The sequence below is a fragment of the Flavobacterium hercynium genome (assembly GCF_002217285.1).
GTDB classification, from domain to species: Bacteria; Bacteroidota; Bacteroidia; order Flavobacteriales; family Flavobacteriaceae; genus Flavobacterium; species Flavobacterium hercynium.
This window is the reverse complement of record NZ_MUGW01000002.1, coordinates 288,358-346,028: the sequence shown is the minus strand read 5'-3', so window position 1 is coordinate 346,028 and position 57,671 is coordinate 288,358. Positions and strand designations below refer to the sequence as shown.

The window sequence follows — 57,671 nt, the reverse complement described above, 5'->3', positions numbered from 1 at the left end:
CGGCAACGTGGAGTCAGGAAAAAAACAAATCAAAGGCAGAAATAGAGGCCAAAGTTTCGGAGTTATTATCAAAAATGACGCTCGAAGAGAAAGTGGGACAAATGACTCAAATTACAGTGACTATTTTTGAGGACACTAAAAAACCGGGTTATTTTGATGCCGCAAAACTAAAACAAGGTATTCAGGATTATCATATTGGTTCTATTTTAAATGTTCCAAATCCAGGTGCGCCAACAATACAAAGATGGCAGGAAACCATGACCGCCATTGCAAACGAAGCTAATAAAACAAGACTTAAAATTCCGGTTTTGTATGGTATCGATGCGATACATGGAGCAAGTTATACCGCAGGAGCAACTTTGTTTCCGCAACAAATAGGTTTAGCAGCAACTTTTAATACGGATTTGGTAAAGCGTGGTGCCGAAATTTCAGCCTATGAAACCAGAGCATCCTCAATTCCTTGGGTTTTTTCACCAGATTTAGATTTTCCAAGAAACCCTGCATGGTCAAGAATGTGGGAATCTTTTGGAGAAGATGCTTATTTATCGTCAAAAATGGCAGTTGCTTTAGTAGACGGTTTTGAAGGTAGCAACGTAGGTTCTAAATACAGTGTAGCATCTTGTATGAAACACTACATCGGTTACGGAAGCACGACGACTGGAAAAGACAGAACGCCAAGCATTATTCCGGAGCGCATTTTAAGACAATATGATTTGACCATCTATCAGGCAGCCATCAAAGCAGGAGCAAAAAGTGTTATGGTAAGTTCAGGAGAAATCAACGGAACTCCGGTTCATGCGAGTAAACATTTAATTACTGATATTCTTAAAAAAGAACTTGGTTTTGAAGGTGTTGTTGTAACAGATTGGAAAGATATTATTTACCTTAATACAAGACATAAAGTAGCAGAAACCAAAAGAGATGCTGTTCGTATTGCTGTATTAGCAGGGATTGATATGAGTATGGTACCGGAAGAATTTTCTTTTTATACGGATTTAGTTGATCTGGTAAAAAAAGGAGAAGTACCAATGTCCAGAATCGATGATGCTGTATCACGTATCCTGAGAATGAAATTTGAATTGAACTTGTTTCAAAATACAGTAGCAAATTTAAAAGATTATCCAAAATTTGGTTCAGCAGAACATATCGAAGAAGCTTATAAAACAGCAGCAGAATCGATTACATTATTAAAAAACAATCAATCGATTTTACCTTTAAACAAAGCAGACAAAATCTTAGTAACCGGAGCAACTGCCAATAGTATGAAGTACTTAAACGGAGGTTGGTCTTATACCTGGCAAGGCGAAAACTCAGATACCTACGCAGCTGATAAGTTTACCATTTTGGAAGCATTTCAAAATAAATTAGGAAAAGAAAATGTACTGTACACAGCAGGAGCAGATCTGGAAGAAGAAAATGATGCCGAAATTCAGAAAGCGGTAGAATTGGCAAAAAGCGCTTCGAAAATTGTATTATGCCTTGGAGAGAAAAATTACACCGAAACTCCGGGTGATATCAGCAACATTTATTTAAGTAAATCTCAAATTAAACTGGCATTGGCTTTAGCCAAAGTAAACAAACCTATCATTTTGGTTTTGAATGAAGGAAGACCAAGATTGATCAGTGATTTTGAAGATAAAATGAGTGCCGTTGTTCAATGTTATTTGCCAGGAAATGAAGGAGCAAGAGCGTTAGTTGATATTTTGTACGGTGATGTAAACCCGAGTGGAAGACTGCCTTACAACTATCCAAGATTTCCTAATTCACTAGAAAAATACAATCGAAAATACACAGAAAGTATTTCAGAAGGAGAGCAAAATAATGATGCCACTTACGAAAAGAGTTATTTGCCTCAATTTGAGTTTGGAACAGGATTGTCATACACTACTTTTAACTATTCAAATCTAAAAATTGACAAAGCAGAAATAACAAATTCTGATAACGTAAATGTTTCAGTTGATGTTACCAATGCCGGAAAAAGAGCAGGGAAAGAAGCCGTTTTATTATATCTTTCAGATAATTATGCTTCTATAACTCCTGAGTTTAAATCTCTAAAAAGATTCGAAAAAATCAGTCTTGCGCCGGGAGAAACCAAAACAGTGAAATTTACTTTGAATCAAAAAGACTTACAATTTGTAAATGAAGATTTGAAATGGATTTCTGAAAAAGGGACTTTTACCGTTCAGATTGCCAATCAGAAAAAGGATTTTTTATTAAAAGATTAAACGAATAAACGAATAAACGAATAAACGAATAAGTTTAGATAAATAGCATGAAAAAAGCATTACTAACATTACAACTATTACTTTCAATAACTACTTTCGGACAAGGATTTTTGCACCGCGACGGACAAAATATTGTTGATGGTAATGGCAAAAATGTGCTGTTAAGAGGTTTGGGTGTTGGTGGCTGGATGGTTCAGGAAGGATATATGTTGCAAACACAATCTTTTGCCAGTCCGCAATATAGGATCAGACAAAAGATTAAAGAACTTGTTGGAGAAGAAACTACAAAAGAATTTTATGCTGCCTACAAAGCAAACGGAATCACAAAAAGAGATGTTGATTCGTTAGCTGCCTGGGGATTCAATTCTATTCGGCTTCCTATGCATTACAATTTGTACACTCCACCAATCGAGGACGAAAAAAATGGAGCCATTACTTGGATTGACGAAGGTTTTGTCATGACCGATAATTTATTAAAATGGTGTGCAGAAAACAAAATGTATCTGATTTTAGACTTACATGCTGCACCTGGAGGTCAAGGTAACGATGCTGCAATTTCAGATTATGACACCACAAAACCATCATTGTGGGAGAGCGAAGCCAATCAGAAAAAAATGATTGCATTTTGGAAAAAGCTGGCTTCCCGCTACAGAGATAAACAATGGATTGGAGCTTACGACATTATCAATGAGCCTAACTGGAATTTTACCGGAACCAACAAAAATGGATGTGACGAAAACTCAAACGGACCTTTGAGAGATTTAATGGTTCGCGTTACCAAAGCCATTCGTGAGGTAGATACCAATCACTTAATTTTTATAGAAGGAAATTGCTGGGGTAATAATTACAACGGAATTTTTCCTTTATGGGATGAAAATATGGCACTTAGTTTTCATAAGTATTGGAACTATAATACCACAGCTTCAATTCAGAAAATGCTGGATTACAGAAAAGAATATAATGTACCCATCTGGTTAGGTGAAAGCGGAGAGAACTCTAATGTCTGGTTTAAGGATGCACTTTCATTAGTAGAAAAAAACAATATAGGATGGGCTTTTTGGCCAATGAAAAAAATCGAAAATATTGCAGGAGTAACCTCGGTAACTAAAACTGAGGATTATGATGTTTTACTGAAATACTGGAAAGACGGAGGTCAAAAACCAACTGCAGAATTTGCCAAAAAAGCATTGATGAAAATGGCAGATAATTATAAAATGGAAAACCTTACCGTAAAATCAGATGTAATTGATGCTATGTTCAGACAAGTACAAACGGATGACACAAAGCCTTATAAAAAACATAAAGTGAGTACTAAAATTTTTGCAACACATTATGATTTAGGTACCAACGGAAAAGCGTATTCCGATAAAGATTTTGTGAATTACAGAGTTGAAACAGGTAATTTTGACGAGTGGAACAAAGGAAATACGATGCGAAATGACGGAGTAGATATTCTGCCTTGCAAAGATGCTGAGTCAAACGGATATCAAGTTTCTTTTATAGAAGATGGCGAATGGCTGCAATATACAATTGAAGCTCCGAAGGAAGGCAAATACAATGTTGCGCTTCGTTACGCTTCAGAAAATCAGGAAGGAAAGCTTCATTTAGAAATGGATAACGGAAAGAAGTCCACGATAACCTTGCTTCCGGTTACTGGAGGAAATGAAAAATGGACGACGATTGTTTTGCCGGAAATTGCTCTAAACAAAGGACCGAATAAAATAAAATTAGTCTTTGACAAGGGAGGCTTCAACTTAAACTATTTTGAACTGAAGGAGCATAGAAAAAAGTAAGTTAAAGATTCATGACATGTTAAAAAAGACAATATTAACGGTAACGTAAAAGGTATGATTAATTATTTTATTACATTAGTTTTTTCCATGAAAACCCTGAAAAATGGGCGCTTCTACGGGCTAAAACTATCTTATATGAAAAAATTAAATGTCCTTATTGCAGTTGCAGTGTTGCTTTTTGTAAGTTCTTTATCTTATGGTCAAAGCATTAAATTAATGAGTTATAACATTCGTCTTGATGTCGATTCTGATGGAGAGAATGCATGGTCAAAACGAAAAGATTATTTTACGTCGCAAATACAATTTTACAGTCCTGATATTTTTGGAGTTCAGGAAGCACTACCCAATCAGGTTGATGCGATAGCGGCTGCTTTACCAAATTATAATAAATTTGGAGTTGGGAGAGAAGAAGAAGGAAAAGGAGAAGCTTGCGAGATTTATTATAAAAAAGATCGTTTTCAGGTTTTACAATCCAATACATTCTGGTTATCAGCAACACCAGATGTAGTTTCAAGAGGCTGGGATGCAGCTTGTAACAGAGTTTGTACCTATGCACTTTTTAAAGATCTGAAAACAAAAAAAATGTTTTGGGTTTTTAATTTACACCTTGATCACATGGGTGAAATTGCACGCGTAAAAGGAGTAGAATTGGCGCTTTCTAAAATGAAAGAATTAAACACTAAAAATTATCCTGCTTTTTTAATGGGTGATTTCAATTCAGAGCCGGAAACAAAACAAATAGGCGCTATTAAAAAAGTAATGGATGATACTAAAGATGTATCTAAAGAAAAACCATTTGGTCCCTCCGGAACGTTCAATGATTTTAAACACAATGAACCTGTTACCTTACTTTTAGATTACATATTTGTGTCTAAAAATAGCGGATTAACAATTCAAAAGCATGCCACTTTAAGTGATTCAAAAGATTTAAAATATCCATCAGATCACTTACCGGTTTATATAGAAATTAATTAAAATACAATGAAGAAACTAACCACATTTACCTTGTTGATGATCTCGTTTTTTGCGGCCGCACAACAAGAAACAATAGATCAAAAAGTAAATGCTTTGTTGAAAAAAATGACCATTGAAGAAAAAATAGGTCAGCTTAATCAATACACAGGTGATAACGCCGCTACAGGACCCATTACCATAAATTCAAACAAACAAGCAGAAATAAAAGCAGGCTTAATAGGCTCGATGCTGAATGTTGTTGGTACAAAATATACCAGACAATATCAGGAATTAGCCATGCAGTCACGTCTTAAAATTCCGTTGTTGTTTGGTCAGGATGTTATTCATGGTTACAAAACAACATTTCCACTTCCATTGGCAGAAGCAGCAAGCTGGGATCTTCCGGCAATAGAATTAGCGGCAAGAGTAGCTGCGACAGAAGCTTCTGCAAGCGGAATTCACTGGACTTTTGCACCAATGGTCGATATTGGTCGTGACCCGCGTTGGGGACGTGTAATGGAAGGTGCCGGAGAAGATACGTATCTGGGATCTAAAATTGCTTATGCAAGAGTAAAAGGATTTCAAGGAAATAAACTAGGCGATTTAAACTCCGTAATGGCGTGTGTAAAACACTTTGCTGCTTACGGGGCTGCTGTTGGCGGAAGAGATTACAATTCTGTAGACATGAGCGAGAGAATGCTTTGGGAAACGTATTTACCGCCTTTTAAAGCTGCTTTAGATGCCGGAGCAGCAACTTTTATGAATTCATTTAATGACATAAACGGAATTCCGGCAACCGGAAATGCTTACTTACAACGTGATATCTTAAAAGGAAAATGGAATTTTCAGGGATTCGTAGTTTCAGATTGGGGATCAATTGGAGAAATGGTAGCACACGGTTACAGTAAAGACCTTAAAGCAGCAGCACTTTCTGCCATTACCGCAGGAAGCGATATGGATATGGAAAGTAATGCGTATCGTTATAACTTAGCCGAATTGGTAAAAGAAGGTAAAGTATCGATTGCGTTGATTGATGATGCAGTGAAACGTATTTTACGCAAGAAGTATGAATTAGGCTTATTTGATGATCCATATAAATATTCAGATGATAAAAGAGCCGAGAAAGCGCTAAACAATCCTGAACACAGAAAAGCGGCACTTGAAGTAGCACAAAAAAGTATTGTTTTATTAAAGAATGATAATCAGACCTTGCCTATTTCTAAAAGTGTGAAAACAATTGCTTTTATCGGGCCAATGGTAAAAGAGTACAAAGAAAATATGGGATTCTGGTCTGTAGAATTACCGGAAGTAGATTATAGTAAATGGATCGTTTCGCAATGGGATGGTTTGCAAAATAAAGTAGGTAAAAATACCAAATTGCTTTACGCAAAAGGCTGTGAAGTAGAAGGCGATAATAAAGCAGGTTTTGCAGAAGCTGTTGCAACTGCAAAACAAGCAGATGTTGTGGTGCTAAGTATTGGAGAAAAACGTGATATGAGCGGTGAAGCTAAAAGCCGAAGCAATCTTCATTTGCCGGGTGTTCAGGAAGATTTGGTAAAAGCGATTCAGGCAACCGGAAAACCAGTTGTTGTGTTGATAAATGCTGGAAGACCCCTTGTCTTTAATTGGACAGCAGATAATGTTCCGGCAATTGTATATACATGGTGGTTAGGAACAGAGGCAGGAAATGCGATTGCAGATGTATTATTTGGAGATTACAATCCGTCTGGAAAATTGCCAATGACATTTCCTAGAGAAGTAGGGCAAATTCCTATTTATTACAATCATTACAGCACAGGAAGACCAGCGAAAAATGAAAGTGAAACCAACTACGTTTCTGCTTACATCGATTTGAAAAACTCGCCTAAATATGCGTTTGGACATGGTTTGAGTTATACAAAATTCAATTACTCAAACTTAAAATTATCATCGACTAAAATTAAAAGTAATGAAACCATTAAAGTTTCCTTTCAGTTATCAAATGTTGGAAAAGTAGCAGGAGAAGAAGTCGTTCAGCTTTATCTAAAAGACAAATTCGGATCCGTAGTCAGACCTGTTTTAGAATTAAAAGACTTTCAAAAAATCAAATTGAATGCAGGAGAGTCTAAAACTATCGAATTTACCATAGACAAAGAAAAACTTTCTTTCTACAACAGTAAGTTAGAATGGATTGCTGAACCGGGAGATTTTGAAGTTATGATTGGTGCTTCATCAGCAGATATTAAACTTAAATCTGATTTTGAACTTCAATAATTTTTAAGAAGAGATTAAAATAAAAATGGGGCAATTAAGCCCCATTTTTGTATTTATTATTTAATAAATTTCTTGAAACTAAACTTCAGACGATTCATTAAACCTTCTTCCAGAATATCAATTCCAATTCCAAAATTACTGTCTGAAACAGTATGATGCGCATTTCTGAAGTCTTCAAAATCAGCATTCGGAATTTCGATGTTAACCAATGGTTTGTAATCGATAAAAATTGTTCCGCTATTTTTGGTAATTTTTTTACGGCTTGTAAAATCAAAATAAGGATTGTTGATCGTGCATTCCTGTACTGTGAATTTTTCGTCTGTATCTATTTTTAGATCTGTCGATAACGTAAACTCATATTTTTCATTGTCGAAGTTATGCCAGAACAAAATGTCTTTGTGCATAAAATCGCGAGCATTGTTTTTAATCAGATTTCGGTCAAAATACATCAGGAAACGATTCTTTTCGCTATCTGTAAAATAAGGATTTTCAATCGTCGATTTATACTGAATCGTATATTCGTTTAATTGTTTGTTATCACTTATAATTTCGATTTTAGCATCTTTAAAAATGCTTCTTACATCAGTTCCGTTTCTGTCATTGTTGTAATTTAGCGTGTAGAAATAATAACTATTCCAGCTGTCAATGATTTCTCTTTTATTATTGTTTTTAAAGTACTTGCGCATGTAATTCGCGCGATTTCCTTTGTAAGTAGTAATCGACGTAAGTTCACCAATGTTGTTTTGAACCTTCAATTCCGATTTTTCATCAATACAATTATAAGCAAAGCGATGCGGTTTCTTTATTTGCAAATCCTGATTTGGTTTAACTTCAAGATAGTGTTGAAAAAAGATATAACCGCGATTTTCGATCAATCCAAATTCATCACGTGTCGTAGCATCGATAAAATAAGTCTCGTCTTTATAATTGATTTTTACAATAACATGATTAAAAGTAAGCAGCGATGGTAAATAATATTTGATATAATAATCCGTATTAAAATTCACCAGTACAACAGCAGAGTCAACACCTATGTAATCTAAAACTACTTTTAAAAGCACAGATTTTGCCTTGCAATCACCTTGTTTGTTTTCGTATGTCAAAGAAGGTTCCTGCGGTTTGTGACCGTTCATCTCATCAGCATTGTAAATATAATTGATGTGGTTTTGCACATAATCTATGGCAAATTGCAATTGTTCATCCTTACTGCTGATATTATCCAGTTTTTCAACTAAAGCAGGAGCAAAGTCTTTTAAAGAAGCTTTACTAAAAATGTCGTCATAAATTGGAGCGATATAATTAGACAAATCATTCCAGTTACTCTCTGTAGCAAAATCGATATAAGAAGAAATTTCGCGATTAGAATCGACATAGTTAATGTAGTTTTGTTTGTCGATAATGAATTTCTCTCCTTTTTTCAAGTAATTAATTTCCGGTTCTAATACATTTTCTTCTTCGTCTCTGAAAAACGTTTTCTTGTAAGCAATGGTTTTTTCACGGTCATTAAAAAAAGTAAATTTATAATTTCCGTACGCCCAATAACTATCCGGACTAATCCAGACAAACTTTGAAAATTCTTTGCGAAGGAAGTCACGCTCTGTAAAAACTTTCACTCTTGAATCTTCCATGATAAGCACATCATACAAGCGTAAGTCTTTTATCGTAATATTGATTTTTTTATTACTGCTTAAAACGCCACCGCCACTTTGGTTTTCGCTATCCAATACTTTGATTTTAGTATCTGCAATTTTATCGACTAAAACACCTTCACGCAGAACACTAATTCTGTGTATAATGTAAGTTTCATTTTCTTCTACAACCACATCGGTTACAGAAGCTCTTTCTAAATTCGACGGTTCATTTAGTGTATACGCCATGCACGCATATTCACTGTTTTCTTGGTCGCTTGTGTAATATATTTTATCTAAGAAAAAACAGTAATCACGTCCTTCCTCTGTTTGCTGTCTCGAAAAGTCTGATTCCTGAATGTATTCAACAAGTTGATTGTCATCTATATTTGCAGCCCATGAAGCCGGTTTATCAATTTTGTAATGATCGGGTTGGATGATATTCTCCATTATTTATTTGATTGTTATTTGATTGTGTATGAAATTGGCAATCTAATGCCTCTTATACTTTTGCGGCAAGGTAAAAGTAGAAGGTTTTATGAGGTCAGTTTTTTGGTATTAAAATTCTGTTTTTTTAACGACATGAACAATTATTTTTTAAAAAAGTAGGTTATTATTGAAAATGAAAAATATAATTAATTGAATGTTAAAAAGTTGTGATTAAAAAGTTTCAGAACTAAAACTCAATCTACAAACGATATATTACATTCTGCCGTAAAATAAAAAAACCTGGCTGGCGAGCAAGGTTTTTTAAAAATCTAATGAGCAACCCAGGTACAGGAAGTCATTAGTACTGAATAAATGCGTATTTTAAATCTTCTGAATTATTTTAGCACTGTATTTATAAAATCCATCGCTCCAATTCCTTTATACGAAGCAAACAATGCTTTGTCAAAAGCTTCGCGTTTTGCTTTTTTATCTTTTGCTTCTGTTTCAACAATCATCTCATTGAAAATTCGCTCCTGTTCTTCACTATATTTAAGAGAAGCTTCTAAAAGATACGTCTTAGAAACAAATCCGAATGAAGTCCAGATTTTAATTCTAATTTTTTCATTTATTTTTTTTATTGGACTGGTAATCATGTCTCTTGCATTAAAATTCAACTTTTCATTTTGATTAAATAAACTACAAACAAACTTAATAATTGTAGTTTAATTCGTTCTTTTATAGCGACATAACAACATTTTTGTATTAACTGTGTTATTATGACGCAATGTAATTATTTTTTCAATTCAAATTCAATTTTAACTAAAATTTATGCAGGTCGAAAAACTGTTTTTTTTGCTAATTTTGATCAAAAGTTAACGTTCAAGCTAATTAAAGTGAAATTTATTTTATAAAAATGACTTACATTGCAGGTTAATTGAAAGTCAAAATATCGTTTTAAGAAGATGTACTATGCCGAAGGGAATAATAGAAAATAGCGAAAATTACCAGCCAGGACTTTCTATCGATTGTGTTATTTTTGGATTTCATGACAATCAGCTCAAAGTTTTGCTGATAAAAACGCCCTACGAAGAGAAATGGTCTTTGCCGGGCGGATTTGTTCCGCTGGAACAGGATATAGATACTGCTGCTATTACAGTTCTAAACGATCGTACCGGAATGGAAGGTATATTTTTGAGACAGTTTTCTACTTTTGGACGTGTAAAACGAAACGATAAACATTTTAATGATTTAGTTTTAGAATATTATAAAATTCCTAAAGAAGCCGGAAAATGGTTTGCCCAACGTTTTGTGACTATTGGATATTATGCTTTAGTCGATTTTTTAAAAGCGATTCCGCATAAAGAAAACAGTAAAGAAAAAATAGAATGGATCGATCATAAAGAAGTACCCGAACTTATTCTGGATCACAAAGAAATTCTTGACAAAGCACTCGCCACACTTCGAATCGAATTGAATTTAATGCCAATAGGATATAATTTACTTCCCGAAAAATTTACAATGCCGGAACTTCAAAAGTTATATGAAACCATTTTGGATAAAAAACTCGACAGGCGCAATTTTTTACGCAAAATAACCAACATCGGAATCTTAACAAAGCTGGACGAAAAGAAAAGTAACGTTGCACACAAAGCGCCTAATCTGTACAGTTTTGATAAGGACAGGTACGAAGAAGTCCTTAAAAACGGACTCAATCAGGGCTGGTAAGATTATTTCACAATTGTTCGAAAAGTCAGATTCACGCGTGGTTTAAAAACCGTTTTGGTAGGCGGTAAACGATGAAGCCAATTCGTTTGTGTAGTGTCTTTCATAACCAGAAGACTTCCGTGTTCTAAAATTAGAGAAACCGTTTCCTTCGTTTCTTTATGTTTAAAAGCAAACTTGCGTTCAGCTCCAAAACTCACAGAACCAATAGCACCATCTTTTTTTAAATCTTTCTCGCCATCGCTGTGCCACGCCATTCCTTCATCACCGGAATGATATAAATTGAGCAGGCAGGAATTGAAGGTTTCGCCTGTTTTTTCTTCAATAACCGCTTTCAATTCCAGAAGTTCCTTTGTCCAGGGCAACGCTCTTTTTGTGGTGTTGGAGTATGTATATTCAAAATCAGAATCGCCATACCACGCTACTTTTCGTTTGGTTAAAATTAGTTTTCCAAAAATAATAGCCTGATCATTTTTCCATTCGATATCGTTAAGCAAAACATCAAAATATCGATTCGCATCTTCTCTCGAAAATAATTTACCATAATAGTTTACCGTTCCACCTTCAGGAAGCAGATTCGTAGTTTCGTTTGTTTCAGTACTAAATAAATCCATTTTTTTCTTTTTGATAGTTGCTTTATTTTTCGTCACATTGCGCACCTTCCCAGCCAATAATAGCGGTCTTTCGCGTATTGCCCCACATATAACCGCCAAAAGTTCCGGAAGACTGAATAACACGATGACACGGAATCAGGAACGCCACAGGATTACTCCCAATCGCAGTTCCTACAGCTCTTGAAGCTTTTGGTTTTTCTATTTGCTGCGCAATTGCGCCATAAGTCGACAATTGTCCCATTGGTATTTTAAGCAAAGTTTCCCAAACTTTCAATTGGAAATCAGTTCCCTTTAAATGTAGTTTTACTTCGGCTAATTTGCTCCAGTCATTCTGAAAAATGAACAAGGCATTTTGCTGTACTAAATCTAATTTTCTCGTGAGGGAAGCATTCGGAAACTTGTTTTTTAGTTCCTGTAGGCCAATTGCTTCTTCTTCGGCGAAAGCCATAAAACAAACACCTTTCGAAGTAGAAGCTACAATTATGTTCCCAAACGGACTTTCAGCAAAGCTAAAATTTATAGCTAAGTTTCTACCTCCGTTTTTGTATTCTGCCGGTGTCATGCCTTCGATATTCACAAACAAATCATGCAAACGGCTTGTTCCCGAAAGTCCGGTATCAAAAGCAACATCAAATAAAGGAGTGTCTTGATTTTCTTTTAGAATTCGTTTCGCGTGTTCGACGCTAATGTATTGCAAAAATTTCTTCGGACTCGTTCCTGCCCAATCCGTAAACAATCGCTGAAAATGAAACGGACTCAAATGCACCTCCTCAGCAACCTGATCCAGATTGGGCTGTTCTTTAAAATTTACTTTGATATAATCGATAGCAGCAGCAATACGATTGTAATTGATGTTTTCCTGTGTGTTCATTTTCGATTCATTTTATAATGCAAATATCGATAGGTTTCTGCAGGCATAAAATCCGAAACTTGCGGTGTTTTCTTTGTTTCCTTTGTTTTTGTTGTTTCAAGTTTCAGGTTTCACGTTGCTGCAAAACTTGAAACTTTAAACCTGAAACATTTTAATGCGCTGTAGTTTTAGAAAAAACATTAATTACAATAACGCCAACTATAATTAAGGCTAAACCAATTATGGCAGGTAAATCGGGAATTTGTTTAAAGAACACGGCGCCAATAATCGTGATTAATACAATACCAACACCCGACCAAATTGCGTATGCAATTCCAACCGGAATGGTTCTGATCGCGAAACTTAAAAAGTAAAAAGCACCACAATATCCAATAATGGTAATAATACTCGGAATTAGTTTGGTGAATTCTTCAGACTTTTTTAATGCCGAAGTCGCTATGATTTCGAAAATTATGGCAAAGAATAAAAACAGAAAGTTTTTCATGAGAAACGTTTTGCAAAGTTGCCCTAAAGTTACGCTTTAAAGCGAAAAATAACTATTTAAGATTGTCTTTTTGAGCCGACACACAAAGCAGTTTATAACCATCATCTGTTCTCAAAAACTGAATATGATCTTGTTTAAGTTCCGATTTGTTTTTCGGATTAATTACAATATTCTTCACAGGATATTTCCACTCGATAGATTCGTTGGAATTGTTGAAATAAAAATCATATTCGCTAGATTCAAAAATAAACTGATTTAAACCATCAGTTGATACAAAATAATCACATTTTGGGTTTTTAAGTTCTTGCAATTTCTGTTTTAAATAAGTGTAATTCTGATGAATAAATTTTGTTTTAGGCGCATTTATCCAGCCATCCGGTTCTTTCCAATACGTTATAGTATTCATCGCATGTTTCTCTAAATTAGCTTTGGATAAATCAGTAAGGATAGTGTTTTTTAACCAATGATTAAACTCTTTATCAAAATTTATAAACGAATAATATTCGCCATCAACACTACGAAAATTATCTCTTATTTCGTCTTTGGTGGGCTCTTTACTTTTTTGAAGCGAATAAAAATTCAGCTGGTCATTGTATTCAAAATTTTCAATTAGAATTTTGTTTTGAGTGTCAATCAGATAATCTTTGCCACCCGCCCAGCTAAAGTGACCATCAAATCCGGCCATTACTTTTTCAGCGCCTTTCAGCGCGACAATCATTCCGTTTTGTACTTTAGACAAATTGCTGTATTCAGCAGGAATTACAATTTTTCCTTCGCCATTAAAAAATCCCATTTTATCCGTTTTTGGATCACGAAATCTAATGAAACCTTCATTTTCAGAATCAGGACCATTGTCAAAAGTATACAAACTGTCACGTCCCACTATTTTTCCTTGTTTGGTTAGATAGTAGTTGTCCCATTTGTTATTTTTTTCCTCTGTAACCGCTATAATACTTTCAAATTTTCGTGCGGTTGTAAAACCCATAAATTTAGGCTCTATTTTGATCACGCCATTTTTATCTTTAAACCCGATAAGCGTGGTGTCTTTGTTCCAAAAGGCAATCCATGCATCATCATGCTGCGCAAATACCGAAGAATTCAGGATAAGAAATGTAAAAAGGAAAAATATTTTTTTCATGAGAATTGAATTTATCTGATATGAATTTCTGATTCGTTATTTTTTGCTTCATCAAAACAATCCGCACATAACATTTTGAAATCAGCAAGTGTTTGAAAAGTGTCTGTCCATTCTTCGCCATTATCCAAAAGCCATTGCTCGCAGTCGCCACACCATGCAATTTGCGGAAGATCCTCCTCAGCTTCTGAATAAAAGAAACCGACTTTTTCTTTTTCATCTATAGCCATTGCAATATGTATGCACGCAAAAGACATATCTTTTGTGCCGTGAAGCGCACATGAAATTTGTTCGATCATTTTGGTTGGGTAGTTTTTAATTGAATTCAATACTTCAAAAATAAAATTATAAACAGAAAAATCTGTGAAGATCTAGTTAATTTAATAATTGAGGAGTTGTAATTTTAGATTTTAGATTTCGGATTTTAGATTGATCTATAAAAAAAAACAAAACCCCGACAAGTTTAAAAAACTTGCCGGGGTTGATATAGTGATTAAAGAAATCTAAAATCTAAATTCAGAAATCTAAAATAAATTAATATCTGTAGTATTCTGGTTTGAATGGTCCTTTTACTTCAACACCAATGTAAGCAGCTTGGTCATCACGTAAAACTTCTAATTCAACACCTAATTTAGCTAAGTGCAAAGCAGCAACTTTTTCATCTAAATGTTTAGGTAACATGTAAACGTCATTGTTGTAAGCAGCACTGTTTTTCCATAATTCGATTTGCGCCAAAGTTTGGTTAGTAAATGAGTTACTCATTACAAAACTTGGGTGACCTGTAGCACAACCAAGGTTTACCAAACGACCTTCTGCAAGGATAATGATATCTTTACCAGCAATAGTATATTTGTCAACTTGTGGTTTGATTTCGATTTTAGATGCACCGTGGTTTTTGTTTAACCAAGCCATATCAATTTCGTTATCAAAATGTCCGATGTTACAAACAACAGTTTTGTCTTTCATTTGCTCGAAGTGCTCTCCAAGAACGATATCTTTATTTCCAGTAGTTGTAATGATGATATCAGCATTAGCAATTACAGTATTTAATTTTTTAACTTCATAACCGTCCATTGCAGCTTGAAGTGCACAAATAGGATCGATTTCAGTAACAGTTACAATAGATCCAGCACCTCTAAAAGAAGCAGCAGTTCCTTTTCCAACATCACCATAACCACAAACGATTACTCTTTTTCCAGCTAACATTAAGTCAGTTGCACGACGAACAGCATCTACAGCAGATTCTTTACAACCGTATTTGTTATCAAATTTAGATTTAGTAACAGAGTCATTAATGTTGATTGCAGGCATTGGTAAAGTTCCCGCTTTTACTCTTTCGTAAAGTCTGTGAACACCAGTTGTAGTCTCTTCAGACAATCCTTTGATTCCAGGAACCAATTCAGGGAAACGGTCTATAACCATGTTAGTTAAATCACCACCATCATCTAAAATCATGTTCAATGGTTTTCTGTCTTCACCAAAGAATAAAGTTTGCTCAATACACCAGTCAAAAGACTCTTCGTCAAGACCTTTCCATGCATACACCTGAATTCCAGCAGCAGCAATAGCAGCAGCAGCCTGATCCTGAGTAGAGAAAATGTTACAAGAAGACCAAGTAACTTCAGCACCAAGAGCAATTAAAGTTTCGATCAAAACAGCAGTTTGAATCGTCATGTGCAGACATCCAGCGATACGAGCACCTTTAAGAGGTTGTTCGTCTTTATACTCAGCACGAAGCGCCATTAAACCTGGCATTTCAGCTTCAGCCAGTTCAATTTCTTTTCTTCCCCAAGCTGCTAGAGAAATGTCTTTTACTTTGAAAGCCACAAAAGGCGTAGTTGTAGTACTCATTTATCGTATATTTGTAATTGTAAAATTTTTGCAAATTTACGTAATAACTTTTTCATTTTTACTAATTTCTGTGAGATTTGTGAAATGTTTAATTTCTTAATCTTTAGTGTATTAGTTAAATAACAGTTTTTAGAATCAAGGTAATAAAAGTGAGGAGCTGATTCCTGCTGTACACTTTATCTTTTCCTGGCTAAAGATCGCCAGAAAAAGGATGCCGTTTCCATCAGGGCTAAAAAACCAGGTACAAAAGCAAAAGTTTAGTTTTCATCAGGAAACAAGAAAAGCATTCAAAGTTCATAATTAAAATAAAAGTTTAGTTTTTCATCAGCAGAACAATTCACAATTCAAAGTTCATGATTAAAATAAAAGATTAGTTTTTCATCAGTAAAAACAATTCATAATTCATAACTCACAATTAAAATAAAAAGTTTAGTTTTTCATCAGCAAAAACAATTCATAATTCATAACTCACAATTCATAATTAAATAAGCATGCCTTTATTTCAAACCATACAATGCAATGCAACTACCAAAATCCTAGTTTGGGAAATAACAGAATCTTACGAAGAATTAGTAAGTCAGGTAGTTCTAAAAGAAAAAACACAGTTGAGGTTAGACAAAATGAAATCTCAAATGCATCAGCGTGCTTTTTTAAGTGTTCGTATGCTTATTCAGGAAATGGGATTTACAGATAAAGACTTGCATTATGATGAATTTGGAAAACCTTATTTTGATTGTGATAATTATATTTCCATAACCCATTCGTATCATTTTGCGGCAATTATCATTAGTCAGGAAACAGTAGGAATCGATATGGAATTGCAGCGCGAAAAAATCATTCGCATCGCTGATAAATTTGTAGATAGTGAGTTTGATTACCTGGACCAAAATAATATAGAACAGTACGTTAAAAAACTAACTGTAATCTGGGGAGCAAAAGAAGCCATCTTTAAAATCAGAAACGAAAAAGGAATCAGTTTTAAAGATCATATAAAAGTAAAAGACTTTTTACTGGAAAATAATCAAACACAAGCCAGCCTTCATTTTGATGATCTGATCAAAGATTTCAACGTACAGTACGAAGAAATAGAATCCAGTAATTTTGATGGTAAGTTTAGCTTAGTGTATGCTTTTGAGAAATAGATTGTACCCTAAGTTTATACACAATCTTGTCGTTTCGACGTAAGGAGACTCGAGCGATAGCGAACAGACGAAGTAAATCTTCGCAAGAAACTCGACAAAGATTTGGATTCTCGTTATAGCTTTATTTGTTCTTAGACTTCCTTGAATTCGAAAATACAAGATTGTAGTTACTTTGCTTTTTATGAAACGCGGATGATACAGATTCGCTTTGCGAAAACGCGGATTTATACGGATTTTAAGCTATTTTATTGCGATGTTCAAACATATTAACAAACAGGAATGTTCCCATTTTTCTGGCACGTCGTTTTAGTGTTTCTACGTTTTCGCCTTCAAAGTGCTCGTCTAAGGTTTGAAACCAGTAATTAAGCCAGATTCCAAATTCATTCGAAGTTATTTTTCCTTCAAAATGCGAATCGACTTTATTGTGTACTTCATTAGGATTGCCCTTGTATTTTTTGACAGCAAACAAATTAGTTTCCCAAAAATCGGTTAGCTTCTCTAAGTGTGCATCCCAATCTTTGATTATAGTATTAAAATAAAAGCCGATTTCTTGATCGGCTCTTATTTTATCATAAAACTGATGCACTAAAAAAGAAACATCAGCTCTGTTTTCTATTTGTTTTCTCATAGTATAAAGTTATTCAATAATATGAGTAAAATACTCAATGTAATACTTGTAACTATAAAATTAAAAACTACTTTGTGTTTCATTTGTGCTAAAATAGAAGTATTAGCCAATATACACGCTAAGACAATAATGGCCAGCTGAATCATTTGACCAATTGATGTTCCGTGAGATAAAATATACATTGCTGCAGCAGCACCTAAACAGCTTTGACCAATTACAGCCATTGTTGCAGAACCAATATAATTTTTATTGAAATTTTCGAATATTGTGTGATAAAGTGTCATAATGTTATTTGTTTTTATTACAACAAAGTTACGTCCACTTTATATCTCCACTTTATGATTTAAATCATAAAACAATATCTTTTTTATCGGTATACTTTACGGTCAATAATCTTCAAAACGCCTTTCTTTTCAAGAGATTTAATAGCTCTGATTACCGTTTCAACCCGCAAACCCGTTAAATCTCCGATCTGTTGTCTGGTAAAGTTAATGAGGTGACCATTCTCGTCTTTTTTAAAATTGAAATAAACAATACCATGATCTATTAATTTTAGAATTCGGTGCTCGGGTTCCTGTGTAGATATTTCTACAGCCATAACCGATTTATAATACAATCGCTGTGCTAAATGCTCAATGATTTTAATGCTCACCGCCGGATTTTCTTCCAGCAGTTTCATGAAATTGTTTTTAGGAAGAATAAGAACTTCAGAACCTTCAACTGCAATCGCGTTGGCAGGATAATTTTGATTTAGAAACAAAGGAGGTTCGCCAAAAGACTGGTCTTTGTAAAAAATACCCTGAATGAATTCGCGTCCATCATCATTATAGTTACACATTTTTACTTCGCCGGATACAATCTGATAATAGTGCGAAGGTAAATTTCCCTCTCCAAAAATAGTTTCGTTTTTAGCGAACATTTTTTTCAAAGCACCATGTTTTTCCAGCAATTCAGTAGTAATCATAATTCAGTTTCTTTAGTTCACGAAAGGTGTCACGCAAATATAATTCATTCAAAATAGTTCTTCTACATTAAAAAACTTTTACTTTTACGCCCAATATGCCACAAAAAATGCCCAACATATACCAACAAATAGTAGAAGCAAAGAAAGAACGTCAAAAATTATTGGCTATTCTTTTAGATCCAGATAAAATTGTTTGGGAAAATTTAGATCATTTAATAATCAAAATAAACCAATCGCCTGCGACACATATTTTTGTTGGAGGCAGTATTGTTCAGGCTACTATTCTGGAGGATCTGATGGCAATGCTCAAACAAAAAACAACATTACCCGTTATACTATTTCCGGGAGATCCTTCTCAGATTTCAGCGCAGGCAGATGCTATTTTATTTTTGTCATTATTATCAGGACGAAATCCTGATTATCTTATCGAATATCAGGTTCAGGCAGCACCAATTCTTAAAAAAACAAATTTGGAGGTTATTTCTACCGGTTATATTCTGATAGAAAGCGGAAACGAAACGGCTGTGGCAAGAGTTAGTAAAACACAACCGCTCGATCGTCAGAATCTGGATTTGGTTTTGGCAACTGCGCAAGCAGGGGAAATGTTAGGGAATAAATTAATTTATCTGGAGGCCGGAAGCGGTGCAAAAAAAGCAGTTCCCTCACAGATGATTACATTAATTAGCCAAAGTGTTGAAATTCCTATAATTGTTGGAGGAGGAATTGTAGATTTGCAGGGAATTCAAACTGCGTACAATGCCGGTGCTGATGTAGTTGTTATAGGAACAGCTTTTGAAAATAACAGTCATTTTTTTGACACACAAGGTTAATATAACAATAAAAAATACCGCAAGATGATTGACTTTTTTCTCGATAGTTACAAAAATGCTCCTTTATGGCACATTGCTCTAGAGTTTTTAGTCTTTGTATTTGGGATTTTGAGTGTTTGGTTTGCCAAAAAAGAAAATATTTGGGTATATCCTACAGGATTAATCGCCACCGTTATATCCGTATATCTTTTGTATGTTGCGGGTTATATAGGCGATATGATTATCAATGCTTATTTCTCTGTAATGAGTATTTACGGATGGTATGTATGGGGAAAAGGAGGAACAGCAGAAGATAATTTACCGATTACGAGAACAAATTTTAACGAAAAAATAATCGGAGTTTTATTGTTTGTAGTAACAGTTTGTGTAGTTTTCGGAATCTATAAATATTTTGATTATGAAATTAATAACGACAATTATGTCGATATGATTTCATCAGGGATATTTTTTGCAGGAATGTGGTACATGGCCAGAAAGAAAATCGAAAACTGGACACTTTGGATTATTGGTGATATTATTGTTGTGCCTCTTTATGCTTATCGCGGCTTAGGGATGCTGTCACTTCAATATTTAATTTTTACAATATTAGCTATTTCAGCTTATTTAGAATGGAGAAAAATCTTAGACAGCAAAAAACAAATATCATAAAAATTGCTTTGTTTGGACCTGAAAGTACAGGGAAAACTACTTTAGCAAAACAACTTGCCGCATATTACGAAACCGAATGGGTTCCGGAATTTGCACGTGACTATTTGCAAACTAAATGGGAAGAAACCCAGCACATTTGCATTGCAGATGATATGATGCCTATTGCGTATGGTCAGGTTGCATTAGAAAATCAAAAACTGGCTTCAGCAAAAAAATATTTGTTTTGTGATACTAACTTATTGGTAACGAAGGTTTTTTCTGAAATGTATTATGGATTCTCTGACCCGCTTTTACACGAAGCAGCATTAGAGCATGAATATGATTTATTTTTCCTGACAGATATTGATGTTCCTTGGGAAAAAGACGATATCAGAGATACTCCAAACGGAAGAGAAACCGTTTTCTCCGGTTTTAAACAAACTTTAGTAGAGACCAAAAAGCCTTTTATCACCTTATCAGGTAATGAAAAAAGCCGACTAGAAAAAGCCATTCATATTATCGAAAACCTAACTCTTGCAAAAGAAAACGGTTTCTCGTCATCAGATTTTGTTCAGATCTATAAACATGGAATTCCGTTCGAAAATGTTTTGAAACAAATGGGGATCTTTAAAAAAGGAATTTTAAAGAGCAACCTGATAAGCCCGGCCACGATCGATAAAGGAATTTTGAATCTATCACAAGAGGATTTTCAGGATAAAGCCCAATTTTTTACTCTGCAAAAAGAAACATTAAAACTTCAAAAGTTTGTTCCGGCATCCGGTGCAGCAAGCAGAATGTTTAAATTTTTGAGCGCTTTTTTAAATGATTTTAATGTTAAAAAAGAAACCATTAATGCTTATATAAACAGAACCAAAGACAGTAATCTTTCTATTTTTATTGTAGCAATGGACAAGTTTCCATTTTTTGAAGCTGTCGACAACAAGCTTAGAGAAGTGTACTCTGATTTTGAAAGTTTAGACAGGGATTACAAAAATTATTATTTTATAAAACTATTATTAGCATCAGATTATTTTGATTTTGCAAATAAGCCAAAAGCCGTTTTGCCATTTCACCAATACAAAACACATATTGCAAATCCAATTGAGGAGCATTTAAATGAATGCGTTCATTATGCAACCTCAGGGCAGGTGTCTCATTTGCATTTTACAGTTTCAGAAGCACATCAGACGCAATTTGAAAAAGCGGTTGATGCCGTAAAAGATAAAGTGCAGCAATCGTCAGGTACACAAATTAATATTGGGTACTCGTATCAAAACAAGCGAACAGATTCTATTTCTGTTGATGCTAAGAATAAAATAGTTCGCGACAAAAATGATGCTCTTGTTTTTAGACCGGGAGGGCATGGCGCGCTTATCGAAAATTTAAACGAACTGGACGGCGATATTATTTTTATTAAAAATATCGACAATGTAATTCAGAATCATATTGAGGAAATTGCATTATACAAAAAAGCGTTAGCGGGTATTTTGATCGAGATTCAGCAAAAAGTGTTTCATTATCTCGAAGCCATTGATAAACAAAAAATCTCTGAAAGCGAAATTACTGAAATAGTATCTTTCCTGACTCAAAAGCTAAATATTGAATTAACGAATGATTTTAATAAATTTACTTTTGAAAATAAAATCAGTAAAATTAAAGAATTGTTAGACAGACCAATTCGAGTTTGCGGAATGGTTCGAAATGAAGGAGAACCCGGAGGAGGTCCGTTTTGGGTTATGAGTGAGAAGGGAATGATATCACTTCAAATTGTAGAAACCTCTCAAGTGGATCTTACGAATAAAAAACAGCTTGAAATTTTAGCAGAAGCATCACATTTTAATCCTGTTGATTTGGTTTGCGGAATCAAAAACTACAAAAATCAAAAGTTTGATTTGTCAAAGTTTGTTGACCATAAAACAGGCTTTATTGTAGAAAAAAGTGTCGAAGGCAAAACAGTTAAAAATTATGAGTTACCTGGATTATGGAATGGAGCGATGGCAAAATGGCTAACGATTTTTGTTGCGGTTCCATTAATTACTTTTAATCCGGTAAAAACCGTAAACGATTTATTAAAACCAGCGCATCAGCCACAATAATGGATACAGACAAAATCATATCAGAATTAACGTTTAAAGCCGTTAGAAGCAGCGGTGCAGGCGGACAAAATGTAAACAAGGTTTCGTCTAAGGTTGTTCTAACCTATGATTTGAATGCTTCGCAAGCGGTATCGGAAGAAGAAAAAAACTTGTTGTTGACTAATTTGGCTTCACGTTTAACGACTGAGAATGTTTTGATTTTAAATTGCGACGAAGACAGAAGTCAGATAAAAAACAAAGAAATTGTTATTAAAAGATTTTTGGAGATTATTAAAAAAGGTTTGTTTGTACCAAAAGTGCGCAAAGCAACCAAGATTCCGAAATCAGTCATTAAAAAGAGAATCAAAGACAAAAAGAATATTTCTGAAATAAAACAATCCAGAAGAAAGCCAAATTTGGATTAATCGACATTTTCGATTTTTAATTAATTTAAAAAATCTAATAGCCAAACAATCTAAATATTTAAAAATCTTTCCTAGATTTGCACTGTCTCAAAGGGGTGCTCTAAATAACGAGCTGAGATCATACCCAACGAACCTGAGCAAGTAATGTTGCTAAGGGAAAAAACGACAAATACATAGCGTGAGCATATACTTTGTCGTGAACAATTTATTAATTTAACAACAGAATAATTCCCCCTTTTATTCGTAATTCTTTACGGATGAAAACATTTTTTTTAGGTACTTATCAAGGTAATGTACTAAGTTGCAAAGGTTCAAAGGTTCAAAACAGAACCGGAATCAAATCTATTTTCTTTCTTTTATTCTCTATTTTTTATTCTCTATTTTCTTTTGCTCAGGAAAAAGATTCTACACAAGTCAATCAATTAGATAATGTGTTGGTTTCTGCTATTCGTGTTACTACAAAAACGCCTGTTACTTTTAGTAATTTAGATAAAAAAGATATTAAATTCAGAAACCTGGGACAGGATATTCCAATTTTAATGAATTATCTGCCATCTGTAGTAACAACCTCTGATGCAGGAAACGGACTAGGTTACACAGGAATCAGAGTTCGTGGTAGCGATGCTACAAGAGTCAATGTTACCATCAACGGTATTCCGTATAATGACTCTGAAAGTCAAGGAACATTTTGGGTAAACATGCCCGATTTTGCTTCGTCTGTAGAAAGCTTACAGTTGCAGCGTGGTGTTGGAACTTCAACAAACGGTTCCGGTGCTTTTGGAGCAAGTTTAAACATGCTGACAGATAATTATGCTGCTAAAGCAAGCGCCGAAGTTTCAAGTTCGTACGGAAGTTTCAATTCCAGAAAAAATACTGTAAAGTTTAGTTCCGGTTTACTAAATGATCATTTCGAACTTGCAGGACGTTTGTCGACCATTAAATCAGACGGATATATTGACAGAGGAAGTTCAGATCTAAAATCTTATTTTTTACAGGGAACTTATGTAGGTAAAACGACTTTAATAAAAGCGTTGGTTTTTGGAGGTACTCAAAAAACATATCAGTCCTGGAACGGAATTGATGGGGAGACATTAAAGGAAAATCGAAAATTTAATTCAGCAGGTATCTACACAGATGAGTTTGGAAATACTCGTTTTTATGATAATGAAACCGATAATTACCAACAAGATCATTATCAATTGCACTGGAGTGAATCTATTTCAGACAAATGGAGCACTAATTTAGCTTTTCATTATACTAAAGGGAAAGGCTACTTTGAAAACTACAAGGAAGATGCAGACATGGCTGAATACAATTTATCGCCGGTTGCTAATGTCACTACAACGGATTTGATACGTCAAAAATGGTTGGACAATGATTTCTACGGAACAACATTTTCTGTGAAATACAAAGAGGAAAAACTGGATGTAATTTTTGGCGGAGGATGGAATAAGTACGAAGGAGATCATTTCGGAAAAGTAATTTGGGCAAGATATGCTTCTCAGTCAGAATTGGGAGATCATTATTACGATGATTTTTCAGCAAAAACAGACGGTAATATTTTTGCAAAAGCAAATTATCAATTCACTGAAAAACTTAGTTTTTATGGCGATTTGCAATATCGTAATGTAACGTATAAAGCCAATGGTGCCGAAACAGGTTTGGTAGATGACAGCTTCAATTTCTTTAATCCTAAAGCAGGTTTAAACTATGAATTAGATACGAAAAACACACTTTACTTTTCGTATGCCAGAGCGAATCGTGAACCAAACAGAACAGATTACGAAGGTGGAAATGTAAAACCGGAGAAATTAAATGATTTCGAATTAGGATGGAGATTCAATTCAGAGCGTTTTCAATTGAGTTCTAACTTCTATTATATGGCTTATAAGGATCAGTTAATCTTAACGGGAACACTAGATGAGGTTGGAGCTCCCATTCGTTCTAACAGTGAAAAAAGTTATCGACTAGGATTTGAAGTTGATGCGACCATTAAACTTTCCGAAAAATTTATTCTTAGACCTAACTTTACTTTAAGTGATAATAAAAATGTGGATTTAGCTGTCGCTGGGCAAAATTACGGAACTACAAAGATTGCGTATTCTCCGGCTGTAATTGCAGGAAATATTATTGTCTACAGTCCAATTAGTAATTTGCACCTTTCCTTATTGCAAAAATACGTTGGTGAACAATACATGAACAATGTAGAATTGCCGGAAGCTAAATTAGCAGATTATTTTATAAACGATTTGAATGTTTCGTACGAAATAAAGCCTAAGTCTGTTTTTAAATCAATTTTGATTACAGGTTTGGTAAATAACTTTTTAGATAAGAAGTATTCTTCAAATGGTTATATGTATGACATTTATCCATATTATTATCCACAGGCAGGAATCAATTTCCTTGCGGGATTGACATTGAAGTTTTAAGTGAATCTAAAAAGAGTCCAAAAAAAAAGTCTGAAATTTAGAATTTCAGGCTTTTGTATTTTTATTAGTTGTAGACATGAACGACAGTTCCGCTAAATTCAACACGATATTGTTTCATTGGATATTCCAGACCTCCAAGTCCGGTAAATAGGTTGTAAGCACTTTTGTCGCAAGAGCAAACAGCATTTATTCCGTCTATCGTCATAGCTACACAAGAATTGAACGCCTGATTTGGACATGCAGCATCAAATGCATTATAAGTACCTTCACCGGTTTTCATTACAATTAAACCTTTGGCACCTTCATTGGGAACAAAAACAGGATTGCTGACAAACTTTAGATTATTGTATAAAGGCAAAGTAGTATTTAGATAAGCATTGACCGAATAACTGGGAATGTTTGGGTTTTTATTACTTGTATTATTATCGCTACAAGAAAAAAGAGCAGCTACACATACGATTAGGAACAGAATTTTTTTCATTATTTTGGAAATGATTAGTGAAACAAAATTAAATTATTTAAAAATTGGATTCTATATGATTAACATATAATTATGTACTATTAAAAATAATAGTATATTTGTAATAAGAAATCCCGTCCCGATGGGATTTTTTGTATTTATATAAACGACGAAGTTATGAGTAAAGTATCTTATTATACAGCAGAAGGATTAAAAAAATTAAAAGATGAATTGGATCATTTAAAAAGTGTAATGCGTCCAAAAGCATCTCAAGATATAGCAGAAGCAAGAGACAAAGGAGATTTATCTGAAAATGCTGAATACGATGCAGCAAAAGAAGCACAAGGTTTATTAGAAATGAGAATTTCTAAACTGGAAGAGGTATATTCTAATGCAAGATTAATAGACGAATCGCAGCTTGACGTTTCAAAAGCTTTAGTTCTTTCTAATGTTAAGATTAAAAATCAAAGCAACGGAATGGAAATGAAATATACGCTTGTAGCTGAAAGTGAAGCTGATTTAAAAACCGGAAAAATTTCGGTTACTTCTCCAATTGGAAAAGGTTTACTTGGAAAATCAGTAGGTGAGGTAGCAGAAATTACAGTTCCTAATGGTGTTTTAAAGTTTGAAATATTAGAAATTAGCAGAGATTAAGAGTTTGGTTTATGGTTGATAGCTAAGAGTTATAACTAATACAAAACGACAAACCAAAAACCACCAACTAAAAACCATCAACTAAATGAGCATATTTACTAAAATAGTTAACGGAGAAATACCCGCTTATAAAATTGCTGAAGACGATAATTATTTAGCTTTTCTGGATGTAAATCCAAATGCTAAAGGTCACACGCTTTGTATTCCTAAAAAAGAAATCGATAAGATTTTTGAAATGGATGATGAATTGTATTTAGGATTAATGAAGTTTTCTAAAAAGATTGCAATCGCTTTAGAAAAAACAGTTCCCTGCAAAAGAGTAGGAATGGCAGTGGTAGGTTTAGAAGTTCCTCATGCGCACGTTCATTTAATTCCGTTAAACGAAATGGATGAAATGCGTTTTCATAATAAAGTAACACTTACTAAAGAAGAATTCGAAGCTTTGGCAAAAAGTATTCATTCCAATTTATAAAAATCTACTAATCAAAGTCTGGATTTTCAAGGCTGAGGTTAGAAAATAAAAAAATGCAGTAAATTATTTTACTGCATTTTTTTATTTAATGAAATTCTGAAAGTAGTTCCTTTTCCAATTTCAGAATGTACTACCCTAATTTTTCCGCTATGGTATTCCTCAACAATTCTTTTAGTTAAAGAAAGTCCTAATCCCCAGCCACGTTTTTTGGTCGTATAACCAGGTTCGAAGATAGTTTTAAATTGTTTTTTAGAAATTCCGGTTCCGGAATCTTTTACATTTATTTTTATATGCTTTGCGTCTTGCTCAATCATAAGATCCAGCGTTCCTTTTCCTTTCATGGCATCGATAGCATTTTTTACCAGATTTTCTATAGTCCAGCTATGTAGTGTTGGATTAATCATAGCATAAACAGGCTCCGTTGGTCCGTGGTATGAAAAAGCAACTTGTTTAGAAAAACGTGATTGCAGATATTGATAACTAGCCAAAGTTTCAGCTACAACATCGTGAATTTCCAAAACGGGTATCGATCCAATTTTAGAAAAACGATCTGTTATGGTTTGCAGTCGGTCTACGTCTTTTTCTATTTCTACAGTAATTGACTGATCAATGTTTTCTGTTTTAAGAATTTCAATCCAGCCAATTAAAGAAGATAACGGTGTCCCAATCTGATGCGCCGTTTCTTTTGCCATACCCGCCCAAAGCTTATTTTGGGTAGCCATTTTGGTGCTTTTATAAAAATTATAAATCAGAGCACCACATAAAAAGATAATGAACAATAGCGCTATTGGATAATATTTTAGCTTGTTTAGCAAAGCCGAGTTTCCGTAATACAATTTTTGGTATTTCCCCTGAGCATATTCAAAAATAATAGGTTCGTTTTCGCTTTTCAGTTTTTTTAAAAACAACATCGATTTTTTGTCGTCCTGCAAGATTTCATCAGGCACATTTCTGGTACTCAGAATTTTATCGTACATTGTTAAGATTACAGGAATAGAAGTATTGTTGCTCGAAATTTGAAGTGGAAGATCAAGATCCGTATTTTCGTCAGCGTTGATTAGTGCAATTTGTGCATTTGCCAGCAGCTTCATCTTTATTCTTTCTTCATTTTTAAAAATTTGAAAAAAAGTATAAGTGTTCCAGAGAATCAGCGTAATGATTAAAAAGGAGATGCTAATGATGATCCAACGAGTTGTATTTCTACTTTCGGAAAAACGCATAAATAAGTTTTTGAGGTATAAATATAACGAAATATACACATTTAATATTTTGAATGCGAATAAAGATTTTTTGTTTTTAAGTCTAAAACTATTTCTTTGGATTAAACCATTTCTATACTTTTGTATTCACCAAAAAACAGACCTGGTTTAAAAAGAAAAACTATGATTAGTATTGATCCAAAAGAGACACCAACGGCAAAATTACAGGGTTATTTGCAAAGTGCTGTTGGCCCGAGACCAATTGCTTTTGCCAGTACAATTAGTGCAAAAGGAATTCCGAACTTGTCACCGTTTAGTTTCTTTAATGTATTTAGTGCTAATCCGCCAATTTTAGTTTTTTCACCAGCAAGACGTGTTCGTGATAATACGATAAAACATACTTTGATCAATGCAGAAGCTACAGGAGAAGTGGTGATAAATGTCGTAAATTACGATATGGTACAGCAAACATCGTTGGCAAGTACAGAATATGCTGAGGGTGTAAATGAGTTTGTAAAGGCTGGATTGACACAAATTCCATCGGATTTGGTAAAACCCTATCGTGTAAAAGAATCTCCGGTACAATTTGAGTGCAAAGTCACGCAAATTATTCCGTTGGGAACAGAAGGCGGAGCAGGAAATCTGATTTTATGTGAAGTAGTAAAAATTCATATTCATGAAGCTGTTTTAGATAAAAACGGAGCCATCGATCAGCATAAAATTGATCTGGTTTCAAGATTAGGAAGTAATTGGTATTCAAGATCAAATGAAGGACTTTTTGAAGTGCCAAAACCCCTTACAACACTAGGCGTTGGAGTAGATGTGATTCCGAATTTCATTAGAGAAAGCGAAGTGTTCAACGGAAATGATTTAGGTAAATTAGGTAATATTGAAGCCTTGCCCACAACAGAAGAAGTTAGTATATTTGTGAAGGAAAATTTTTCTGTGAAAGGAGTTCTAAGCTCAGACGATCAGAAAAAAGTGCATCTGGAAGCAAAAAAATATTTGGATAAAGATGATATTGCTTCAGCATGGAAAGTGCTTCTGGCAAAAAAATAAGAAAAGAAACAATAATTAATATAGACGAAGATGGAAGTTACAGGAAAAGTAAAAGTGGTTAACCCAGAGCAACAAGTTAGTGCAGCATTCAAAAAAAGAGAATTAGTTGTTACTACAGATGAGCAATATCCACAACATATTTTAATCGAATTTACACAAGATAAATGCGATTTATTGAGTAGCTATAAGCAAGGAGAGGCAGTAAAAGTTTCTATCAATTTAAGAGGAAGAGAATGGGTTAATCCGCAAGGAGAAACTAGATATTTCAATAGTATTCAAGGTTGGAGAATTGAAAGATTAGCTCCGGAAGGTCCTGGACAAACACCTCCAATGCCAGCAGCAGAAGCTTTTGCTCCGGCAACAAACTTAAACGAAGACGAACCAGACGATTTACCTTTCTAAAAGTTTAAATTTCGAGAAATAAATTCCAAATTCCAATTCATTCAACATGCAATTGGGGTTTGGAATTTTGTTTTTGAGTTCATTTTCATAAATAAGATTGTGGTTACTTTGCTATTATTTGACGCGGATGAGACTGATTCGCTATACGAAAACGCTGATTTATGCGGATTTTTTATGCTTTTGCAGTAGGCTCATTTTATACGTCATTTTTGTCTTTTACAGAAAATACAAGATTGTGGCTGTTTGGGATTAGAATTAAAAATTGATTTGCTAAAAAATGTATTACGTATTCACAGATTTATATTTCCCTCCAGTTTCAGAATCCGATGAAGAAGGAATAATTGCCGTAGGAGGTGATTTAAGTTCAGAACGACTGAAATTGGCTTACAATAGCGGAATATTTCCTTGGTTTAATCCGGGAGAGCCTATTTTGTGGTGGTCACCGGATCCTCGAATGGTTTTGTTTTTAGACGAATTGGTTGTTTCTAAAAGTATGCGTAATATCCTGAATCGAAATCAATTTAAAATTACGTTCAACCAAAATTTTAAAGACGTAATTTCGAATTGTCAAAATATAAAACGTGATGGTCAAAGCGGAACCTGGATTTCAAACGATATGATCGATGCCTATTGCAAATTAAACGAACAGGGAATTGCAAAATCTGTTGAGGTTTGGCAGGATGAGGTTTTAGTAGGTGGTTTGTACGGAATAGATTTGGGACATGTTTTTTGTGGAGAAAGTATGTTCTCTAAAGTATCAAATGCTTCAAAAGCAGCTTTTATAACATTAGTACGTTACTTAGAAGAAAATAATTATAAACTTTTAGATTGTCAGGTTTACAATCCTCATTTAGAAAGTCTAGGCTGTCGTGAAATTGATCGCAAAGAATTTATATCCATTTTAAAAAGTTAAAGAATGAGCACAATTTATATTGTAAAAGAAATTTACATTTATCCGATAAAAAGCTTAGCAGGAATTAGCTGTCAGCAAGCAAATGCCGAAGAAATGGGATTTGAAAACGATCGCCGATGGATGTTGATTGATGCCGAGAATCAACTTATAACACAAAGAGAACATCGAATTTTAAGTCAGTTTTATCCGCAAATTTCAGATGGAAAAATCAACATTACTTTTAAGGATCAAACGCATGAATTTTCTATTGCTGAAAATTTAAATAATCCAATACATGTCGATGTCTGGGATGATAAAAGTGAAGTCGTTGAAGTAAATGAGTCAACTTCAAAATGGTTTAGTGAACAATTGGGTTTTGAATGTAAATTAGTTAAAATCATTAAATCCGGAGACCGTAAACACGAAAGTTCCCAACTAAAAGAAACTTTCAATGTCAGTCTGGCTGATGGTTATCCTTATTTAATGATAGGCAGTCAAAGTTTAGATTTTCTAAATGAAAAATTAGCAGATAAAATTACCATTTTAAGATTTCGCCCTAATATTGTAATCGGCACACAAACAGCTCATGAAGAGGATGATTTTACAACTTTTAAAATTGGAGAAGTACAATTCAAAAACGTAAAACCCTGCGGGAGATGCATTATGGTGAATAATGATCCTGAAAATGGTAAATTAAAAAAAGAACCTCTCAAAACTTTAAGCACCTACAGAGTAGTCAATAATTCTGTTTTATTTGGAACTAATATTGTGGGCTTAAATTCAGGAGTAATTCGTGTTGGTGACGAAGTTGTATTCTAAAAACTCAACTTAGTATAATTCCAATTCATTGTATTAAAAAGAATCAGTTCGTTTTTTAAAGTCGGTAATTCGAGAATTAATTTTAGCGTTTCATGCGCAATCATTGTACCAATAATTCCAGGTAATGAACCTAAAACACCATTTAAACTACAGTTAGGAACATCTTTTGGGTCTGGCATTTCAGGAAATAAGTCACGAAGATTTTTGCTTCCATTGTGATTAAAAACAGCAACTTGTCCTTCAAAATTTAAAATACTTCCATAAACTAAAGGCTTCTTTAACGACACACAAGTATCGTTGACTAAATAACGGGTAACAAAATTATCAGAACCATCTACAATAATATCATACTGCTGAATGATTTCTGAAGCATTTTTTGCAGTTAGTTTTTCTGTAATAGCCTTTATTTCAATAAGCGGATTTAATTTAGAAACCACCTCTTTGGCCACAATGGCTTTCAATTGTCCGATTTCATTTTCAGTATATAAAATCTGTCTGTGTAAATTGTGAATTTCAATAGTATCAAAATCCATTATGGTTATAAAACCCACACCCGCAGTCGAAATATATTGCAAAATCGGGCATCCTAAACCTCCGGCACCAATAACCAATACTTTTGCTTTTTTTAATTTTTCCTGACCTGCATCACCAATTTCAGGCAGAATAGTTTGTCGATTGTAACGTAGAAATTCTTGTATAATACTCATTTATTAATTTTAGATTTCGGATTTTAGATTTTAGATTGAGGATAATTTAAGACTTTATGACTTTTGACTTTCGACTTTAGAACTATAAATCTTGTCCCAGTCTTTCCAAACGGGTTCGTATCCTGATTTTGTGATAATTTCAGCTATTTCTTGTACAGAGCGTTCATCGCTGATTTCGAATTGCTCTAATGATTGCCGATCAACAACGTAACCACCAGGATTTGTTTTAGATCCGGCGCTCATACTTGTAACACCAATCGGAATGATATTGTTTCTGAACTTTTCATTTTCTCTTGTTGAAATCGAAATTTCCAGCTCTTCATTCCATAAGCGATACGCACAGATAAGCTGGGTTAAATCCTTATCGTCCATAATAAAGTTGGGTTCAATGATGCCTTCTGCAGGTCGAAGTCTCGGAAAAGAAACAGAATATTTTGTTTTCCAGTATTTCTTTTGAAGATAATCGAGGTGTAATGCATTAAAAAAACTATCAGTACGCCAATCTTCTAAACCCAGCAAAACGCCCAAGCCTATTTTATGAATTCCTGCAGAACCAATTCGGTCTGGTGTTTCCAGTCTGTAATCAAAATTCGACTTCTTGCCTTTCGTATGGTATTTTTTGTAAACTTCCTGATGATAAGTTTCCTGATAAACCAATACCGCGTATACGCCAGCTTGGTTTAGACGTTCGTATTCTTCCGTAGATAGCGGCTGAACTTCAACAGAAATAATCGAAAAGTCTTTTTTGATTAAAGCGATTGCGTTAAGAAAATAATTGATGTTTACCGTATAATTTGCTTCTCCGGTAACCAATAAAGCATGATCAAAACCAAGATTTTTTAAAGCTTCTGCTTCAAGTTTGATTTCGGAATCAGAAAGCGTTTTCCGTTTTATTTTGTTGTCTAAACTAAAACCGCAGTAGGTACAAATGTTTTGACATTCATTGCTCAGATAAAGCGGCGCATACATTTGAATCGTTTTACCGAAACGTTTTTTGGTGATCTGATGGCATTCCTGCGCCATTTGCTCTAAATAGTTTTGTGCAGCAGGTGAAATTAAAACTAAAAAATCATCCAGATTACGTTTGACTTTTGCCAAAGAACGTTCCACATCTTTAGCTGTAGTCTGATAAATTTTAGCTTGAATGGTATCCCAATCATATTTTTCAAAAACAGATTTGAATGTTTTCATTGATTTTTTGCAATTAGTTCCATTATTCATATAAAAAAGAAGTCAAAGGACTCGAAGCGATCGCATGATTGTGTTGTGATGCAATTTTAGCTTCAAAAGCTTTTCTGCCCGCAATAACAGCTTCTTTAAAAGCTTCTGCCATAAGTCTTGGATTTCCGGCTACGGCAATTGCCGTGTTTACTAATACGGCGTCAGCACCAATTTCCATCGCTTTGGCAGCATCAGACGGAGCGCCAATTCCTGCATCTACAATAACCGGAACATTACTTTGTTCGATAATAATCTCCAGAAAATCGATTGTTTTTAAACCTTTATTGGTGCCGATTGGAGAACCCAGAGGCATCACAGCTGTCGTTCCTGCATCTTCCAGATGTTTGCATAAAACAGGATCGGCATGAATATAAGGCAGAATGAAAAAGCCTAGTTTTGCCAATTCTTCAGTAGCTCTCAAAGTTTCGATGGCATCCGGCATCAGGTACTTTGGATCGGGATGAATTTCAAGTTTTAACCAATTTGTTTCCAGAGCTTCTCTTGCCAATTGTGCCGCAAAGACAGCTTCCTTAGCATTTCTGGCACCAGAAGTGTTAGGCAATAAATGAATTTTGGGATGTTTTAAATGTGCTAAAATAGCATCCGTTTCTGTTTCCAAATCAATGCGTTTTAGTGCTACTGTGACCAATTCGCTTTCAGAAGCCAAAATAGCTTCTTCCATTTCGCGGTTGGAACCAAATTTTCCCGTGCCCAGAAATAGGCGGGAGGTTAAGTTCTTATCTCCAATTTTAAACAATGATGTTTGCATATAGCTTTTCGTTTAATTGTTGAATTAATTTTAGTTTGTCATCGCTTTTTGTAATCATTGCTGAAATGGCGACGCCGTGTATTCCTGTTTCCATTAACGGGTTTATATCGTTAATTGTAATTCCGCCAATGGCATAAACAGGAATTTCAATTTTCTTTTTTTTGAGTTCCTGCAGAATTTTAAAATAACCAGATAAACCCAGAATCGGACTTAGTTTTTCTTTAGTATCTGTAAACCGAAAAGGACCCAAACCAATGTAATCACAACCATTTTTAACATGATTTGCAATATCATTGACTGTGTTTGCGGTACCGCCAATAATTTTTGTGTTTCCTAAAATTGCTCTGGCTTCATCAATTTTCATGTCTGTAAGACCTAAATGAATACCATCTGCCATAAATTGCTGAGCAAGATAGATATCGTCATTAATAATAAAAGTAGCCAGATATTCTTCGCACAATATTTTTACAGCTTCAGCAAGTTGGGCAGCATCTTTTTGTGTTTGATTTTTAAATCGCATTTGTACCCAATTGCATCCTGCATCTAAAGCCTGCTGAATGTTGTACAATTGCTCATTGACCGTATTTCCTTGTGAGATGTATTGTAGTTTAGTGTACATAGTGATATCCAATTAAGGTTGATGATGAACTAAGGTATTTTTCGATGTAAATTTTAGCATTTTTGCAGGCTGTTTCAAGATCCTGATCCAAAGCCAGATTTGCGGCGATGGCAGATGATAATACACAGCCGGAACCATGTTTTTCACAGCATTCCATGTTAGATGGAAACAAGTCGACTCTTTCGTTTTTGAGATACAAGCGATCAATTCCAATTGTATCAGGATGATGCCCGCCTTTGAGTAAAACTGTGGTTGTGATATCTGTTTTTAAGTTACCATCATCATCTATAAAATCAGGAAATAATAATTCCATTTCATTATAGTTGGGTGTAATCAGATCGATTTTTGAAAGTGCTGTATTTAAATCAGAATCGTCATTTTCGACTTTCATAAATTCAAAACGGCTAGTTGATTTGAGTACTGGATCCCAAACAATTTTTGTCGTTGGAGAAAGTAACTTGATCAAAGACAGGATTTTATTTAAGAAATTCAAATTAGGTACAATTCCAATTTTTACAGCTTTGATTTGATATTGTTCAAATAATTTTTCAATGGAACGAATTACAAAATTCAAATCAGTCCACTGGATTTCAAAAAAAGCATTTTCAGTTTGAATAGTGTTCGCAGTTATAATCGCAAAACCATTAACTTGATGTTGTTCAAATGTTTTAGTATCTGCTAAAATGCCCGCACCGCCCGTAGGATCAAGTCCGGCTATACTAAGGACGAATGGACGATTCTTTGACATGATTTAAATTTTTTTAGAGGATTATCATTGTTCCAAATAGCGCCAAGCAAGGCAATATCATCAAAGCCATTTTTCAGTGTAACTTCAATATTTTCAACATCTATTCCACCTAAAGCAACAATTTTAGTTGTTGTATTTGTTCTAAAACGTAAAGATTCAAAATGATCTTTTTTAGGAAAATAATTTTCCTTAGAAATACTTTTAAAAACAGGGCTTAGAAAAGCGTAGTCAAAATTTTCCAACATATTAAAATTTTCAATACAATGTGTTGATGTCGATTTATACCTGCAAGGTTTTGAAAACTTTGCAGGAAGATCAAGAGTATTTTTTCTTCCGCTTTCTGAAAAATGAATCTTCGTAATACCAAAATCTTCCGCCAATTCATGATGCGTATGCAAAACCAGATTAGCTCTAAATTTTAGTTGTATCTGATGAATAAATTGTCCCATTTCTATGGCTGAAAATCCAGGTTTCCGAATATGAAGCAAAGACAATCCTTCCTCCAGTAAAGAATCAATAATGTTGATTTCGTTGACAATAGCGTCCGGATTGGTAATTACGATCATTTTTTTAATTGTGAGTTGTGAATTGTGAGTTGTGAATTATGCGGTGGTTATTTGTTTGCAATTATTATAAGCACTATGGTCGCTGGCTTTAGGACCTTTCGCTAACTCATAATTTACAATTCACAATTCATAATTTTTAAAGACTTAAATATAAATCTCCTTTCCTTGTTCGATAAACTCTTCTGATTTTTCCTGCATGCCTTTTTCAGCTGCAGCGACATCTCTAATTTCCTGCGATATTTTCATGGAGCAGAATTTAGGACCGCACATCGAGCAGAAATGTGCTACTTTGGCACCATCTGCCGGGAGTGTTTCATCGTGAAATTCTCTTGCAGTATCAGGATCTAAGGATAAGTTGAATTGATCTTCCCAACGGAATTCAAAACGGGCTTTGCTTAGAGCATTGTCACGGTATTGTGCTCCCGGATGACCTTTGGCTAAATCGGCAGCGTGAGCAGAGATCTTGTAAGTAATCACACCATCTTTTACATCCTTTTTATTGGGTAAACCGAGATGTTCTTTTGGCGTTACATAACATAACATTGCACAGCCGTACCAGCCAATCATTGCTGCTCCAATGGCTGATGTAATGTGATCGTAACCTGGAGCAATATCGGTTGTTAATGGGCCCAAAGTATAAAACGGAGCTTCATTGCAATGTTCTAATTGTTTGTCCATGTTTTCTTTTATCATGTGCATTGGTACGTGACCAGGACCTTCGATAAAAACCTGAACATCATGTTTCCAGGCAATTTTGGTTAGTTCGCCCAATGTTTCCAGTTCTGCAAACTGAGCAGCATCATTAGCATCAGCAATAGAACCTGGACGTAAACCATCTCCTAAAGAAAACGCTACATCGTATTGTTTCATTATTTCGCAAATTTCTTCGAAGTGTGTGTAGAGAAAATTTTCTTTGTGATGAAACAAACACCATTTTGCCATGATCGATCCGCCTCGTGAAACAATTCCCGTAACGCGATCAGCGGTTAAATGAATATAACGTAATAAAACTCCAGCATGAATGGTGAAATACGAAACACCTTGTTCTGCCTGCTCGATTAAGGTGTCACGGAAAACCTCCCAAGTTAAATCTTCAGCAATTCCTTTTACTTTTTCAAGTGCCTGATAAATAGGAACTGTACCTATTGGAACAGGAGAATTGCGAATAATCCATTCTCGGGTTTCATGAATGTTTTTTCCGGTGGACAAATCCATAATCGTGTCAGCTCCCCAGCGACAAGCCCAAACTGCTTTTTCTACTTCTTCTTCAATGCTTGATGTTACAGCACTGTTACCAATATTAGCATTTATTTTTACAAGGAAATTGCGTCCTACAATCATAGGTTCACTTTCCGGATGGTTGATGTTGTTCGGAATTATAGCTCTTCCGCATGCCACTTCACTACGGACAAATTCGGGAGTTATTTTGCTTTTTGGTGTGTTGGCTCCAAAACTGTGACCGTCGTGCTGACAGCGCATTGCTTTGGTTTGCTCGTTTAAAAGTTCAATACGCTGATTCTCGCGAATGGCAATATATTCCATTTCCGGCGTAATAATGCCTTGTTTGGCGTAGTATAATTGCGTTACGTTAGCACCTTTTTTAGCGCGTTTTGGCTGATGTAAATACTCGAAACGAAGATGATCCAAAGATGCGTCTTTGAGTCTGCTCTGACCGTAATCAGAAGTAATTTCGTTTAGAATTTCGACATCATTGCGATTGAGAATCCATTGTTCACGCAAGCGGGGAAGTCCTTTTCGAATGTTGATTTCGATGTCAGGATCTGTATATGCGCCAGAAGTATCGTAAATAGTTACAGGTGGATTTTTTTCGATACCGCCATTTGAAAGTTTTGTGTCGCTAAGTATGACTTCGCGCATCGCCACTTTTATGGGATGAATTTGACCGTTGATGTATATTTTTTTTGAATTGGGAAATGGGGTTCTTGAAATTTGTTCTTCGTTAGTCATAGCTTGTGGATTGTAAAATGTGAATTGTAAAAAGTGTGTTGTAAAATGGTTTTCTGTAGAGACGCACTGCTGTTCGTCTTTTTCAAGTGTTCTTTTGTATATTTTTTTAATTGTAATTTGGAATTTGTTTTTCTGCTAGGGATAGAAGAGGAAAGCCCGTAAAGAAGGAAACCGTAAAAAATAAGGATTAGGAAAGCGACCAGCGGAAGCTTTACTAAGACTATATTTTTTTGGTTGACAACTGCGGACTTGAAACGGATAGCCCGTTTAAGCAGCCATATTACCCTCCTTGTGTAGCCGAAATAATTAGAATTTCGTCAGTTTCGTGTAGGAGATGTTGGTTCCAGTTTATTTTTGGAACAATAGTATTGTTGATAGCAACGGCAATTCCGTTTTGTTTGTGTGGAATTTCGAGATCGAGCAATGACTGAACGCTTAATGAGTCAGCATTGAATTGTTTGATTTGTTGGTTGATTTTTAGTTCCATTCCTTAAGGTTTTAGGTTACTATAAAAATTCACTATAATGAATCTCTACCTTAGGAATGGCTACAATTACGCATAAAAATGCGCGCAGAAGTCATCTTACTTTTCCCTACGCTAGTATGAACTAGATCAGGTTCAGAGGGTAAAATCTCAGCCTACTTTGTTAGTAGACACCCCTAAAGTGTGATGCAAATGTAATGATTTTTGTTTAAAAGTGTGAAAAACTTTCCGATTTCAGATTTTATTGGATAGAGGAAGGTCATTTACAATCTGAAACATGAAACTTTAAACCTGAAAAAATAAATAAAAGTTATTCATTTCTTGTCCAGCAATTTTCGACATGATCGTTGACCATTCCGGTAGCTTGCATGTTGGCGTAGATTACAGTTGAGCCTACAAATTTAAAACCTCGTTTTTTTAAATCTTTGCTAATTTCATCCGAAAGCGGTGTGGTTGCCGGAACGTCTTTGAGTGTTTTGGGATTGTTGATTATGGGTTTACCATTGGTAAATTTCCAGATGTAATCAGAGAATGTACCAAATTCGTCTTGTATTTTCATAAAAGCCTGCGCATTTGAAACAGCAGCACGAATTTTGAGCTTATTGCGAATGATTCCGGTATCTTGTAGTAACGATTCTATTTTTTCTTCTGTGTAAAGCGCTATTTTTTTATAATCGAAATGGTCAAAAGCGGCTCTGAAATTTTCTCTTTTATTTAAAATAGTAATCCAGCTTAATCCCGCCTGAAAAGTTTCGAGAATTAAAAATTCAAATAACGAAGCATCGTCGTATACCGGTACGCCCCATTCTTCGTCATGGTATTTTTTGTATAAATCGCTCGCGGAGCACCAGCCACATCGTATTGGTTCCATTTTTTATTTCAAATGTAAAAAAAAACCTCAAACTGTGGAAGTTTGAGGTTTTAAGAAATTTATTTTCTTAATTATTTTCTTTGGTAAACTGTGATTAACACTAAAGAAGTTGAAGCATCAATTTTTTCAGTTAATTTTATTTTCAAAGTAGAACCAGATAATTCTGTAACTTCTACTGAATTAACTTCAGTATCTCCTTCGTAAGTAGTTGATAAAGTTTTGTCTTTATAAGTGTAACTTCCTTTATCTGTAGAAGCTTCACATTTACCTTCGTTAGATTCGTAAGAGATGTCAGTAAATTTTCCATCAGCAGTGAATTCAGTAACGTCGCTATCACATGTTCCTTCTTTTGGGTAGTCAACTAGAATTTCTTTACCGTTTACTACGCTTCCCATTTTTACAGGAGTCCATTTTCCAACGATTGATGCATCATCATCATCACTACTACAGCTTGTTACTGCTAAACCTAATGTCAATACTGACACAAAAAGAATGCTTAATTTTTTCATTTGGGTTGATTTTATTTGTTAAATATTTGCCAACAAATTTAGAATCTTTTTCGACATTTTCTTATAAAAAGCAAATATTTTCTAAAAATTTTGTTAAATAAATTTAACTCATTGAAAATCAATTATTTATGTTGTTATTTCCCGATTTTCCAATGATATCCTTTAATGGAGGGGATGTAAGCTGAATTACCTATTATAATGAGTTCGTTGTATATTTTTTTGTTGTGTTTTATTCCAATTGCTTTTCCGGAGGTATACATTTTATTGGCTTTGAATGTTACTTTCATTCTGGCATCTTTAAACTTTGCATCAGATATTTTTTCGATAAACCAGGTAGAATTCCATTTTATCTCAATTTCATCTTCAGCAGTTTTGGTAATGCTCTTGATGAGTTTTATACCTTCTTTAGGAATATTGTGATGTTCTATTAATTCTTTTTGAGTTAGCGTTTCACCGGTTTCAGATTCATCTAAGAACTTTTTTAGAGACATCAAACCAGTTAGCTTTTCATTTTTTAGATTTTCTTCTTTAGTTTCGGTTTCTACAGGAACAATCTCTTCCTTTTCCTCGTTGACGATACTTTTTGTTGTGCTGATTATTTTTTTTGTAATAGAATCTTTAGTTGCAACAATTGTTTCTACCGTATTTTTTGATATGGTTTTTATTTTTTCAGAAATAGCTGATGTAGATTCGGCAATTACATTTCTGTTGTTTTTATCGCAACTTGTCAGGCAACTAAAACTTATGATGATAAGGTAGATATAGCTTTTCATAATGAAGTACTCTTTTTAGTCATTTTTGATATCGTCGCCCTCTAAATATTTCTTGATTAAATGATGACCAGCATAGATTAGTGGCGTTAATAAAATTGCGACCGAAAGTTTAAATAAATAACCAGTTAGTCCTGATGATATAAAAGTATCAAAATCAATTTTACCAGGAAGCCAAAAAGCAATTCCGAGTACAATAAAGGAATCAAACAATTGCGAAATTACGGTAGAACCTGTAGCTCGTAGCCATATTTTTTTTTCTCCTGTGCGCTTTTTGAAAAACCAGAACATCCAGACGTCAATAAGCTGAGAGGCCATAAACGCAATAAGGCTACCAACAATGATCCACATACTTTGCCCAAATACGGCTTGAAATTGCTCATCGCTAACAGGGCTAATACCTTTTGCAGCAGGAACAACAATAGCCATAAATAATATTATAAAAGCATAAGCGATTAAACAAGCTGTTATGAAGGATAGTTTTTTTACGCCTTTTTCTCCAAAATATTCATTGATTAGATCAGTAGTTAGAAATACAATTGGCCAAGGTAAGATTCCAATACTCATTACAAATGGTCCAACATGAATCAATTTTCCTCCAATTAGCTCTGCTACAACAGCATTTGTTATAAAAATCCCTGCCAGAATTACAAAGACAATTTCTTTTTTGGTTTTAAACATTTTTCTTCTTTGAATGAGACATCAAATTTAAGATATTCTATTCGATTTGAACCATCCAAAATTAACAGATTACGACTAAAAGTAAAACCTTAAAATTTCAATAGGATTGTTTATTTTCATTTATATTTGGAGATAAATATTTTCTTACTTTGTTAACAATTAAATATATGCATAAATTAATTTTATTTTTCTTAATGAGTACAACTACTTTTTCACTAAATGCACAATCTGAATCGCAGAATCCTCTGCTTCAAAAATGGACCGGACCTTATGGTGGTGTTCCTGCTTTTGATAGCTACAAGGTTTCTGATTTTACCTCCGCAATAGAATCGGCTATTCGGGAAAATGCAAAAGAAATTGACGCTATTGCAAACAATCCTAAAGCACCAACATTTGATAATACAATAGCAGCGCTGGAGCTTTCCGGTAAAACCATTAAACGAGTAAATTCCATTTTTGAAATTTACAGTTCTAATATCTTTACTCCTGATTTTGGAGTGATAGAGACAAGAATGACACCTAAGATATATGAACTGAGAGACAGAATATATCAGAACAAGAAACTTTTTATTCGAATTGAAACACTTTATAATTCAAAGGATAGTAAAAAATTAAGCAGTGAGCAGCAACGTTTAATCTGGTTGTACTACAGCACTTTTGTTCGCGAAGGAGCTAAGTTAAACGATAAGGACAAACAGAAGGTAGCTAAAATAAATCAGCAATTGGCATCGCATTTTACTAAATTCAGTCAAAATTTGTTGGCAGAAGAAAACAATCAATATGTAGCGCTAAAAGCAGAAAGCGATTTTGATGGTTTGCCGGATGAAATTAAAAATGCGGCAATCGCTGATGCAAAAGACAGAGGGATCGACGTTTTGGGCTCTATAGCTAATACACGTTCTTCGATCGAACCATTTTTGACTTTTTCTACCCGAAGAGATTTAAGACAGAAGGCATTTGATATATTCGTAAAACGCGGTGATAACAATAATGAAAATGATAACAATGATGTATTGGTTTCAATTCTGCAATTGCGTGCTCAGAAAGCAAAATTACTAGGATTTCCATCTTTTGCACACTGGAGCTTATCGAATAAAATGGCGAAGGATCCTAAGAAAACATTAGCACTAATGGAATCAGTTTGGAAACCTGCTGTAGAGAAGGTACAACTGGATGTTGCTGAAATGCAACAAGTGGTAGATAAAGAAGGAGGAAATTTTAAAATTCGCCCTTGGGATTACAGATATTATGAGGAGAAAGTCCGAAAAGCCAAATATGATTTGGATCAAAACGAAGTGAAACAATACTTGCAATTGGAAAACCTCCGTGAGGGAATGTTTTGGGTTGCGGGTGAGTTGTTTAATTTGAGTTTTAAACAAATAACAAATGTTCCCGTATATCATGAAGATGTTCGAGTATGGGAAGTAATTAGTTCAACAACCGGAAGAGTAGTAGGGTTGTGGTATTTTGATCCGTTTGCAAGAACAGGAAAGCGTTCAGGAGCGTGGATGAATGCCTATCGTGATCAACAAAAACTGGATGGTGAGGTTATTACCATAGTTTCTAATAATTGTAATTTTATAAAAGGCAGTGCCAACGAACCTGTTTTGATTTCATGGGATGATGCAGTAACATTATTTCACGAATTTGGACATGCCTTGCACGGATTGTGTTCTAATGTAACTTATCCTGGTTTGTCTGGAACTTCTGTAGCTACTGATTATGTAGAATTTCCTTCTCAGCTTTTAGAACATTGGCTTTCTACTCCAGAGGTTCTGAATAAGTTCGCTCTGCATTACAAAACCAATAAGCCTTTGCCAAAATCGTTAATTACGCGTATTGAAAAAGCGAAAAATTTTAATGAAGGTTTTGCTACTGTTGAAACGATTTCGAGTTCTATTGTTGATATGAAGCTTCATTTGACTACTGACAAAGTTGATCCCAATAAATTTGAAAACGAAGTCTTAGAAAAGCTTAATATGCCTTCTGAAATCGTAATGCGTCACCGTATACCGCAATTTGGGCATATTTTTTCGAGCGACGGATATGCTGCAGGTTACTATAGCTATTTATGGGCAGATGTAATTAATGCTGATGCTTATGAAGCTTTTACAGAAGGAAAAGGACCTTATGATAAAGCAGTTGCAAGAAAATTATATGACAATGTTTTTAGTGTTGGAAATACAATAGATGAAGAAACGGCTTATGAGAGGTTTAGAGGGAGACCTGCAGAATCAGATGCGTTAATGAGAGCACGAAATTTTCCAATTCCGGAATAGATTTAAAACTTCTGCGGAAGTATTTTTTAATAAAGAAGCCCGAATATAAATTTTATATTCGGGCTTTCTTAAATATTGAAAAAATAATATATTAACCTAAAGTAACTCTTTTGAAACCTGTAATTTCAACGTTGAATCCTTTAACGTAATCACTTACTTTTTTACTGTCATCTTTGATGAAGTTTTGATCTAATAAAGCTTTTTCCTGGTCTAAAGTAGTGTTATCAGAGATAAAACGTTGTACTTTTCCTGGAATAATTTTATCCCAAATTTGTTCTGGTTTACCTTCAGCTTTTAATTCAGCTTTAGCATCTTCCTCAGCTTGTTTGATAACTTCTTCAGTTAATTGAGAGTAAGAAATGTATTTAGGAACATTTTTTAAAGTTTTTCCTAAACGTTTTGCTTCTTCGTTATCTTTTTCGATTACAGCAATACGAGCAGCAAGTTCAGATTCAACGAAAGCAGGATCAAAATCTTTGTAAGATAATGTATCAGCTCCCATAGAAGCAACTTGCATAGAGATGTCTTTAGTTAAAACGTCACCATTAGCAATTGGTGCAGAAATTGCAGTTAATGCAGCAATTTTGTTAACGTGAACATAAGAACCAATAAATGCACCTTCTAAAATTTCAAAACCACCGATTTCGATTTTTTCACCGATAACACCAGTTTGTTCGATTAATTTTTCAGCAACAGTAATTCCGTTGAAATCTGAAGCTAAAAATTCTTCTTTAGAAGAGAAGTTGATCGCTCTTTCTACTAATTCTTTAGCCAAAGTTACGAAAGCCTCATTCTTACCTACGAAATCAGTTTCGCAGTTTAAAGTGATGATAGCTCCTTTAGTTTTGTCAGCATTAACAAAAGAAACAGCAGCTCCTTCAGAAGACTCACGGTCAGAACGGTTAGCAGCAACTTTTTGACCTTTTTCTCTAAGGTTTTGTATAGCTTTATCGAAATCTCCTTCAGCTTCAACTAAAGCTTTTTTACAGTCCATCATTCCGGCACCTGTAGTTTGTCTTAATTTATTTACGTCTGCAGCAGTAATTGTTGCCATAATATTTTGAATTTTAATGTTAAAAGTAAAAATTCCATCTTCTAAATCCCAAATTCCAATTTTATTAAATTATCAACATAACGTTTTTAATTTTGTGTTTGGAATTTGGAATTTAAAATTTGGAATTTAAAATTTGATTTATTCTTCAGTTGCAGGTGCAGCAGCTTCAGTAGCTGGAGCAACTTCTACAGCAGCTTCTTCTGGTGTAGCTTCAGTTTCTTTTTCAGAACCTCTGTCAGAAAGACCGTCGATTACAGCAGCAGTAACTAAAGATAAAATTTTGTCAATTGATTTAGAAGCATCATCATTTGCAGGAATAACGTAATCAACCTCTCTTGGGTCAGAATTCGTATCAACCATTGCGAAAACTGGAATGTTTAATTTTTGTGCTTCTTTTATTGCGATATGTTCAGCTTTGATATCTACTACGAACAATGCAGCTGGTAGTCTAGACATGTCAGCAATTGAACCTAAGTTTTTCTCTAGTTTCGCACGTAGACGATCAACTTGCAAACGCTCTTTTTTAGATAACGTCATGAAAGTACCATCTTTCTTCATTTTATCAATAGAAGACATTTTTTTAACTGCCTTTCTGATAGTTACAAAGTTAGTTAGCATTCCACCAGGCCATCTTTCAGTGATGTAAGGCATGTTTGCAGCTTTTGCTTTTTCAGCAACGATGTCTTTTGCTTGTTTTTTGGTAGCTACGAATAAGATTTTTCTACCTGATGCAGCGATTTTTTTCAAAGCTTCGTTAGCTTCTTCAATTTTTGCTGCAGTTTTATATAGATTGATAATGTGAATACCATTACGCTCCATATAAATGTAAGGGGCCATATTTGGATCCCATTTTCTAGTCATGTGTCCAAAGTGAACACCTGCTTCTAGTAAGTCTTTTACTTCTATTTTGTTTGCCATTTTTGTACTAGTTTACGTTCTGTTGATTAGCAATGTGTTTTGGCTTTAAGCTTTAAGCAATATGCTTTAGGCTTGAAACTTTCGACTTTAAGACTTTCGGCTTTAAGACTTTTAACCCATTTAGATGCTAAACTATTTCCTACCTCGGTAGGAGAGCAACAACAACTGTGTTTTTTAATTTCAATAAATAATTGATAATGTCCTGTACCTGATGTACAAGACAGGTAATATTAACGTTTAGAGAATTGGAATCTCTTACGAGCTTTCTTCTGACCGAATTTCTTACGTTCAACCATTCTTGGATCTCTTGTTAATAAACCTTCTGGTTTTAAGATAGCTCTGTTTTCAGCATTTACTTCACACATTACACGTGCTAATGCCATTCTTACAGCTTCTGCCTGACCAGTTGAACCACCTCCGTAAACGTTTACTTTTACATCAAAGTTGTTTACATTTTCTGTCATAGACATTGGTTGTAAAACTTTGTATTGTAAAGTTGCAGTTGGAAAGTAAGTTGCGAATTCTTTTTTGTTTACAGTGATTTTACCTGTTCCTTCAGAAACATATACACGTGCAACAGCGGTTTTTCTTCTACCGATTTTGTGAATAACTCCCATTACTTAAGATCGTTTAGGTTAACAGTTCTAGGTTTTTGAGCTCCGTGAGTATGCTCGGCACCTACAACAACATTTAGATTTCTAAAAAGTTCAGCTCCTAATTTGTTTTTAGGTAACATTCCTTTTACAGCTTTCTCTACTAATAATGCAGGGTTTTTAGATTGCAATACTTTAGCAGTTAAAGTTCTTTGTCCTCCTGGGTAACCTGTATGACGCATGTAAATTTTGTCATTCATCTTTGTACCTGTAAGGTTAATTTTTTCTGAGTTGATAACAATTACGTTATCTCCACAGTCAACGTGCGGTGTGTAACTTGGTTTGTACTTACCTCTTAAGATCATTGCAACCTTTGAAGCAAGACGACCTAAGTTATGACCTTCAGCATCAACAACAATCCACTCTTTAGTTACAGTGGCTTTGCTAGCTGAAATTGTCTTGTAGCTTAATGCGTCCATAATATTATTTTAATTAAACATTCCATCCCCAATAAAGGGGATGCAAAAGTACAATTAATTATTTTAAAACCAAATACCTTAAAGAATATTTTACAGGCTGAAAATCAGGGTCTCCGTTTTCGATTTAAAAGATATAAAAAAAACCACCTTCACAATTAAGCGAAGATGGTTTAGTATTTAGATATTTTTACTCTTAAACAATAAAAATATTGGCAATGTCAACGACCTGTTTTGTTGTAAGTGGCTCATCATAAGCTTCTGAACCTGCGGATGCTCCAAATAAAGCAGCGGTGTTAAATCCTGCTTGTACTGTAACGCCTTCACCATCATAAACGGCTTGTGTTGCAGACGGCATTCCGGCGCCTCTTTCATCATTAGATATCCAGCCTTTCAATCCGCGTAAGCGTCGCACTTCTGATGCATGACGTGCTTCTACGGAATGAATTTGCAATGCAGCTGTTAATAAATCAGGTGTGCTGATTAAGTTAGCTGCCTGGCCTTTGTAAGCTCTAACACCTGTATCTTCAAATGCTTGTGCCAATGCTAAAAAGGTTGGATAATCACCAAAAGGATCAAATGCTCCGCCTACAGTAAAATCAAAAGTAGGTTTAGGAACAAAGTTCGCACTCATAGTACCACCTAATCCGTTAATTAAGAAAGTAACATGATCGGATTCGTGAGCCGAGATTTGTTGAAAAACTTTTAAATCACGCCCGCCATTTTCAGATGCCGGAATTACACCGGAGTCTAATGCCATTGCATAAAATTCGTTTTCCAGATATTCTAAGGTCAGTGCAAATTGCAAAGCACCAATTGGTGTTGCTGGAGTTGGTTGTATGTCTGCTGCCATCGCTTTGTTGCTAAAAGCCGCTAATCCGAATGGAATTGATGCCATTGCCAGATTTTTTCCTATGTTTCCAAACTGATTAAAACTATCTCTTCGAGAACCAGTGCTTCTCATTAAATTATCATCAGTAAATGTTTCTATAAATTTTAAAATATTCATAATTTCTAAGTTTTAGCTAGTTAAGATTAAGGTAAATAGGTAGCAGTAAATTTTGTAGAAATAAATCCTGCTGCAATAGGTAAAATTTTAGAAGGAAGTTTAGCATCATCCAGTCCGTTAGAAGTATTTACAATATCATCGCCCGCAAAGTCACTTGAATTTGGGTTGATTAAACTTCTAATAGCTGACGCATGTCGTGCTTCTACCGAAACAATTTTACCGGCTAGCAATAAATAATCTGGACTTTTAATCAATCTTCCGGCTCCGTTATAAGCAGCAACGCCTGTGTCTTCCAAAGCTTTTGCAGTAGCCAAAACTTCTGTACGGCTGTTGAAATTTAAAGAACCATAAGAAAATGCCAATGAAGGAAGTAATTGTGTGTTTGGATCAGGAAGTGCTCCGCTTAGAGCAGCTTTGAAAAAATCTCTGTGAATTACTTCGTGATGATACAAGTCGGTTAGCACTTGTTTTTCGATTTCATTGAAAGTCGCATTAAAACTTGAAGCGTTTACCACTTTAGTATAAAAATCGGCTTCTAATTGTTCTAATGCGTAGGCATATGTCAAAACTCCAAAATCTCCGGATCCTAAATCAAAAATACCATTTTTAATTCCGGGTAGGGAGTTGTCTACTATCGGATCGTCATTGTCATTATCGCTGCAGCCAGCCATAACCAAACCAGCTGTAACTAACGTTAAACCACTGAGCTTAAGAAAGCTCCTTCTGCTACTCAATGAAGGCTCAACTTCATGAATTTTAACTTCGTTTTTCATAATTTCTAGTTTTTTTAAATAGGTTATTAACAGTGTATTAAGTTATTAACGATATTTTTGTAAGTACGGTTTTAAAAAAGTCGATTATTTTTAATTTAATTTTAAAAAACGATAAACTTATCGAAGAGGACTTGTGTAATTTTTGTTTTATTCTGAGTAATTCTACTATATTTGTATTAATTACCTAAAAAACATTTTTAAATGAAAGCTAAAGCAACTCTAAAACAAATTGCGAAGGAACTTAATGTTTCTGTATCGACTGTTTCTAAGGCACTTAATGATAGCCCTGAAATTAGTGAGCAAACGAAGGTGAAGATTAAGGAGTATGCCAAACTCAAAAACTACAAGCCCAATGTAATTGGCTTGAATTTAAAAAACCGTAAAACGAAAACAATCGGAGTAATTATACCTAATATATTGAACTCCTTTTTTGCGAAAGTTTTTAGTGGTATAGAAAAAGTGGCTGATAAAAAGGGATATAATGTAATTACCTGCATCTCGAATGAATCTTTAGAAAAAGAAATTCATACGCTTGAAATGTTGAGCAACGGAACAATCGACGGATTTATTCTTTCTGTTTCTGAAGAAGCGCAAAAATTACAAGATTACAGTCATTTCTCTGCGATTATAAACGATGGAACACCAATTGTAATGTTCGACCGAATTGCCGATGAAGTAGAGTGTGATAAAGTAGTGGTAGATGATTTTGATTCTGCTCTAAATTCAACACAGCACTTAATTAATTTAGGTTGTAAAAATATTGCCTTGATATCTTCTGTTGATAATCTAAGTGTTGGTAAATTAAGAGCCGATGGTTATTTGAAAGCATTAAAAGACAATAATATTCCAGTAAACGAAAAAATTATTCTGCGTACTGATTCAGAAGATGATATGAAGAGCAAGATCGAAGCGATTTTTGATCATAAGATTGATGCAATTTTTGCTTTAGATGAAAATGATTCAGTTGCCGCTTTGAGAGTTAGTTTGAAAAAAGGATTTAAAGTTCCGGAAGATATTTCAATCATAGGATTTGCCGATGGAATTTTAGCTTCAAGACGTTTATCACCAAGTTTGACTACGATTAGTCAACACGGAATTGAAATTGGAGAGGTTGCTGCAAAACAACTAATCAAACGTTTAGAAGAATCAGAAGAAGAAACATCAGATTATGAAACGATCGTCATCAAAACAAAATTGAAAGAACGAGAATCTACAAGAAAAGTTTAAATAGTAAAAAACCATTCGCCGCAACGAATGGTTTTTTTTTATGTCTTTCAATTAAAAAGTTTAAGCGGTATAATAATAAGGAGAGGTATTGATAGAAAAAAATCTAAAATCACCAATCTAAAATTTAAAATTAGTGCGCTGAAAGCCAGTCTTTACCTAATCCAATTTCTACATCTAATGGAACACTCATTATAAAAGCATTCTCCATTTCATGTTTAATCATAGGCTGAATTTTTTCGAGTTCATCATTGTGAACATCGAACACAAGCTCATCATGTACCTGAAGCAGCATTCTTGATTTCCAGTTTTCTTCTTTTAGTTTTTTATGAATGTTAATCATCGCAATTTTAATTACATCAGCAGCACTTCCCTGAATTGGAGCGTTTACCGCATTTCGTTCAGCGGCACTTCTTACTACGGCATTTGCTGAATTGATATCCTTTAAATAACGACGACGTCCTAAAACCGTTTGTACATAACCATTTTCGCGTGCAAAATCAACCTGATCCTGCATGTATGATTTCAATTTAGGATATGTTTTGTAGTAAGCATCAATCAAAGCGGCACTTTCGCTTCTGGATAAAGAAGTCTGATTACTCAATCCGAAGGCAGAAACACCATATATAATCCCGAAGTTTACTGTTTTAGCATTGCTTCTTTGTTCGCGTGACACTTCTTCCAAAGGCACATCAAAAACTTTTGCAGCAGTTGCCTTGTGAATATCTTCTCCGTTTTTAAAAGCGGCAATCATATTTTCTTCCCCACTTAAGGCAGCAATGATTCTTAATTCTATTTGCGAGTAATCGGCAGAAATTAACGTATGATTTTCATCGCGGGCAATAAAAGCTTTACGAATCTGACGGCCTCTTTCAGTACGAATCGGAATGTTTTGCAAGTTAGGATTGTTAGAACTTAAACGTCCTGTTGCTGCAACGGTTTGCATATAATCAGTATGAACACGTAATGTTTTTTTATCTACTTGTTCCGGTAATGCCAATATATAGGTACTTTGTAATTTTACCATCTGACGCCAATCTAAAATTTCTTTTACAATCGGGTTGTCATTCGCTAAGTAGGTTAAAACTTCTTCGCCCGTCGCATATTGACCTGTTTTGGTTTTCTTTTGTTTTGCCCCACCAATTTTTAGTTTGTCAAACAAAATATCTCCTAATTGTTTCGGAGAAGCCAGATTGAATTTCTCACCGGCTGTTTCGTATATTTTTTGTTCTAAAGATTTAATTTCAATATCCATTTCTTTTGACATTGCACTTAAAAACTCAACATCTAAGCGAATACCTTCGGTTTCCATGTCTGCTAAAACGCTTACTAATGGAATCTCAATCTCGTCAAATAATTTTTTAGTTTCTGTCTTGTCTAATTCTGTAGTGAAAATTTCTTTCAATTGAAACGTTACATCAGCATCTTCAGCAGCATATTCCTTGATGTCTTCCAATGCTACGTCGCGCATTGTAATTTGGTTTTTACCTTTCTTTCCAATTAAGGTTTCAATTGATTTTGGAGAATATTTTAAATACGTTTCCGCCAAAATATCCATATTATGACGCATATCTGGATTGATCAGATAATGTGCAATCATGGTGTCAAAAAGTTTTCCTTTTACCGAAATTCCGTAATTAGAAAGAATCTTTAGATCGTATTTTAAATTCTGACCTATTTTTTCGATGTCTTGATTTTCAAAGAAAGGTCTGAATTTTTCAATTAAAACCTGAGCTTCTTCCTGACTTTCCGGAAACGGAACATAATATCCTTTTCCTTTTTCATAAGAAAATGAAATACCTACCAATTCAGCATGTAAAGCATCTAAGCCTGTAGTTTCAGTATCAAAACAAACAGAAGTCTGTTTTTGTAAATTTTGTATAAGTAGTTTAATTCCTAAGTCGCCTTCAACAGCTTGGTAAGAATGTGCTGTGTTTTCTAATGTATTGTAGAATGAAGTTCTTTCTGCATCAGCATTTTCGGTTGTAGCACCTCCGCCACCAAACAAGTCAAATTGATCTTCGTTTTTAGGTTGTGGTTTTTTATACAATTTGGGATCAGCTGCTGCGTTTGCCAGCTCGTTTCCGCCTCCAACTTTAAATAAGTTATCAAATTGTTCCGCCATTCGTCTAAATTCCAATTCCTGAAAAATAGCATCTGTTTTTTCGATATCAGGACGCGAAAGTTCGTAGTCATCTTCATTGAAAACAACATCACAATCACATATAATAGTAGCTAATTTTTTAGATAAAATACCTTTCTCTTTATTGGCTTCAATGTTTTCTTTCATTTTACCTTTCAGTAAATGCGTATTGTCAAGAAGGTTTTCCATTGTGCCAAATTCCTTTAGGAATTTTTTAGCAGTAACTTCACCAACTCCGGGTAAACCAGGAATATTATCGACAGCGTCACCCATCATTCCAAGAAAATCGATTACTTGTTCCGGTCTTTCAATTTCAAATTTTGCTAAAACCTCAGGAACACCCCAAATTTCTATACCATTTCCCATTCTGGCTGGTTTGTACATAAATATATTTTCAGAAACCAACTGAGCAAAATCCTTATCCGGTGTTACCATAAAGACTTTGTAGTTTTCTTTTTCAGCCTGTTTAGCAATAGTTCCAATTAAATCATCGGCTTCACAACCTTCTATTTCAATAATAGGAATATGCATAGCTCTTAATAAATCCTGAATATACGGAATCGCAATTTTAATTGCTTCCGGCGTAGCATCACGATTGGCTTTATATTCTACAAACATTTCAGTTCTTACATGACTGCCGCCTTTATCAAATGCTACCGCTAAATGGTCTGGTTTTTCACGTTTAATAACATCTAGAAGCGAATTCATGAATCCCATGATTGCAGATGTATCCATTCCTTTTGAGTTAATTCGGGGATTTTTTATGAAGGCATAATACCCACGAAAAATTAATGCATAAGCATCGAGAAGAAAAAGACGTTTTTGAGTTGACATAAAAAAAAATATTAGTCCGTAAAAATAATCAATTGCGTTTTAAAAACTATTCCGTTCGTGAAAATTAATATAGGTAAATTTTAAAATTTGCTTCTGTATTTAAACGAAACAGTAATCTAAATGGTGGTTTGTAATAAGGTGCTGTAAAGACGTCTAAATTTCTTTGCTTTATTGATGTAGATTTGAGTTAAAATTTTGATAATAAAAAGCAATAAAATTTTCATTCTTTGTTACTTTGCTTAAAACTATAACCAATGATCATTCGTTTTATAATTCTTTGTGCTCTTATTCTTTTTATTGAGTTTTATTCGTACCAGGCCTTTCGTACTCTAATTAGATTAAGATGGATTTTGGTTAGTTATCAGATTATAAGTTTATTGCTTTTAGTTTTTATCTTGTATTCTTTCTCACAAGTAGATCGTTCAGTTGGGCAAACAAAACAATTCATGTTTACTACAGGTTTACTGTTGCTGATATACGTTCCTAAAATTGTGATTACATTGGTATTATTCGGTGAAGATGTATTTAGAATAGGAGCGGGTATAGTAAATTATTTTGTTTATAATACTACTGCTTCAAATGCCATTCCGTCAAGGCGAAAATTTATTAGTCAAATCGGATTAGGATTAGCTGCGATACCTTTTTTGTCTATTATTTATGGAATTTTCGAAGGAAAGTATAACTTTAAAGTAATAAAACAAACCATTTTTTTTCCGGATTTGCCAGATGCTTTTGACGGGTTTAAGATCACCCAGATCTCTGATGTGCATAGTGGAAGTTTTGATAATCATGAAAAGATAAATTATGCTATTGATTTGATTAATGAGCAGGAAGCAGATATGATTTTGTTTACCGGTGATATTGTCAATACGCACGCTACTGAAATGCATCCTTGGCTGGATACTTTTAACCGAATTAAAGCGTTTAAATATGGTAAGTTTGCCGTTTTAGGTAATCACGATTATGGTGAATATGTTGTATGGCCATCAGAAAAAGATAAAGAAGAGAATTTTCAGGATATTAAAAAGCTTTACGGTCAAATCGGATTTAAGCTTTTGTTGAATGAACACACCTATATCCAAAAAGGAGCCGATAAAATTGCGCTGATTGGAGTAGAGAATTGGGGACAGAATTTTAAACAGGCAGGAGATCTAAATAAAGCTTCGCAACACGTAGCGCAGCAGGATTTCAAGGTTTTAATGAGCCACGATCCAAGCCACTGGGAATATGAAATAAAAGAACATCCGAAGAACTTCCATCTAACGTTGTCGGGACACACACATGGCATGCAATTTGGGATAGAAATTCCAGGATATTTTAAGTGGAGCCTGGCACAATACATTTATAAACAATGGGCTGGATTGTACGAAAATCTAGGTCGATACGTGTACGTAAATCGTGGTTTTGGATTTCATGCTTACCCTGGAAGAGTAGGAATTATGCCTGAAATAACGGTGATTGAACTAAAAAAAGGCAACAATGTGGCTTAATTCGTTAAAAATGCTACATTTGTAATTATATATATATCTTTATAGATTAAAAAAGAATTAAATTTTTGGTTTTATGTCAAAATTTGGAGAACTTATAAATGCACAAGTTCCGGTGTTAATTGATTTTTACACCGATTGGAACGAATCATCTGTATCTATGCATCCTGTTATTAAGGATGTAGCTGCTGCGCTTGGCGATAAAGCCAAAGTCATTAAAATTGATGTAGATAAAAATCAGGAATTAGCAGAAGCTTTGCGTATTAAAGGGCTTCCTACTTTAATGATCTACAAAGAAGGACAAATGATCTGGAGACAATCCGGAGAGCTGGATGCGAATACGATCATTGGTTTGGTTCAGGATCAGCTTAAAGTATAAAGAAATACTCTTTTTTGTTTTGATAGTATTTAGTGAATACTATCAAAAGCAAAACCTTTCTCTTTTAAAAAATGCAGGGTTTTAGGTAACGCAAATTTTAGATTTTGCGATGCTTTTATGCTGTCATGAAAAACAATCACACTTCCTGATTTTACGTTTTTAATAACGTTTTCAAGGCATTTCTCAGGAGTAATACTCTGATCGAAATCAGCACTTAAAACATCCCACATAATTATCTTATAGCCCAGGTTTCGTAAAACTTTAGATTGCGCTTTTTTTATTTTTCCGTAAGGTGGACGAAATAGCAAGGGTTTTACGTTTTTCTCCTCTGCCAGAATAGCGGCACAATTTTTTACATTCTCAATATAATCATTGTTTTGACTTTTCCATCCATTGAGATGATTCATGGTGTGGTTCCCAATAGAATGTCCTTCTGTTATTACTTTTTTAAATAAAGAATAATTGTCTTTAATGTTTTTTCCAATACAAAAAAAGGTTGCCTTTGCGTCAAATTTCTTTAATTCTGCCAAAACCCAATCTGTAATTTCTGGAGTTGGGCCATCGTCAAAAGTGAGGTATATTTTCTTCTCTTTGTTCGGAATGTCCCAACAATATTTAGAAAATACCCTTTTGATAAAAGAATTTGTTTTTACCCAATAAAAACTCATTTTGGAAATGTTTTAAAGATGTGTAAAAATAAAAAATGTAGCGCTATTTATGCAATAGTGCTACATTTTTTTAATGATTATATTATTCGTATATTATTCTTTTTCGCGCCCAAAGCGTTCAAAAATATTTACATACGTATTAAATGTTGTTTTGTGTTTTTCGTAAAAAGCATCATCCTTGTTTTCTTTCATTACTTGCAATAAACTTCTGTAACGCTCAATATCTGTAATGATATCAATTGCTAAATCCGTTTGATCACCAGCGTTTAAGGTCTTGTAGTAATCTAAGTTCTCTCTAAATTTTCCCACAAGCTTATTTAGTAAGTCCTGAGCTTTTGCTTTTTCACCAACTTTATAGTAGCCATTTGCAAAAGGCTCTATCAAAGAATAGTAGCCATATTTCTCTAAAGGTAATTTTGTTATCGCTAAATTGATAATGTTTTTCGCTTTGTCAATTTTACCTTCTTCAATAAGTTTACTCATTAAACGAGATAGATTCGTACGATACGTGATGCTGTTTCTGCGTGTTTCAGGATCATGATAAATTTTATCACTTTCGCTGTTACCCCAATCCCATTTGGTTACAATATTGTACATTTTATCAGCATCGATTTGTCCCATATCCATAGGTCCTCCATTTTTAGAAGGCGTGTTTTTGATAGGAACCAATTTATACACCATTCCGTCTAATTGTAAGTATGATTTTAACCATAAATAATCTTCATCGTCAAATGCACCTCCACTAAAGTAGATTGGTCTTTTCCAATTGTTGTTTGCTAAGATGTCAAGCATCATTAAACGATTTTTGTAAATCGCACTTCCTTTAATATCAATATCCATGTAAGGAACAATAGAATCATTGTATTTAGGGTCAACAACTTTATTTTTAATAATTAAATCTTTGTCAACTGTAACTCTGATTTTATTCGTTGGATAAAAATGAATCGTTTGTCCATTTTGTAATCCCACAGTTGATTTAGGGTTTTTAATAAAACTAATAAAGTCATTAATATTCCATCTCGTTTCTATTTTAGGAATATGAGCAACATAATCTAATTTGTCTCCTACGAATTCTTCATGAGTAAAAGAAATAGGAAGTGGGTCAGATTCGTATGATTTCGCTTTCATTTGATCGATATACCAATCAGTCATGAAAAGACTTGTATTAACGATTTTTACATCTGTTCTAAAATGCTCAATTTCTTGTGCATACCATAATGGGAAAGTGTCATTGTCTCCAATAGTAAATAGAATAGCATTTTTATCGCAAGAGTCTAAATACGCTTTTGCCATTGCTACAGCCGTGCGTTTGTTAGATCTGTCATGATCATCCCAGTTTTGAGATGCCATTAAAACGGGAGCAGCTAATAAAGTAGCACCGATTATGATTGGTCCTGCAATTTTTGGAGCAATATATTTCTGAATGCTTTCGTATAATGAATAAACTCCAAAGCCAATCCATATTGCAAAAACATAAAACGATCCTACAAGAGCGTAATCTCTTTCACGAGGCTCAAAAGGTCTTTCGTTTAAGTATATTTTTAAAGCAATTCCGGTAAATAAAAACAAAGCTAAAAGAACGTAAAAGCTTTTAAGGTCTTTGTTAGCATGGTACATAAGTCCAATTAAACCAAGAATAAAAGGAAGGAAATAATAAACATTTCTTCCTTTGTTGTTTAAAACATCAGAAGGTAAGTTGTCTTGAGATCCAAGGTGTAAAGAATCCAGCGCTTTAATACCGCTGATCCAGTTTCCATCTAAATTATCGTATTTCCCCTGAACATCGCTTTGGCGTCCAACAAAATTCCACATTAGGTATCTCCAGTACATATATCCGAATTGGTATTCGAACATAAAGCTAAAGTTGTCTGTAGTAGTTGGTTTTTCAATAATTAAATAGTCACCATAACTTCTTAAGAATTTAATATACCCTTCGTTGTCAATATTTTTTTGAGCATAAGCAGTTCTGAATTCAGATACCGTTTTCTCTACTTCATTACGTAGTTGTGCAATAGCCTTGTTGTATTCTTCTTCATCTAATTGACTTGCATCAACTCCATATTTCCCCAAATCATCTTCGTAAGGGTAATTAGGATTTATTCTGAATTTAGGAGGATTTGTAAAGCTGATGTAGTTTTGTATGTGACCAGTATCAGTACTCCACATTCTAGGAAGAAAAGTTTTCTGATTGTCGTCGCTGTTTTGCTCAGCATTTTTATAATTATTGGTAATAATGTATTTACCGGTTTTATAATCTCTCTCGTAGTTAGGATTTTTATCCAGGTAAGGTGTTTTTGCATCTAATCCGGCAAAAACTTCAGTGTATTGAGGCCCGTAAAATAAAGGATTTACACCATACTGCTCACGATTGTAATAAGCTAAAACCTCTGTAGCATCAGATGGTTTGTTTTCGTTGATTACGGTATTAGCATTAGCACGAACCGGAAGCATCATCCAGGTTGAGAAACCAATTAAAATAAATAAAATACAAAGAATGATTGTGTTGTAGAATATTAATCCTTTTTGCTTTGTGAATTTTAATCCAAAATAGAAGAATGCAATAAAAAGTAATCCAACAAAAATAGTTCCTGAGTTAAACGGTAATCCCATGCTGTTTACCATAAAAATTTCGGTTTTACCGAAGAAAGCCATGGTAAGAGGTAATAGTAATTTAAAAATAAACAATAATATCGCAATTACAACAGCATTTGCGATGATGAAATTCTTTATAGTAACTTTTTCGTAATGTTTGAAGTAGTATAGAAAACCAATTGCAGGAATGGTTAATAATGCCATAAAGTGAACACCAAACGACAGACCAACAACAAGCGATATGATCAATAACCATTTGTTACCTCTTGGTGTATCCATGTCTTGTTCCCAAC

55 protein-coding genes and 1 riboswitch (2 of these 56 only partly in view) are annotated in these 57,671 nt (G+C 34.4%); of the genes, 21 read left to right on the top strand and 34 right to left on the bottom strand.

Going from position 1 to position 57,671, the window contains the following annotated elements:
• From B0A66_RS01855 to B0A66_RS01840, 4 genes are all read left to right on the top strand, one after another.
• Positions 1-2,225: the 3' portion of a glycoside hydrolase family 3 N-terminal domain-containing protein gene (locus B0A66_RS01855; protein ID WP_089048133.1), read on the top strand. 43 nt of this gene lie to the left of the window's left edge; the window shows 2,225 of its 2,268 coding nt (coding positions 44-2,268); the start codon falls outside the window, past its left edge; it ends in the stop codon at positions 2,223-2,225.
• 47 nt (positions 2,226-2,272) lie between these two features.
• Entirely contained in the window at positions 2,273-4,018 is a 1,746-nt protein-coding gene (locus B0A66_RS01850) for a cellulase family glycosylhydrolase (RefSeq protein WP_089048132.1), read from the top strand.
• Positions 4,019-4,153: 135 nt separating this feature from the next.
• Complete coding sequence (locus B0A66_RS01845) at positions 4,154-4,993, top strand: endonuclease/exonuclease/phosphatase family protein (protein WP_089048131.1); 840 nt, start codon at positions 4,154-4,156, stop codon at positions 4,991-4,993.
• Between the two features lie 6 nt (positions 4,994-4,999).
• Positions 5,000-7,225: a glycoside hydrolase family 3 N-terminal domain-containing protein gene (locus tag B0A66_RS01840; protein WP_089048130.1), complete on the top strand. Its 2,226-nt coding sequence runs from the start codon at positions 5,000-5,002 to the stop codon at positions 7,223-7,225.
• Positions 7,226-7,281: 56 nt separating this feature from the next.
• Here the strand turns inward: B0A66_RS01840 and B0A66_RS01835 are convergent, their stop codons facing one another.
• Both B0A66_RS01835 and B0A66_RS01830 read right to left on the bottom strand, forming a co-directional pair.
• Positions 7,282-9,303: a hypothetical protein gene (locus B0A66_RS01835; protein WP_089048129.1), complete on the bottom strand. Its 2,022-nt coding sequence runs from the start codon at positions 9,301-9,303 to the stop codon at positions 7,282-7,284.
• 374 nt (positions 9,304-9,677) lie between these two features.
• Complete coding sequence (locus B0A66_RS01830) at positions 9,678-9,935, bottom strand: hypothetical protein (RefSeq protein ID WP_089048154.1); 258 nt, start codon at positions 9,933-9,935, stop codon at positions 9,678-9,680.
• Positions 9,936-10,251: 316 nt separating this feature from the next.
• On the opposite strand from B0A66_RS01830, the gene B0A66_RS01825 reads away from it, so the two are divergent.
• A complete protein-coding gene (locus B0A66_RS01825; protein WP_089048128.1) occupies positions 10,252-11,007 on the top strand; it encodes an NUDIX hydrolase in 756 nt (251 codons plus the stop codon).
• A 2-nt stretch (positions 11,008-11,009) separates the two neighbouring features.
• On the opposite strand, the gene B0A66_RS01820 is transcribed toward B0A66_RS01825, so the two are convergent.
• From B0A66_RS01820 to ahcY, 6 genes are all read right to left on the bottom strand, one after another.
• A complete protein-coding gene (locus tag B0A66_RS01820; protein ID WP_089048153.1) occupies positions 11,010-11,618 on the bottom strand; it encodes an alpha-ketoglutarate-dependent dioxygenase AlkB family protein in 609 nt (202 codons plus the stop codon).
• A 22-nt stretch (positions 11,619-11,640) separates the two neighbouring features.
• Positions 11,641-12,489 (bottom strand): methylated-DNA--[protein]-cysteine S-methyltransferase, encoded by an 849-nt coding sequence (locus B0A66_RS01815; protein ID WP_089048127.1) that lies wholly within the window; start codon positions 12,487-12,489, stop codon positions 11,641-11,643.
• A 151-nt stretch (positions 12,490-12,640) separates the two neighbouring features.
• Positions 12,641-12,973: a DMT family transporter gene (locus B0A66_RS01810; protein ID WP_089048126.1), complete on the bottom strand. Its 333-nt coding sequence runs from the start codon at positions 12,971-12,973 to the stop codon at positions 12,641-12,643.
• Between the two features lie 52 nt (positions 12,974-13,025).
• Positions 13,026-14,111 carry a WG repeat-containing protein gene (locus B0A66_RS01805; RefSeq protein WP_208862560.1) on the bottom strand — a complete coding sequence of 362 codons (1,086 nt, stop codon included), beginning with the start codon at positions 14,109-14,111 and terminating at the stop codon, positions 13,026-13,028.
• Between the two features lie 11 nt (positions 14,112-14,122).
• Positions 14,123-14,407 (bottom strand): hypothetical protein, encoded by a 285-nt coding sequence (locus tag B0A66_RS01800; RefSeq protein ID WP_089048125.1) that lies wholly within the window; start codon positions 14,405-14,407, stop codon positions 14,123-14,125.
• A gap of 235 nt (positions 14,408-14,642) precedes the next feature.
• The gene (gene ahcY / locus B0A66_RS01795) at positions 14,643-15,959 is read right to left on the bottom strand and encodes an adenosylhomocysteinase (RefSeq protein WP_089048124.1); all 1,317 of its coding nucleotides are present in this window, start codon (positions 15,957-15,959) and stop codon (positions 14,643-14,645) included.
• Positions 15,960-16,450: 491 nt separating this feature from the next.
• On the opposite strand from ahcY, the gene B0A66_RS01790 reads away from it, so the two are divergent.
• Positions 16,451-17,101 carry a 4'-phosphopantetheinyl transferase family protein gene (locus tag B0A66_RS01790; protein ID WP_089048123.1) on the top strand — a complete coding sequence of 217 codons (651 nt, stop codon included), beginning with the start codon at positions 16,451-16,453 and terminating at the stop codon, positions 17,099-17,101.
• A 235-nt stretch (positions 17,102-17,336) separates the two neighbouring features.
• Here the strand turns inward: B0A66_RS01790 and B0A66_RS01785 are convergent, their stop codons facing one another.
• From B0A66_RS01785 to B0A66_RS01775, 3 genes are all read right to left on the bottom strand, one after another.
• Positions 17,337-17,729 (bottom strand): group III truncated hemoglobin, encoded by a 393-nt coding sequence (locus B0A66_RS01785; protein ID WP_089048122.1) that lies wholly within the window; start codon positions 17,727-17,729, stop codon positions 17,337-17,339.
• Positions 17,726-18,013 carry a hypothetical protein gene (locus B0A66_RS01780; protein WP_089048121.1) on the bottom strand — a complete coding sequence of 96 codons (288 nt, stop codon included), beginning with the start codon at positions 18,011-18,013 and terminating at the stop codon, positions 17,726-17,728. Before B0A66_RS01780 ends, B0A66_RS01785 begins: the two co-directional genes overlap by 4 nt.
• Positions 18,014-18,096: 83 nt before the next feature.
• Complete coding sequence (locus tag B0A66_RS01775; RefSeq protein ID WP_089048120.1) at positions 18,097-18,693, bottom strand: Crp/Fnr family transcriptional regulator; 597 nt, start codon at positions 18,691-18,693, stop codon at positions 18,097-18,099.
• A 107-nt stretch (positions 18,694-18,800) separates the two neighbouring features.
• Here B0A66_RS01775 and B0A66_RS01770 point away from each other — a divergent pair, with 107 nt between their 5' ends.
• From B0A66_RS01770 to B0A66_RS01750, 5 genes are all read left to right on the top strand, one after another.
• Complete coding sequence (locus B0A66_RS01770) at positions 18,801-19,523, top strand: geranylgeranylglyceryl/heptaprenylglyceryl phosphate synthase (RefSeq protein ID WP_394335248.1); 723 nt, start codon at positions 18,801-18,803, stop codon at positions 19,521-19,523.
• Positions 19,524-19,547: 24 nt separating this feature from the next.
• The gene (gene pnuC, locus B0A66_RS01765; protein WP_089048118.1) at positions 19,548-20,171 is read left to right on the top strand and encodes a nicotinamide riboside transporter PnuC; all 624 of its coding nucleotides are present in this window, start codon (positions 19,548-19,550) and stop codon (positions 20,169-20,171) included.
• Positions 20,132-22,246, top strand: coding sequence for a DUF4301 family protein (locus B0A66_RS01760; protein WP_089048117.1), 2,115 nt, complete (start codon positions 20,132-20,134; stop codon positions 22,244-22,246). Before pnuC ends, B0A66_RS01760 begins: the two co-directional genes overlap by 40 nt.
• Entirely contained in the window at positions 22,246-22,650 is a 405-nt protein-coding gene (gene arfB, locus B0A66_RS01755) for an alternative ribosome rescue aminoacyl-tRNA hydrolase ArfB (protein WP_089048116.1), read from the top strand. The genes B0A66_RS01760 and arfB overlap by 1 nt, the downstream gene beginning before the upstream one ends.
• 257 nt (positions 22,651-22,907) lie before the next feature.
• Positions 22,908-25,079, top strand: a complete 2,172-nt coding sequence (locus B0A66_RS01750) for a TonB-dependent receptor (RefSeq protein WP_089048115.1) — start codon at positions 22,908-22,910, stop codon at positions 25,077-25,079.
• A gap of 64 nt (positions 25,080-25,143) precedes the next feature.
• Here the strand turns inward: B0A66_RS01750 and B0A66_RS01745 are convergent, their stop codons facing one another.
• Positions 25,144-25,560 (bottom strand): Rieske (2Fe-2S) protein, encoded by a 417-nt coding sequence (locus tag B0A66_RS01745; protein WP_089048114.1) that lies wholly within the window; start codon positions 25,558-25,560, stop codon positions 25,144-25,146.
• 156 nt (positions 25,561-25,716) lie between these two features.
• Between B0A66_RS01745 and greA the strand changes: the two genes are divergently transcribed.
• The gene (gene greA / locus B0A66_RS01740; protein ID WP_089048113.1) at positions 25,717-26,193 is read left to right on the top strand and encodes a transcription elongation factor GreA; all 477 of its coding nucleotides are present in this window, start codon (positions 25,717-25,719) and stop codon (positions 26,191-26,193) included.
• A gap of 85 nt (positions 26,194-26,278) precedes the next feature.
• Entirely contained in the window at positions 26,279-26,665 is a 387-nt protein-coding gene (locus tag B0A66_RS01735) for an HIT family protein (RefSeq protein WP_089048112.1), read from the top strand.
• Between the two features lie 68 nt (positions 26,666-26,733).
• Here the strand turns inward: B0A66_RS01735 and B0A66_RS01730 are convergent, their stop codons facing one another.
• On the bottom strand, positions 26,734-27,885 hold the full coding sequence (locus B0A66_RS01730) for a sensor histidine kinase (RefSeq protein WP_089048111.1): 1,152 nt from the start codon (positions 27,883-27,885) through the stop codon (positions 26,734-26,736).
• Positions 27,886-28,047: 162 nt separating this feature from the next.
• On the opposite strand from B0A66_RS01730, the gene B0A66_RS01725 reads away from it, so the two are divergent.
• The 4 genes from B0A66_RS01725 to B0A66_RS01710 all read left to right on the top strand — a co-directional run bounded on the left by B0A66_RS01725 (position 28,048) and on the right by B0A66_RS01710 (position 31,036).
• Positions 28,048-28,923, top strand: a complete 876-nt coding sequence (locus B0A66_RS01725) for a flavin reductase family protein (protein ID WP_089048151.1) — start codon at positions 28,048-28,050, stop codon at positions 28,921-28,923.
• Positions 28,924-28,953: 30 nt separating this feature from the next.
• Positions 28,954-29,325, top strand: coding sequence for a DUF3127 domain-containing protein (locus tag B0A66_RS01720; RefSeq protein WP_017497965.1), 372 nt, complete (start codon positions 28,954-28,956; stop codon positions 29,323-29,325).
• A gap of 277 nt (positions 29,326-29,602) precedes the next feature.
• Complete coding sequence (gene aat / locus B0A66_RS01715) at positions 29,603-30,238, top strand: leucyl/phenylalanyl-tRNA--protein transferase (protein WP_089048110.1); 636 nt, start codon at positions 29,603-29,605, stop codon at positions 30,236-30,238.
• 3 nt (positions 30,239-30,241) lie between these two features.
• Positions 30,242-31,036, top strand: a complete 795-nt coding sequence (locus B0A66_RS01710; RefSeq protein WP_089048109.1) for an MOSC domain-containing protein — start codon at positions 30,242-30,244, stop codon at positions 31,034-31,036.
• Here B0A66_RS01710 and B0A66_RS01705 read toward each other — a convergent pair.
• The 12 genes from B0A66_RS01705 to B0A66_RS01650 all read right to left on the bottom strand — a co-directional run bounded on the left by B0A66_RS01705 (position 31,033) and on the right by B0A66_RS01650 (position 40,949).
• Positions 31,033-31,743: a HesA/MoeB/ThiF family protein gene (locus B0A66_RS01705; RefSeq protein WP_089048108.1), complete on the bottom strand. Its 711-nt coding sequence runs from the start codon at positions 31,741-31,743 to the stop codon at positions 31,033-31,035. The two genes, B0A66_RS01710 and B0A66_RS01705, sit on opposite strands and share 4 nt — an antisense overlap.
• 54 nt (positions 31,744-31,797) lie before the next feature.
• The gene (thiH, locus tag B0A66_RS01700; protein ID WP_089048150.1) at positions 31,798-32,934 is read right to left on the bottom strand and encodes a 2-iminoacetate synthase ThiH; all 1,137 of its coding nucleotides are present in this window, start codon (positions 32,932-32,934) and stop codon (positions 31,798-31,800) included.
• Between the two features lie 22 nt (positions 32,935-32,956).
• A complete protein-coding gene (locus B0A66_RS01695) occupies positions 32,957-33,733 on the bottom strand; it encodes a thiazole synthase (RefSeq protein WP_089048107.1) in 777 nt (258 codons plus the stop codon).
• Positions 33,714-34,352: a thiamine phosphate synthase gene (locus B0A66_RS01690; protein WP_089048106.1), complete on the bottom strand. Its 639-nt coding sequence runs from the start codon at positions 34,350-34,352 to the stop codon at positions 33,714-33,716. The genes B0A66_RS01695 and B0A66_RS01690 overlap by 20 nt, the downstream gene beginning before the upstream one ends.
• Positions 34,342-35,100 carry a hydroxymethylpyrimidine/phosphomethylpyrimidine kinase gene (locus tag B0A66_RS01685; protein ID WP_089048105.1) on the bottom strand — a complete coding sequence of 253 codons (759 nt, stop codon included), beginning with the start codon at positions 35,098-35,100 and terminating at the stop codon, positions 34,342-34,344. The genes B0A66_RS01690 and B0A66_RS01685 overlap by 11 nt, the downstream gene beginning before the upstream one ends.
• Positions 35,067-35,666: a thiamine phosphate synthase gene (locus tag B0A66_RS01680; protein ID WP_089048104.1), complete on the bottom strand. Its 600-nt coding sequence runs from the start codon at positions 35,664-35,666 to the stop codon at positions 35,067-35,069. The genes B0A66_RS01685 and B0A66_RS01680 overlap by 34 nt, the downstream gene beginning before the upstream one ends.
• 144 nt (positions 35,667-35,810) lie before the next feature.
• A complete protein-coding gene (gene thiC / locus B0A66_RS01675; protein ID WP_089048103.1) occupies positions 35,811-37,634 on the bottom strand; it encodes a phosphomethylpyrimidine synthase ThiC in 1,824 nt (607 codons plus the stop codon).
• 280 nt (positions 37,635-37,914) lie between these two features.
• Positions 37,915-38,121 carry a sulfur carrier protein ThiS gene (gene thiS, locus B0A66_RS01670; protein ID WP_089048102.1) on the bottom strand — a complete coding sequence of 69 codons (207 nt, stop codon included), beginning with the start codon at positions 38,119-38,121 and terminating at the stop codon, positions 37,915-37,917.
• An 86-nt stretch (positions 38,122-38,207) separates the two neighbouring features.
• Positions 38,208-38,306: riboswitch (TPP riboswitch) on the bottom strand.
• 122 nt (positions 38,307-38,428) lie between these two features.
• Positions 38,429-38,989 carry a DNA-3-methyladenine glycosylase I gene (locus tag B0A66_RS01665; protein WP_089048101.1) on the bottom strand — a complete coding sequence of 187 codons (561 nt, stop codon included), beginning with the start codon at positions 38,987-38,989 and terminating at the stop codon, positions 38,429-38,431.
• Positions 38,990-39,060: 71 nt separating this feature from the next.
• Complete coding sequence (locus tag B0A66_RS01660; RefSeq protein WP_089048100.1) at positions 39,061-39,498, bottom strand: lipocalin-like domain-containing protein; 438 nt, start codon at positions 39,496-39,498, stop codon at positions 39,061-39,063.
• Positions 39,499-39,632: 134 nt separating this feature from the next.
• Positions 39,633-40,271: a hypothetical protein gene (locus B0A66_RS01655; protein ID WP_089048099.1), complete on the bottom strand. Its 639-nt coding sequence runs from the start codon at positions 40,269-40,271 to the stop codon at positions 39,633-39,635.
• A gap of 15 nt (positions 40,272-40,286) precedes the next feature.
• On the bottom strand, positions 40,287-40,949 hold the full coding sequence (locus B0A66_RS01650; protein ID WP_089048098.1) for a queuosine precursor transporter: 663 nt from the start codon (positions 40,947-40,949) through the stop codon (positions 40,287-40,289).
• A gap of 167 nt (positions 40,950-41,116) precedes the next feature.
• On the opposite strand from B0A66_RS01650, the gene B0A66_RS01645 reads away from it, so the two are divergent.
• On the top strand, positions 41,117-43,228 hold the full coding sequence (locus B0A66_RS01645; protein ID WP_089048097.1) for a M3 family metallopeptidase: 2,112 nt from the start codon (positions 41,117-41,119) through the stop codon (positions 43,226-43,228).
• Positions 43,229-43,319: 91 nt separating this feature from the next.
• On the opposite strand, the gene tsf is transcribed toward B0A66_RS01645, so the two are convergent.
• From tsf to B0A66_RS01615, 6 genes are all read right to left on the bottom strand, one after another.
• Positions 43,320-44,282 carry a translation elongation factor Ts gene (gene tsf / locus B0A66_RS01640; protein ID WP_089048096.1) on the bottom strand — a complete coding sequence of 321 codons (963 nt, stop codon included), beginning with the start codon at positions 44,280-44,282 and terminating at the stop codon, positions 43,320-43,322.
• Between the two features lie 138 nt (positions 44,283-44,420).
• Positions 44,421-45,200 carry a 30S ribosomal protein S2 gene (gene rpsB / locus B0A66_RS01635; RefSeq protein ID WP_089048095.1) on the bottom strand — a complete coding sequence of 260 codons (780 nt, stop codon included), beginning with the start codon at positions 45,198-45,200 and terminating at the stop codon, positions 44,421-44,423.
• A gap of 230 nt (positions 45,201-45,430) precedes the next feature.
• A complete protein-coding gene (rpsI, locus tag B0A66_RS01630) occupies positions 45,431-45,817 on the bottom strand; it encodes a 30S ribosomal protein S9 (RefSeq protein ID WP_007808909.1) in 387 nt (128 codons plus the stop codon).
• Positions 45,817-46,272: a 50S ribosomal protein L13 gene (gene rplM / locus B0A66_RS01625; RefSeq protein WP_026983738.1), complete on the bottom strand. Its 456-nt coding sequence runs from the start codon at positions 46,270-46,272 to the stop codon at positions 45,817-45,819. Before rplM ends, rpsI begins: the two co-directional genes overlap by 1 nt.
• A gap of 193 nt (positions 46,273-46,465) precedes the next feature.
• Positions 46,466-47,278 (bottom strand): ferritin-like domain-containing protein, encoded by an 813-nt coding sequence (locus tag B0A66_RS01620; RefSeq protein ID WP_089048094.1) that lies wholly within the window; start codon positions 47,276-47,278, stop codon positions 46,466-46,468.
• Positions 47,279-47,304: 26 nt separating this feature from the next.
• Positions 47,305-48,051: a ferritin-like domain-containing protein gene (locus tag B0A66_RS01615; protein WP_089048093.1), complete on the bottom strand. Its 747-nt coding sequence runs from the start codon at positions 48,049-48,051 to the stop codon at positions 47,305-47,307.
• Between the two features lie 201 nt (positions 48,052-48,252).
• On the opposite strand from B0A66_RS01615, the gene B0A66_RS01610 reads away from it, so the two are divergent.
• Complete coding sequence (locus B0A66_RS01610) at positions 48,253-49,278, top strand: LacI family DNA-binding transcriptional regulator (protein WP_089048092.1); 1,026 nt, start codon at positions 48,253-48,255, stop codon at positions 49,276-49,278.
• A gap of 130 nt (positions 49,279-49,408) precedes the next feature.
• On the opposite strand, the gene polA is transcribed toward B0A66_RS01610, so the two are convergent.
• Entirely contained in the window at positions 49,409-52,252 is a 2,844-nt protein-coding gene (gene polA / locus B0A66_RS01605; RefSeq protein WP_089048091.1) for a DNA polymerase I, read from the bottom strand.
• 254 nt (positions 52,253-52,506) lie between these two features.
• Here polA and B0A66_RS01600 point away from each other — a divergent pair, with 254 nt between their 5' ends.
• Entirely contained in the window at positions 52,507-53,742 is a 1,236-nt protein-coding gene (locus B0A66_RS01600; RefSeq protein WP_089048090.1) for a metallophosphoesterase, read from the top strand.
• A 73-nt stretch (positions 53,743-53,815) separates the two neighbouring features.
• The gene (locus B0A66_RS01595) at positions 53,816-54,118 is read left to right on the top strand and encodes a thioredoxin family protein (RefSeq protein ID WP_089048089.1); all 303 of its coding nucleotides are present in this window, start codon (positions 53,816-53,818) and stop codon (positions 54,116-54,118) included.
• A gap of 29 nt (positions 54,119-54,147) precedes the next feature.
• On the opposite strand, the gene B0A66_RS01590 is transcribed toward B0A66_RS01595, so the two are convergent.
• Complete coding sequence (locus tag B0A66_RS01590) at positions 54,148-54,786, bottom strand: polysaccharide deacetylase family protein (RefSeq protein ID WP_089048088.1); 639 nt, start codon at positions 54,784-54,786, stop codon at positions 54,148-54,150.
• Between the two features lie 93 nt (positions 54,787-54,879).
• On the bottom strand, positions 54,880-57,671 hold the 3' portion of the coding sequence (locus B0A66_RS01585; RefSeq protein WP_089048087.1) for a glycosyltransferase family 117 protein. It continues 490 nt past the right edge of the window; 2,792 of the gene's 3,282 nt are visible here — the last part of the coding sequence; the start codon falls outside the window, past its right edge; the stop codon is at positions 54,880-54,882.

Bases quoted from the DNA above. Each gene is read 5' to 3' on its own strand.
- pnuC (WP_089048118.1), top strand. From the start codon at position 19,548: ATGATTGACTTTTTTCTCGATAGTTACAAAAATGCTCCTTTATGGCAC.
- B0A66_RS01775 (WP_089048120.1), bottom strand. From the start codon at position 18,693: ATGATTACTACTGAATTGCTGGAAAAACATGGTGCTTTGAAAAAAATG.
- B0A66_RS01600 (WP_089048090.1), top strand. From the start codon at position 52,507: ATGATCATTCGTTTTATAATTCTTTGTGCTCTTATTCTTTTTATTGAG.
- B0A66_RS01800 (WP_089048125.1), bottom strand. From the start codon at position 14,407: ATGATCGAACAAATTTCATGTGCGCTTCACGGCACAAAAGATATGTCT.
- B0A66_RS01660 (WP_089048100.1), bottom strand. From the start codon at position 39,498: ATGAAAAAATTAAGCATTCTTTTTGTGTCAGTATTGACATTAGGTTTA.
- B0A66_RS01590 (WP_089048088.1), bottom strand. From the start codon at position 54,786: ATGAGTTTTTATTGGGTAAAAACAAATTCTTTTATCAAAAGGGTATTT.
- B0A66_RS01595 (WP_089048089.1), top strand. From the start codon at position 53,816: ATGTCAAAATTTGGAGAACTTATAAATGCACAAGTTCCGGTGTTAATT.
- ahcY (WP_089048124.1), bottom strand. From the start codon at position 15,959: ATGAGTACTACAACTACGCCTTTTGTGGCTTTCAAAGTAAAAGACATT.
- aat (WP_089048110.1), top strand. From the start codon at position 29,603: ATGTATTACGTATTCACAGATTTATATTTCCCTCCAGTTTCAGAATCC.
- B0A66_RS01690 (WP_089048106.1), bottom strand. From the start codon at position 34,352: ATGTACACTAAACTACAATACATCTCACAAGGAAATACGGTCAATGAG.
- B0A66_RS01720 (WP_017497965.1), top strand. From the start codon at position 28,954: ATGGAAGTTACAGGAAAAGTAAAAGTGGTTAACCCAGAGCAACAAGTT.
- B0A66_RS01760 (WP_089048117.1), top strand. From the start codon at position 20,132: ATGGAGAAAAATCTTAGACAGCAAAAAACAAATATCATAAAAATTGCT.
- rpsB (WP_089048095.1), bottom strand. From the start codon at position 45,200: ATGGCAAACAAAATAGAAGTAAAAGACTTACTAGAAGCAGGTGTTCAC.
- B0A66_RS01850 (WP_089048132.1), top strand. From the start codon at position 2,273: ATGAAAAAAGCATTACTAACATTACAACTATTACTTTCAATAACTACT.
- greA (WP_089048113.1), top strand. From the start codon at position 25,717: ATGAGTAAAGTATCTTATTATACAGCAGAAGGATTAAAAAAATTAAAA.
- B0A66_RS01845 (WP_089048131.1), top strand. From the start codon at position 4,154: ATGAAAAAATTAAATGTCCTTATTGCAGTTGCAGTGTTGCTTTTTGTA.
- B0A66_RS01710 (WP_089048109.1), top strand. From the start codon at position 30,242: ATGAGCACAATTTATATTGTAAAAGAAATTTACATTTATCCGATAAAA.
- B0A66_RS01680 (WP_089048104.1), bottom strand. From the start codon at position 35,666: ATGATCGTAATTACCAATCCGGACGCTATTGTCAACGAAATCAACATT.
- B0A66_RS01750 (WP_089048115.1), top strand. From the start codon at position 22,908: ATGAAAACATTTTTTTTAGGTACTTATCAAGGTAATGTACTAAGTTGC.
- B0A66_RS01815 (WP_089048127.1), bottom strand. From the start codon at position 12,489: ATGAACACACAGGAAAACATCAATTACAATCGTATTGCTGCTGCTATC.
- B0A66_RS01610 (WP_089048092.1), top strand. From the start codon at position 48,253: ATGAAAGCTAAAGCAACTCTAAAACAAATTGCGAAGGAACTTAATGTT.
- thiC (WP_089048103.1), bottom strand. From the start codon at position 37,634: ATGACTAACGAAGAACAAATTTCAAGAACCCCATTTCCCAATTCAAAA.
- B0A66_RS01790 (WP_089048123.1), top strand. From the start codon at position 16,451: ATGCCTTTATTTCAAACCATACAATGCAATGCAACTACCAAAATCCTA.
- tsf (WP_089048096.1), bottom strand. From the start codon at position 44,282: ATGGCAACAATTACTGCTGCAGACGTAAATAAATTAAGACAAACTACA.
- rplM (WP_026983738.1), bottom strand. From the start codon at position 46,272: ATGGACGCATTAAGCTACAAGACAATTTCAGCTAGCAAAGCCACTGTA.
- arfB (WP_089048116.1), top strand. From the start codon at position 22,246: ATGGATACAGACAAAATCATATCAGAATTAACGTTTAAAGCCGTTAGA.
- B0A66_RS01655 (WP_089048099.1), bottom strand. From the start codon at position 40,271: ATGAAAAGCTATATCTACCTTATCATCATAAGTTTTAGTTGCCTGACA.
- B0A66_RS01830 (WP_089048154.1), bottom strand. From the start codon at position 9,935: ATGATTACCAGTCCAATAAAAAAAATAAATGAAAAAATTAGAATTAAA.
- B0A66_RS01810 (WP_089048126.1), bottom strand. From the start codon at position 12,973: ATGAAAAACTTTCTGTTTTTATTCTTTGCCATAATTTTCGAAATCATA.
- B0A66_RS01645 (WP_089048097.1), top strand. From the start codon at position 41,117: ATGCATAAATTAATTTTATTTTTCTTAATGAGTACAACTACTTTTTCA.
- B0A66_RS01705 (WP_089048108.1), bottom strand. From the start codon at position 31,743: ATGAGTATTATACAAGAATTTCTACGTTACAATCGACAAACTATTCTG.
- B0A66_RS01650 (WP_089048098.1), bottom strand. From the start codon at position 40,949: ATGTTTAAAACCAAAAAAGAAATTGTCTTTGTAATTCTGGCAGGGATT.
- rpsI (WP_007808909.1), bottom strand. From the start codon at position 45,817: ATGGGAGTTATTCACAAAATCGGTAGAAGAAAAACCGCTGTTGCACGT.
- B0A66_RS01805 (WP_208862560.1), bottom strand. From the start codon at position 14,111: ATGAAAAAAATATTTTTCCTTTTTACATTTCTTATCCTGAATTCTTCG.
- B0A66_RS01840 (WP_089048130.1), top strand. From the start codon at position 5,000: ATGAAGAAACTAACCACATTTACCTTGTTGATGATCTCGTTTTTTGCG.
- B0A66_RS01730 (WP_089048111.1), bottom strand. From the start codon at position 27,885: ATGCGTTTTTCCGAAAGTAGAAATACAACTCGTTGGATCATCATTAGC.
- B0A66_RS01745 (WP_089048114.1), bottom strand. From the start codon at position 25,560: ATGAAAAAAATTCTGTTCCTAATCGTATGTGTAGCTGCTCTTTTTTCT.
- B0A66_RS01665 (WP_089048101.1), bottom strand. From the start codon at position 38,989: ATGGAACCAATACGATGTGGCTGGTGCTCCGCGAGCGATTTATACAAA.
- B0A66_RS01825 (WP_089048128.1), top strand. From the start codon at position 10,252: ATGCCGAAGGGAATAATAGAAAATAGCGAAAATTACCAGCCAGGACTT.
- B0A66_RS01695 (WP_089048107.1), bottom strand. From the start codon at position 33,733: ATGCAAACATCATTGTTTAAAATTGGAGATAAGAACTTAACCTCCCGC.
- B0A66_RS01820 (WP_089048153.1), bottom strand. From the start codon at position 11,618: ATGGATTTATTTAGTACTGAAACAAACGAAACTACGAATCTGCTTCCT.
- B0A66_RS01785 (WP_089048122.1), bottom strand. From the start codon at position 17,729: ATGAGAAAACAAATAGAAAACAGAGCTGATGTTTCTTTTTTAGTGCAT.
- B0A66_RS01780 (WP_089048121.1), bottom strand. From the start codon at position 18,013: ATGACACTTTATCACACAATATTCGAAAATTTCAATAAAAATTATATT.
- thiH (WP_089048150.1), bottom strand. From the start codon at position 32,934: ATGAAAACATTCAAATCTGTTTTTGAAAAATATGATTGGGATACCATT.
- polA (WP_089048091.1), bottom strand. From the start codon at position 52,252: ATGTCAACTCAAAAACGTCTTTTTCTTCTCGATGCTTATGCATTAATT.
- B0A66_RS01735 (WP_089048112.1), top strand. From the start codon at position 26,279: ATGAGCATATTTACTAAAATAGTTAACGGAGAAATACCCGCTTATAAA.
- thiS (WP_089048102.1), bottom strand. From the start codon at position 38,121: ATGGAACTAAAAATCAACCAACAAATCAAACAATTCAATGCTGACTCA.
- B0A66_RS01620 (WP_089048094.1), bottom strand. From the start codon at position 47,278: ATGAATATTTTAAAATTTATAGAAACATTTACTGATGATAATTTAATG.
- B0A66_RS01835 (WP_089048129.1), bottom strand. From the start codon at position 9,303: ATGGAGAATATCATCCAACCCGATCATTACAAAATTGATAAACCGGCT.
- B0A66_RS01770 (WP_394335248.1), top strand. From the start codon at position 18,801: ATGCCCAACATATACCAACAAATAGTAGAAGCAAAGAAAGAACGTCAA.
- B0A66_RS01685 (WP_089048105.1), bottom strand. From the start codon at position 35,100: ATGTCAAAGAATCGTCCATTCGTCCTTAGTATAGCCGGACTTGATCCT.
- B0A66_RS01615 (WP_089048093.1), bottom strand. From the start codon at position 48,051: ATGAAAAACGAAGTTAAAATTCATGAAGTTGAGCCTTCATTGAGTAGC.
- B0A66_RS01725 (WP_089048151.1), top strand. From the start codon at position 28,048: ATGATTAGTATTGATCCAAAAGAGACACCAACGGCAAAATTACAGGGT.